Source organism: Rhodopirellula bahusiensis (assembly GCF_002727185.1).
GTDB lineage: Bacteria > Planctomycetota > Planctomycetia > Pirellulales > Pirellulaceae > Rhodopirellula > Rhodopirellula bahusiensis.
Map to the genome: position 1 here is coordinate 1 of NZ_NIZW01000002.1, position 57,671 is coordinate 57,671.

General features: G+C 56.9%; 44 protein-coding genes (1 of these 44 running past the window's edge). 33 read left to right on the plus strand and 11 right to left on the minus strand.

Features of this window, described 5'->3' with window-relative positions; all coding sequences use genetic code 11:
• Positions 1-288: 288 nt before the first annotated feature.
• From CEE69_RS02730 to CEE69_RS02765, 6 genes are all read right to left on the minus strand, one after another.
• Positions 289-2,826: a S9 family peptidase gene (locus tag CEE69_RS02730; protein ID WP_099259240.1), complete on the minus strand. Its 2,538-nt coding sequence runs from the start codon at positions 2,824-2,826 to the stop codon at positions 289-291.
• 344 nt (positions 2,827-3,170) lie between these two features.
• On the minus strand, positions 3,171-4,598 hold the full coding sequence (gene lpdA, locus CEE69_RS02735) for a dihydrolipoyl dehydrogenase (protein WP_099259241.1): 1,428 nt from the start codon (positions 4,596-4,598) through the stop codon (positions 3,171-3,173).
• A gap of 95 nt (positions 4,599-4,693) precedes the next feature.
• On the minus strand, positions 4,694-5,302 hold the full coding sequence (gene rpsD, locus CEE69_RS02740; RefSeq protein ID WP_233214552.1) for a 30S ribosomal protein S4: 609 nt from the start codon (positions 5,300-5,302) through the stop codon (positions 4,694-4,696).
• A 310-nt stretch (positions 5,303-5,612) separates the two neighbouring features.
• Entirely contained in the window at positions 5,613-6,995 is a 1,383-nt protein-coding gene (locus CEE69_RS02750; protein ID WP_099259244.1) for a Gfo/Idh/MocA family oxidoreductase, read from the minus strand.
• 419 nt (positions 6,996-7,414) lie between these two features.
• Complete coding sequence (locus CEE69_RS02760) at positions 7,415-7,798, minus strand: WYL domain-containing protein (RefSeq protein ID WP_233214553.1); 384 nt, start codon at positions 7,796-7,798, stop codon at positions 7,415-7,417.
• 129 nt (positions 7,799-7,927) lie between these two features.
• Positions 7,928-9,199, minus strand: a complete 1,272-nt coding sequence (locus tag CEE69_RS02765; RefSeq protein ID WP_233214554.1) for a family 16 glycoside hydrolase — start codon at positions 9,197-9,199, stop codon at positions 7,928-7,930.
• Positions 9,200-9,562: 363 nt separating this feature from the next.
• Between CEE69_RS02765 and CEE69_RS32730 the strand changes: the two genes are divergently transcribed.
• The 6 genes from CEE69_RS32730 to CEE69_RS02790 all read left to right on the plus strand — a co-directional run bounded on the left by CEE69_RS32730 (position 9,563) and on the right by CEE69_RS02790 (position 17,823).
• Positions 9,563-9,739 (plus strand): DUF6800 family protein, encoded by a 177-nt coding sequence (locus CEE69_RS32730; protein WP_199169779.1) that lies wholly within the window; start codon positions 9,563-9,565, stop codon positions 9,737-9,739.
• A 156-nt stretch (positions 9,740-9,895) separates the two neighbouring features.
• A complete protein-coding gene (locus CEE69_RS02770; RefSeq protein WP_099259247.1) occupies positions 9,896-10,699 on the plus strand; it encodes an ABC transporter ATP-binding protein in 804 nt (267 codons plus the stop codon).
• 230 nt (positions 10,700-10,929) lie between these two features.
• On the plus strand, positions 10,930-13,788 hold the full coding sequence (locus tag CEE69_RS02775; RefSeq protein ID WP_099259248.1) for a Gldg family protein: 2,859 nt from the start codon (positions 10,930-10,932) through the stop codon (positions 13,786-13,788).
• A gap of 38 nt (positions 13,789-13,826) precedes the next feature.
• Positions 13,827-15,872, plus strand: coding sequence for a DUF4340 domain-containing protein (locus CEE69_RS02780; RefSeq protein ID WP_099259249.1), 2,046 nt, complete (start codon positions 13,827-13,829; stop codon positions 15,870-15,872).
• A 239-nt stretch (positions 15,873-16,111) separates the two neighbouring features.
• Positions 16,112-16,573, plus strand: a complete 462-nt coding sequence (locus tag CEE69_RS02785) for a hypothetical protein (protein WP_099259250.1) — start codon at positions 16,112-16,114, stop codon at positions 16,571-16,573.
• A gap of 209 nt (positions 16,574-16,782) precedes the next feature.
• A complete protein-coding gene (locus CEE69_RS02790) occupies positions 16,783-17,823 on the plus strand; it encodes a hypothetical protein (RefSeq protein WP_099259251.1) in 1,041 nt (346 codons plus the stop codon).
• Between the two features lie 113 nt (positions 17,824-17,936).
• Here the strand turns inward: CEE69_RS02790 and CEE69_RS02795 are convergent, their stop codons facing one another.
• Complete coding sequence (locus tag CEE69_RS02795; RefSeq protein WP_390179957.1) at positions 17,937-21,068, minus strand: error-prone DNA polymerase; 3,132 nt, start codon at positions 21,066-21,068, stop codon at positions 17,937-17,939.
• 110 nt (positions 21,069-21,178) lie between these two features.
• Between CEE69_RS02795 and CEE69_RS02800 the strand changes: the two genes are divergently transcribed.
• From CEE69_RS02800 to CEE69_RS02885, 17 genes are all read left to right on the plus strand, one after another.
• On the plus strand, positions 21,179-22,303 hold the full coding sequence (locus CEE69_RS02800; RefSeq protein WP_099259253.1) for a tRNA dihydrouridine synthase: 1,125 nt from the start codon (positions 21,179-21,181) through the stop codon (positions 22,301-22,303).
• A gap of 324 nt (positions 22,304-22,627) precedes the next feature.
• Positions 22,628-23,092, plus strand: a complete 465-nt coding sequence (locus CEE69_RS02805) for a RidA family protein (protein WP_099259254.1) — start codon at positions 22,628-22,630, stop codon at positions 23,090-23,092.
• 85 nt (positions 23,093-23,177) lie between these two features.
• Positions 23,178-24,143: a dihydrodipicolinate synthase family protein gene (locus CEE69_RS02810; protein ID WP_099259255.1), complete on the plus strand. Its 966-nt coding sequence runs from the start codon at positions 23,178-23,180 to the stop codon at positions 24,141-24,143.
• 194 nt (positions 24,144-24,337) lie between these two features.
• Positions 24,338-25,768 carry an oxidoreductase gene (locus CEE69_RS02815; RefSeq protein WP_099259256.1) on the plus strand — a complete coding sequence of 477 codons (1,431 nt, stop codon included), beginning with the start codon at positions 24,338-24,340 and terminating at the stop codon, positions 25,766-25,768.
• 433 nt (positions 25,769-26,201) lie between these two features.
• Positions 26,202-26,972, plus strand: coding sequence for a hypothetical protein (locus CEE69_RS02820; protein WP_099259257.1), 771 nt, complete (start codon positions 26,202-26,204; stop codon positions 26,970-26,972).
• Between the two features lie 109 nt (positions 26,973-27,081).
• The gene (locus CEE69_RS02825) at positions 27,082-27,621 is read left to right on the plus strand and encodes a hypothetical protein (protein WP_143549137.1); all 540 of its coding nucleotides are present in this window, start codon (positions 27,082-27,084) and stop codon (positions 27,619-27,621) included.
• A 256-nt stretch (positions 27,622-27,877) separates the two neighbouring features.
• On the plus strand, positions 27,878-28,279 hold the full coding sequence (locus CEE69_RS02830) for a hypothetical protein (protein ID WP_143549138.1): 402 nt from the start codon (positions 27,878-27,880) through the stop codon (positions 28,277-28,279).
• 530 nt (positions 28,280-28,809) lie between these two features.
• Positions 28,810-29,109: a hypothetical protein gene (locus tag CEE69_RS31815; RefSeq protein WP_143549139.1), complete on the plus strand. Its 300-nt coding sequence runs from the start codon at positions 28,810-28,812 to the stop codon at positions 29,107-29,109.
• Positions 29,110-29,402: 293 nt separating this feature from the next.
• A complete protein-coding gene (locus CEE69_RS02845) occupies positions 29,403-30,083 on the plus strand; it encodes a hypothetical protein (RefSeq protein ID WP_099259262.1) in 681 nt (226 codons plus the stop codon).
• 65 nt (positions 30,084-30,148) lie between these two features.
• Complete coding sequence (locus CEE69_RS02850; protein ID WP_099259263.1) at positions 30,149-31,597, plus strand: phytoene desaturase family protein; 1,449 nt, start codon at positions 30,149-30,151, stop codon at positions 31,595-31,597.
• The gene (locus CEE69_RS02855; protein WP_099259264.1) at positions 31,594-32,325 is read left to right on the plus strand and encodes an ABC transporter ATP-binding protein; all 732 of its coding nucleotides are present in this window, start codon (positions 31,594-31,596) and stop codon (positions 32,323-32,325) included. The genes CEE69_RS02850 and CEE69_RS02855 overlap by 4 nt, the downstream gene beginning before the upstream one ends.
• A complete protein-coding gene (locus tag CEE69_RS02860) occupies positions 32,322-33,992 on the plus strand; it encodes a putative ABC exporter domain-containing protein (protein WP_099259265.1) in 1,671 nt (556 codons plus the stop codon). Before CEE69_RS02855 ends, CEE69_RS02860 begins: the two co-directional genes overlap by 4 nt.
• Before the next feature lie 176 nt (positions 33,993-34,168).
• Positions 34,169-34,723, plus strand: a complete 555-nt coding sequence (locus tag CEE69_RS02865) for a hypothetical protein (RefSeq protein WP_099259266.1) — start codon at positions 34,169-34,171, stop codon at positions 34,721-34,723.
• A 91-nt stretch (positions 34,724-34,814) separates the two neighbouring features.
• Positions 34,815-36,407: a citramalate synthase gene (gene cimA / locus CEE69_RS02870; RefSeq protein ID WP_099259267.1), complete on the plus strand. Its 1,593-nt coding sequence runs from the start codon at positions 34,815-34,817 to the stop codon at positions 36,405-36,407.
• A gap of 99 nt (positions 36,408-36,506) precedes the next feature.
• Positions 36,507-39,614, plus strand: a complete 3,108-nt coding sequence (locus tag CEE69_RS02875; RefSeq protein ID WP_099259268.1) for a valine--tRNA ligase — start codon at positions 36,507-36,509, stop codon at positions 39,612-39,614.
• A 100-nt stretch (positions 39,615-39,714) separates the two neighbouring features.
• Positions 39,715-40,692 carry an ROK family protein gene (locus tag CEE69_RS02880; RefSeq protein ID WP_099259667.1) on the plus strand — a complete coding sequence of 326 codons (978 nt, stop codon included), beginning with the start codon at positions 39,715-39,717 and terminating at the stop codon, positions 40,690-40,692.
• A 481-nt stretch (positions 40,693-41,173) separates the two neighbouring features.
• Positions 41,174-41,515 carry a hypothetical protein gene (locus CEE69_RS02885; RefSeq protein WP_233214555.1) on the plus strand — a complete coding sequence of 114 codons (342 nt, stop codon included), beginning with the start codon at positions 41,174-41,176 and terminating at the stop codon, positions 41,513-41,515.
• Between the two features lie 172 nt (positions 41,516-41,687).
• Here the strand turns inward: CEE69_RS02885 and CEE69_RS02890 are convergent, their stop codons facing one another.
• Complete coding sequence (locus CEE69_RS02890) at positions 41,688-42,977, minus strand: MFS transporter (RefSeq protein ID WP_099259270.1); 1,290 nt, start codon at positions 42,975-42,977, stop codon at positions 41,688-41,690.
• A gap of 237 nt (positions 42,978-43,214) precedes the next feature.
• On the opposite strand from CEE69_RS02890, the gene CEE69_RS02900 reads away from it, so the two are divergent.
• The gene (locus CEE69_RS02900; protein WP_099259272.1) at positions 43,215-44,069 is read left to right on the plus strand and encodes an ABC transporter ATP-binding protein; all 855 of its coding nucleotides are present in this window, start codon (positions 43,215-43,217) and stop codon (positions 44,067-44,069) included.
• Positions 44,066-45,862, plus strand: a complete 1,797-nt coding sequence (locus CEE69_RS02905; RefSeq protein ID WP_099259273.1) for a hypothetical protein — start codon at positions 44,066-44,068, stop codon at positions 45,860-45,862. The genes CEE69_RS02900 and CEE69_RS02905 overlap by 4 nt, the downstream gene beginning before the upstream one ends.
• Positions 45,863-45,878: 16 nt before the next feature.
• On the opposite strand, the gene CEE69_RS02910 is transcribed toward CEE69_RS02905, so the two are convergent.
• Positions 45,879-47,168, minus strand: coding sequence for a polysaccharide biosynthesis/export family protein (locus CEE69_RS02910; RefSeq protein WP_233214556.1), 1,290 nt, complete (start codon positions 47,166-47,168; stop codon positions 45,879-45,881).
• A 4-nt stretch (positions 47,169-47,172) separates the two neighbouring features.
• The gene (locus tag CEE69_RS02915) at positions 47,173-49,074 is read right to left on the minus strand and encodes a hypothetical protein (RefSeq protein ID WP_233214557.1); all 1,902 of its coding nucleotides are present in this window, start codon (positions 49,072-49,074) and stop codon (positions 47,173-47,175) included.
• A 234-nt stretch (positions 49,075-49,308) separates the two neighbouring features.
• Here CEE69_RS02915 and CEE69_RS02925 point away from each other — a divergent pair, with 234 nt between their 5' ends.
• Positions 49,309-49,971 carry a PilZ domain-containing protein gene (locus CEE69_RS02925; protein WP_099259274.1) on the plus strand — a complete coding sequence of 221 codons (663 nt, stop codon included), beginning with the start codon at positions 49,309-49,311 and terminating at the stop codon, positions 49,969-49,971.
• A gap of 110 nt (positions 49,972-50,081) precedes the next feature.
• Here CEE69_RS02925 and CEE69_RS02930 read toward each other — a convergent pair whose 3' ends face one another.
• The gene (locus CEE69_RS02930; protein ID WP_099259670.1) at positions 50,082-51,509 is read right to left on the minus strand and encodes an EF-hand domain-containing protein; all 1,428 of its coding nucleotides are present in this window, start codon (positions 51,507-51,509) and stop codon (positions 50,082-50,084) included.
• Between the two features lie 327 nt (positions 51,510-51,836).
• Between CEE69_RS02930 and fliP the strand changes: the two genes are divergently transcribed.
• The 7 genes from fliP to CEE69_RS02965 form a co-directional block, all read left to right on the plus strand.
• Positions 51,837-52,862 (plus strand): flagellar type III secretion system pore protein FliP, encoded by a 1,026-nt coding sequence (gene fliP / locus CEE69_RS02935; protein ID WP_233214854.1) that lies wholly within the window; start codon positions 51,837-51,839, stop codon positions 52,860-52,862.
• 6 nt (positions 52,863-52,868) lie between these two features.
• The gene (gene fliQ, locus CEE69_RS02940) at positions 52,869-53,135 is read left to right on the plus strand and encodes a flagellar biosynthesis protein FliQ (RefSeq protein WP_099259276.1); all 267 of its coding nucleotides are present in this window, start codon (positions 52,869-52,871) and stop codon (positions 53,133-53,135) included.
• Between the two features lie 2 nt (positions 53,136-53,137).
• On the plus strand, positions 53,138-53,932 hold the full coding sequence (locus CEE69_RS02945; RefSeq protein WP_099259277.1) for a flagellar biosynthetic protein FliR: 795 nt from the start codon (positions 53,138-53,140) through the stop codon (positions 53,930-53,932).
• A complete protein-coding gene (locus CEE69_RS02950; protein WP_099259278.1) occupies positions 53,925-55,007 on the plus strand; it encodes an EscU/YscU/HrcU family type III secretion system export apparatus switch protein in 1,083 nt (360 codons plus the stop codon). The genes CEE69_RS02945 and CEE69_RS02950 overlap by 8 nt, the downstream gene beginning before the upstream one ends.
• A 5-nt stretch (positions 55,008-55,012) precedes the next feature.
• Complete coding sequence (locus CEE69_RS02955; RefSeq protein WP_099259279.1) at positions 55,013-55,714, plus strand: DUF2461 domain-containing protein; 702 nt, start codon at positions 55,013-55,015, stop codon at positions 55,712-55,714.
• 195 nt (positions 55,715-55,909) lie between these two features.
• Positions 55,910-56,329 (plus strand): hypothetical protein, encoded by a 420-nt coding sequence (locus CEE69_RS02960; protein WP_233214558.1) that lies wholly within the window; start codon positions 55,910-55,912, stop codon positions 56,327-56,329.
• Between the two features lie 91 nt (positions 56,330-56,420).
• Positions 56,421-57,671, plus strand: the 5' portion of a protein-coding gene (locus CEE69_RS02965) for a PLP-dependent aminotransferase family protein (protein ID WP_099259280.1). It continues 90 nt past the right edge of the window; the window shows 1,251 of its 1,341 coding nt (coding positions 1-1,251); the start codon lies at positions 56,421-56,423; its stop codon lies off the right edge, out of view.

Consider the following 57,671-nt stretch of genomic DNA (forward strand, 5'->3'; position numbering starts at 1 on the left):
TCCAGAGCACCTGGATTGCCGATATTGACAGCGCAAATGCCGCGCCAAATCTGCCAAAAATTGACCCGACTTACGTATAACTGACAGCCTAACGGCCTGCGGCTAATGCAGCCGGCAATCTACGGCCACCATTTTGCAATTTACAATTGTCAATTTAACTTTTTCAATCGCCGCCGCAGGCAAGCCAACATGGAGCCCTCGCCGAGCGCAGCGTTCCGCCGGCAAGCAATCGGCGACGTGATTCTGTGCATGTAACCGGGCCTAACGGCCGTCGGCTCATGTGGGCATCTACTTTAGATGCTGAAGGATGAAGTTCGTCATCATGGTTCGCAGGTGATAGCGGGTTCCTTCGCCTTCGCTGACCGAGTGGGTGCGTCCGGGATAGGCCATCATTTGGAATTGTTTGTTCTCGGCGATCAAACGATTGATCAGCCGTGCTGATGATGCGTAGTGCACGTTGTCGTCGGCGGTTCCATGGATCAGAAGCAGCGGATCCGACAAACCGCTGGCGTGCGTGATCGGTGAACCCGCCACGAACGCGTCACGGTTTTCGGTGACCAATCCCATGTAGCGTTCTTGATAGATCGTGTCGTAGTCCAGTTGATCGGGAACCGGTGCGACCGCGATTCCCATCGAATACAGCTCGGGGAATTGGAACAACCCGTTGAGCGTGGAGGAGCCGCCTCCGCTCCATCCCCACAGTCCAACTCGCTCGGGATCGAGAGCTTGGAATTGTTTCAGCATCGCTTGGGTCGCATGAGCTTGGTCCGAGATCGAAATGCGACCGATCTTCTTGTAAATCGATTGCCGAAACGATTTCCCGCGAGGCGCGTTGGCACCGCGGTTGTCGACGCTCGCGACAGCAATTCCATGTTGTGTGAGCAGTCGATGCCAGAGGTAGGTGGTTCCGCCGTATTTGTCCAAGACCGTCTGGCCGGCTGGTTCGCCGTAAACATGAACAAGCAAAGGTATGCTCTTCGAGGCCAGGCTCTCGATCGTTCCGTCCTTTCCGACCGGCATCATGATCCACACATCGAGCTCCACATCCGCGGAGGCGGGATCGTCGGTGAATTCGCCGATTGGCAATCGCACAAACTCTGTGTGAACCGGAGCGAGCTTCTCGAGAGATTCCTCCAGTTCCTCATTGTTCGAGAACGTTTTCAACTGCTTGTAAGGGTCAAGCTGAACCAATCTTTTCACGGGAGCGGAATTGAAGTCAGACCAGGATTCGATGGCGTACTGAGCAGTGGGGCTGATCGAATAGGTGTATGTGCCGCCGTTCTCGGGAGACAGGAGTTGCGGCGTCGTCTTCGGTTGGCCCGCCAGTCCTTGTTCGAGCGACACTCGGTACAGGGCTCGTTGCGAGGGGTGTTCGGGCGACGCGATGAAGTCGATGTGAGTGCCCTCTTTCGCGACGGCGGCGATTGAGATCACGTCCCAGGAACCGCCGGTCACAGGCGTGATTCTGGATGGCAGATTGGATTCCGCTTCCAATGAATCAGGGGAAGGAATTTCGATCGCTTCGATGTGTTGCCAACCCGATCGTTCGGATAGCCACAGCAGACGAGGCGATGGATTGCTCTCGTCATCGCTGGCGAGAACGGAGCCGGGAAGCCAGTGCAGTTCACGCTGATGACGCACCCACGCATCACTGATCTCGGTGTGAATGTTGATGCAGTGCCCCGTTTCAACATCGCACAAGAGCACGTGGTTTTGGTTTTGTTTCCGATTGAGTTGCTGAATCAACAAACGCTGGTTCGCGTGAGCAAACTCACTGGGCAACCAATCGACCGCGGCGATGTAGTTTTCGCGAGGGTCACCGGGCAGGTCCAACCACACCGTTTGCTTGGTTTTTCGATCCCAGACGCCGACCCTGGCGGATGAGTTGGTTTGGCCAACCTTTGGATAAGCGAATTCGATGGTTTGCGCATATCGCTCGGACGTGTTGTCGATCATCGTTTGGATCGGAACATCGTTGCTGTCCAGTTCCCAGAAAGCCAGTTTCTGACTGTTGGGGCTGAACCGGAGCCCGTTTTGCAAACCGAGTTCTTCTTCGTAGACCCAATCGAACGTTCCGCTGATGAGTTTGGGATCGTCTGAGCCAGCAACCATTTGAAGGTCACCGGTTTCGCAGTCCTCCAGGTACAAATCGTTGTCGCGAACGAAGGCAATCGATTGTCCATCGGGAGCGAAGGTCGCAAACATGGTTTTCGCGTCGGGAGCGTCTTCTCCACCCACCTTTCGCCATTTCGTGTCTGGTGAATCGGTGCTCACGTCTTTCAGCCAATAGTCGCCACGCGTGTGTTTTCGCCAGACTCGTCGAGTGTTGTTGAAGACGAGCAGGGTTTGGTCGTCGGACGAAAGCGTCCACTCACGGATGCCGATTGGCTTGCGAGTGTCTTTGTCCGAATCGGTGTCCTGTGAGTCATCGCTCTGTGTCTCATCGCCTCGTGTTACGGCGTCTGGCGAATCCAGGTCGCCTTCCTCCGCTGGCAACAAGAACTTTTCGCGAGGCACGATGGTTGTCGATTCCATCTCCGGGATCGAAACCTGGTCCAGCGTCGGGCCATCTTTGCCAGTCTTTCGTTCCCACAGAACGTCTTCGGTGTCATCCCATTGCAGCGTTCGCGACTTTGACCGGAAGTCGGATGTCTTGAAAAGCCGACGCAAAGACAGTTTCGCCAGATCCTTTTTGGGCGGCGACGGAGGGGCCACGGTTGATTCCGGCGATTCAGCCAGGACAGGCGAAGTCGTCGGTGGTAGGAAACCAAGGAAGGCAGCGGTTAGAGCCAAGGTGGCCAAAGCGAAACGTCGACGGGCGAGCATGCAGCACCATTGTTAGCAGGAACGAAGGTGTGCAGTTTGGCTTGCCGAGCGAGCCGTTTCCACCATGTCGCGAAGAAACCGTGGCAGCGGGAGAAACCAGGCCGGCAATCTCGCCTGAAGGCAGCGAGGGCGTGGTGGGTTTTGCCGTGCGGGGTGGTCGCCTCGCTTTTTGGCAAAGCATCGACGTGGAGCCATGTGGGACATGGCCTACGGGGAGCCGGGTTCGATTAGGATTTGAGCGAGATGGGCCATTGCAAATTAAACAATTCAAATTGGCACTTGGCGGTGACGTGCTTGGCACCACCTGTGGCTCTGTGGTCCTGAGCCACTTTTACGCTTCCCGATCACTTCCGCTTTGGTTTGTAGATCTCGGTCGCGGTTCCGAAGTGGACTTCGCCGGCGTTCATCAACGTTTCGCTGAGCGTTGGGTGTGGGTGAACGGATTCGGTGATGTCGGTCACTTCGCAGCCCATTTCGATTGCCAGCACAGCTTCGGCGATCAGCTCACCGGCACCGGTTCCGACAATGCCGCAGCCGAGCACGCGATGCGTTTCTGGATCGACCAGCCACTTGGTCAAACCGTTCGTCACGCCGATCGCTTGAGCACGACCGCTGGCGGCCCAAGGGTAGACCTCGACGTCGACCTTGCGGCCGGCGGCTTTGGCTTCACCTTCGGTCAGACCCGCCCAAGCGATTTCAGGATCGGTGAACACGACGGCCGGGATGGCGGCTTTGTCGAAGGCGACGTTCTTGCCGGCCAAAACTTCTGCGGCAACTCTGCCTTCGTGAGTGGCTTTGTGAGCCAGCATTGGGTCGCCGGCGACGTCGCCGATGGCCAAGATGTTCGGGTCGGCGGTTCGTTGTTGTTCGTCACAAACGATGAAGCCGCGTTCGTTGACTTCGACTTGGGTGTTTTCCAGTCCCAGGCCACGGGTGACGGGACGACGGCCGATGCTAATCAGGACTCGGTCGTAGGATTCGGTGCCGAACTTGTTTGGGCCCTCGAAGCTGACCACGACTTTGTCGCCGTCTTCGGCCAGCGAACCGACTTTGGTGTTCAAGAAGATGCGACCGTCGCACATCTTGTCGACTTTTTTCGCGAGCGGTTTGACGAGGTCACGGTCGGCACCGGGCAGCAAACCTTCGCCGAGTTCGACCACGCTGACCTTGGAACCCAAGTGAGCATAGACGGTTCCCATTTCCAAGCCGATGTAGCCGCCACCGACGACGAGCAAGGTTTCGGGAATGTCTTTGAGTGCCAACGCACCGGTGCTGTCCATGACTCGGTCGCTGCCGATGTCAAACGCGGGTGGCATGGCGGGAACACTGCCGGTTGCGACGATGCACTTGTCGAACGTCAGCTTGCCGCCTTCTGGGATCGACTCGTGATCGCCTTCGAGCTTGAGTTCGTTGGAGCTGACAAACGAACCGCGAGCTTGGATGACGGTGACGTTGCGGCGTTTTGCCAGGCCGCCGAGTCCGCCGGTCAGGTTGTCGATCACCTTGTCTTTGCGAGCCCGGACGACGTCGACGTCAATCTTGGGTGCGCCGGAGTATTCGATGCCCCACTCTGATTTCAGTTCTTCCACTTCACTGATGACCTTGGCCACGTGAAGCAACGCTTTGCTGGGAATGCAACCACGGATCAGGCAGGTGCCACCGAGGCGAGGTTCCGCTTCGACGATGGTGACTTCCATCCCTTCGTCAGCTGCCAAAAAAGCCGCCGCGTATCCACCGGGGCCACCACCGAGAACGACAACCGGAGCGTGCATGATTGAAACCAGAGTAAAAAAAGGGCGATTCGGGAAAGGAAACGGCCGCGTGAAAACCACGCGGCCGATGAGTTGCAATCCGTTGTTGACCCGCCTTAGCGAGACAAGAATTCGACGACGCTGTTAGCGTCGACGGGCAGGCTGATGTCAACCGCACCTGGCAGCGACAAGACGGTCGCTCGCAGCGTTTCGCTGTCGAACGAGACCCAGTCCAGTCCGTCTGGTGGCGAGTTGGCGATCACGCCACGGTACAAGTTCTTCAAGTTTTCGCGGCCGCGAACTTCAATCAAATCGCCGGCGCGAAGCATGTAGCCGGGCTTGGTGACTTTCACGCCGTTGACGCGGAAGTGACCGTGGGTGATGCCCTGGCGAGCTTGGGGGCGAGTCTTTGTGAAGCCAACGCGGCGGACAACGTTGTCCAAACGACGTTCGCACATCAGCAACAACAATTCCCCGGTGTTGCCCGATTTACGGCCAACGTTTTCAAAGTAACGACGGAGTTGGCGTTCGCCCAATCCGTAGTAGTGTTTGATCTTTTGCTTCTCCATCAAAGCCGCACCGTAGTTACTCGGGCGACGACCGCGAGTGTGCATCCCTGGTGGTTGCGGACGACGGTCCATCGCACGAGATGCGCCGGCTGTTTCGTAAAGCATCGTGCCGAGGCGGCGATTGATGCGGGCTTTTGGTCCTGTGTAACGTGCCATCGTGACTTTCACGGTTGTGCTAAACGTCGCAGCTGATCGACTCTGAACCGATGGTCACCGAAGGCCGGATGCAAACGGAAATTCCGTGTGTGCTCCAATTCAGTGACCCGTTTCGCGAGCGAATCCTCGTTCAAGAACGAGGCTGCAAAAACGACGTGCAGCGGGGAATTGCGGCGTGTTCCTTCGTGTCGTCCGCCATTGGACACACGTGTTCACGCCAGAATTTTGAAAACGGGGCCGCAAGTGTCGTCGTTGGGCCCCGTTTTGACAAGAGGAATGAAAGTCAATCGATCACAGAATCGACCGGATTTCAGCTCGCCGCGTGGGTTTCGGCTGAAAATCCTTCCCGCGACTTGCGACTCATCAGCCCATTGGCTTGCTCGTCGTCGACAAATCGCTCGGCTTTCGGGTCCCATTTCAATTCACGGCCCAACATCAACGCAATGTTACACAGGTGACACGAGGTCATTGTGCGGTGGTGCGACCACACGTCTGAGATCGGCTGACCGCCGTCTTCAATGCAGGCAAAAAAGTTTGCCATGTGGCTCATTGCTTCTTTTCCTTTGCGAAGCTCAGCGATTTTCGCGTCGAGCTTGGCGTTGTCCTCATCGGTCAGTTGGTCGACGGGAGCACCAGTCAGCTTGCCGCGGTTGACGAAGATCCGGCCTTTGTCGCCTTCGAACAGGATCCCGTTGGGGAAATCGATGTTCTCGTCTTCGCGTTTGTAGTGGTCGGTGACGACCATTTTCGAGCCGCTGTCAAACGTCAGCTCGATGTTGAACTTCATCGCCGTGTTGTAGCCATTGGGCAGGGAAGCTTCGCCGTTGAAGAACGAGTTCCAATTGAAATCCGCGGGAACGGTTTTGGGGAATTCGCCGGTGCCTTTGATCGTGGTCGGGCCGTTTTCACCGGGAGCCAACGCCCACTGAGCGATGTCGATGTGGTGGGCACCCCAGTCCGTCATTTTGCCGCCGGAATACTCGAAGTACCAACGGAAGAACTTGCGGCGTTCTTCGCAGTAATCGGCCTCGGACGCCGGCCCAACCCACATGTTCCAGTCCAAATCGTCGGGAGCTTCCTCGGTTTCAAATGGTCCGTCGCCAGGAGCACCGCCGATCGCGATGTAAGCGTTGACGTTGTCACCGACGTAACCCGACTGGACCATCGCGATGGCTTTTTGGAACAAGTCACCTGAGCTGCGTTGTTGGGTCCCGACTTGGAACACGCGGCCGGTTTCTTCGACGACTTTGCGGATCTGTTTTCCTTCGTCGATCGTCAGCGTCAATGGTTTTTCGCAGTACACATCCGCGCCGCTTTGCAAACAAGCGATCGCGATCGGCACGTGCCAGTGGTCGGGGGTCCCGATCGTGACAACGTCCGGCTTTTCCTTTTCCAGCATCTCGCGGTAGTCGCGGTACTTGTTCAGTTTGCCGTCGAAGTCTTGATTGAACTCTTCGGTGTGCAGGTCATCGACGTCGCAAACCGCCACCATCGTCGCAAACTTGGCGGCCCCGCGAGCGATCGAGCCGCCACGGTTGTAGCGTCCGCGGCTGCCACCGACGCCGATCGCTGCCAAGCGAAGTTTCTTGGTCTCTTCCGCCGCGATCAGCTTGGAAGAAGCGGTCATGGTCGAACCAGCGACAGCGCCCGCCAGGGCACTGGTTTTCAAGAATCCACGGCGTGAAGGTTGCATCGAAGGGGCTCCGGGAAATGGTTGGTTGGGGCGGCGGCTAGAGAAGGGCAGCGGCGACGCTTTGGTCGCCAAGTCGCCCTAGCCGGGATTTGCAGGGGCAGATGATAGCCCAAGCGGGCGACAGACGGAAATCGTCTACAGACTTGGCGATTGTGCGATTCGGCCGGGGTGATTGCAAATTGCAAAGTGAACATTGCAGTGAAGAGCCCAATCTGTAGGGCAGGTCTCATCTGGCGACCGCGTTGAACGCCCGGGGGGAGGGTGGCGTTGCGAGCGGTCCACGGGCCTCGCGAGCCCATCGTTGATCGGCCGTTGACCAACGCCAGTTGCGACCTGACCTACAGAATTGGCGTGGATCACTCCGTTGATCCAGCGTTGGAAAGATCTCATCGGACCGGGGAGGAAACGGTCCGGCTCGATCAGTCCAGTTCGACCATTTCGACGGGCATGATCACGTCGTCCGCATCGAGCAATTGAAAGTTGCTGCAACGTGAAAGGTGGAATTGGCGAGGTTGTTCGCGGCACAAGCAGAGGCCGAGGAATCGGTCGGAAGCTGCGAATCGGATGGGGCTGACGGTTCGGCGAGTTCGCTTGCCCTTGGAGTCGACGTAATCCAATTGCACGACAAATCGGTCACTGTCCGCCATCGCGGTCCGAAGCACCCGGGCGGGGCTCCATTTCGCGTTGGCACGTTTGCAAACTTGATCGTGCGAGCGAGCGAACGTTTCACCGGATGGAGCGAACGCGGTGGTGGCTTGTTCGCTGGCGTTGAATGCGGCGGGTGAAAGCGTTGCGACTGACATGGAAAACGGTCCGAAAGAACGAGGCGGCGGTGAATCAAACTTCGATGTTGATATGATCGCCACCGCCGTGACACGTTTGGTCACGACAGGCAGAGGGCTCCGCTTTTCGCGTCTTCCGTTTCGCTCAGATCAGCGTTTTCGCTGCTTCACGTATTCAACCGCGGCTTTTTCCAGGTCCGGGTCCAGCAGTCCGACTTGTTTGCCTTCTTGGATCGCGTTTTCCAGTGTTTGGCGGCCGTTCAGGACTCGGTAGGCGATCCATATCGCGCCGACTCGGTTGGCGGACGCGCAGTGCAGCAGTGCTTGATTGTCTGGATCGGCTGCCTGGAGCAATTGGCAAACCGCGTGAATTTTCTCGTCGGTCAGTTGCTGGTGGCCGCCAAAACGGACCGCGTGAAATTCCAGCCCCGCGTTTTTCACCAACGCCTCGTCGTCGAAGTCCAATTCGCGTTCGCTCCGCAGCGTGATCACTCGCTTGACGCCCGCCTTTTTCGCGGCCGCCAACGCTTCCGCGGTTGGTTGTCCGGCCAACCAGATCGGTCCGGCTCGGTGAACGTTGCGGGTGCCAGGCAGTTCCGCTTTCTCCAGCTTGTGATTCGCGTCGCGCTTGCCAGCGTTCTTCCATCCGCCCTGCGGAACAATCTTTTTCGCGTCGTCTGGGATCTCGACCGAATCATTCGGCGGCGTGGTCGGAGTCAGGCGTTTGACGAAGAAGTTGCGGTAGCGGATCTCCATCGGAGGGCCCACGTGAACTTGCACGCCGATGTGACCGGACAGTGATCGGCCGTTGGGATCCAAGTCAAAATGCTCGGCGGTTTTTTGGCCATCGATCCAGTGTTGATGATGGTTGCCGACGACACGGACTTTGTAGCGATGCCAGGTTTCAGGGGCGAACTTGGGTGGCTCCGTCGATTCCACCACCCAGCCTTGCCCATCGGCATCGGTGACGACTTTTTCGGCGGAGTGGCACAAGATGCGACGCCCGCGTTCTTCGTACAGCATGCCGTTGTATTTCGGAGTCGCCGCGACCACATCGCATTGGTAGCCGACCATGACGTTTGGCCCCAGGTCCTCGCGGACCTCGCTGCGATACTGGATGCCGCTGTTTCCGCGAGCACTGACCCACACGTCGACTTCCAGTTCAAAGTCTTCGACCGGGGCGACTTTCGATGTGATGAAGCGATTGACCTTCACCGAGCCGTCCGTTGTTCCGGTCAAGACTCCGTCTTTGAGCGTCCAATCATCCAATCCGCCTTCCCATGAATCCGCCAGCGATCCTTCGAGCAAGGATTCCGATCCGGCAGGGACTTCGCGAGGTGTCCCGACGGCGGGCTCGTTCGCGAACGCCGGTGAGAGTTGTGATGCTGTGAGCAGAAAGGTAGCCAGCAGGGCGAGCGCCATTGGCCGCGGCTTCGGTGATGGGGAACCGGAGGGCTCGCCCCCAGCCGCTAAAATCGTTGGCAGAATCCGGCTGATTGGTAGCGGAAGGGCGCGAGCCCTCCGGTATGTCTGCCGGCTTCGATCGAATGGAGTCTGGGGCGAGAGATTCATGCGGGGGAACTCGTCGAATGGTGGGGAGATCGGGGTGGGAGGGCTGCAACGCCAATGATAGCCGGTGATTCCGCCGATTGACCCCTTTCGCATCGACCACCGAGCGCGATAATGCGGGATTCGCCTGGCGGTCCGTGCGGGTGGTCCCTTATTCCGGGACCCTCCTTGGACCGTATTTCTGAATCACCCTTCATCACAACGGAATTGATCCTCATGGCAGGAACCGAACGTCGTCGCGAAATTGCTCGTCTGCGTGCTCGCCGCAAGAAAACCATCAACCTGCTGCAACGCGTCAAAGCTGGCACGATGGAAAAGACCGAAGCCGCTCGCAAGCTTCGCCGCTTGACTCCCGGTGCTGACGTCATCATCAAACGTGAAGGCCTCGCCTGATCAAAGTTTGACCCGCGGTTTGAACGTTGCGACCGGGCACACTCTGTGAACGGGCAAAAATTGCGACCGGCAAAATTTGCGAACCGGGCGCGACCCAGCCGCGTAGCAAGCGCTCTTGAACCATTTCTTCCACGTTAGAAGACGGGTACGACACTGATGGCAACAGCCACAACGGCGGACACGACGACCTCCCCCGAATCCACAGCGGGCGGTCGAAAACCCATGATCGAAGCGGTGGGGCTGAGTAAGTTTTATGGCCCCTTCGCGGCCGCACGCGAAGTCACCTTCAACGTCGGCGAAGGTGAACTGGTGGCCTTTTTGGGACCCAACGGTGCCGGAAAAAGCACGACGATGAAGATGCTGACCGGCTACATCGCACCCAGCGAAGGTTTCGCTCGGATCGCCGGTCACAACATGATGGACGATCGCATCGCGGGCAGTCGCCGCCTGGGATACTTGCCTGAAAACGGGCCACTGTATCCCGAAATGACGCCCAAGGGCATGCTGGAATTCTTCGCCGATGCCCGCGGATTGTCACCTCGTATCAAACGCGATCGGATCGACGCGGTGGTCGACATTTGTGACCTCTCTTCGGTCATGTACAAACCGATCAGCAAGCTGTCCAAAGGTTTCAAGCAACGGGTCGGCATGAGCCAGGCTCTGCTGCACGAACCCGATGTTTTGATCATGGACGAACCCACCGCTGGTTTGGACCCCAATCAAATTCGCGGCGTCCGCAAAACGATGCGACGTCTCAGCGAAACCAAAACGATCTTGCTCAGCACGCACATTCTGCAAGAAGTCGAGGCGATGGCCGATCGCGTCGTGATGATCAACGAAGGTCGCATGGTCTACGACGGTTCGGTCGAAGGCTTGCGAACCACCGGCAAAGGTGACTTGGACGAAGCGTTCCATCACTTGACCGGACAATCCGAATCCGAGCCCGACGAGAAGGCGTGAGCCTCGGTTTCGAGTTTGAACTCCAGTTCGGTTTGAATATCAGTTCGGCCCCAAGTCCGACGGGAACGCCGAACAATGACACACCCTGATGATGATCTCCCGCGATCAGATCGGCGGTGAAATCGTGACGGGCCTGCTCCCATCATGATTTTCGCCCAAGACGTTTCTTCGCGTCTTTGATTTGATCGCTCCTGAACCCAGCACTCCAACCTCTGTTCTCCAGTACCACCATGGCGCTCAACAACGTCTCGATGGCCTTGATCAGCTTGCTCACGAAAGACGCTGTCTTTCTGTTGATCTTGCTGATGGTCGTGTCCGCATTGGCCCGCACCAAGCAAGCCGCCTTTGCGGTGATGAAGCGAAACTTCATTGGCTACTTCAGCAACCCGACCGGATACGTCTTCCTCTGTATCTTCGTGTTCCTGACTTCGGTTGCCGCGTTCTGGCCTTATGAGTTCTTCAACTCAAACTTGGCCACGCTGGATCAACTGAACTACTGGTTCCCAGTGATCATGCTGGTCTTCATCCCTGCCATCACGATGAGCATTTGGGCGGAGGAAAAACGCCAAGGCACCGATGAGTTGTTGTTGACGTTGCCCGCCGACGATTTCGACATCGTGATCGGGAAGTACATGTCCGCCGCGGCGATTTTCACCGCCTCGTTGCTCTTCAGCCAACTCAGCACTTTCACCACGCTTGCCATCCTCACCGAAGGCAGCCTCGACACGGGACTGATCTTCACGACTTACTTGGGGTACTGGTTCGTCGGTTTGGCGATGATCGCGATCGGCATGATCGCCTCGTTCTTGACCGGCAACTTGACTGTCGGCTTCATCCTCGGTGCGTTGTTCAACGCCCCGCTCGCGTTTGCTTCGCTAGCTGATTCGGTCAGCCCCAGCCAACGCGTGGCCGAATGGGTTCGTGACAGTGGAATCGCTCGTCCGTTCGACGACTTCGGCCGTGGGGTCATTAGTTCGTCGTCGATCATCTACTTCATCCTGGTCGCCTCGGTCGCCTTGTATATCTGCATGGTTTTGATCGGACGTCGTCACTGGACCGGTGGCAAAGACGGCAACTCGATGGCCTGGCATTATGTCGCCCGCGCATTGGCGCTCGTGTTGTTTACCGTTGGTGCCGTCATGTTGTTCCGCAGCAAAGACGTTGTGCGAGCCGACATGACGGAAGGTAAAGTCAGTTCGCTTGCCGACGCAACCAAAACACTGATTCGCGAACTCGACGACGATCGACCGATCGTGATCGACGCGTTCATCAGCAAGGAAGTCCCGGAGCTGTATGCCAAGACTCGTTATGAGCTGGTCAACTTGCTGAAGGAATTCCGGAGTGAAGCGGCGAAAAACGGTCGCACGATCAAAGTCAACTTGTACGACGGGATTGACCTGTTCAGCGAAGACGCAGCCTTGGCCGCGGATCGTTTCGGCATCGAGCCGGTCACGCGAATGTTCCGCGAAAAAGGGGCTTACACACAGAAACAACTGATTCTGGGTGCCGCTTTCCGTTCGGGTCTCGAAAAAGTCACGGTGCCAATTTTCGAATACGGCATCCCGGTCGAATACGAACTCGTTCGCAGCATCAACACCGTCGCTCGCGGAAGGCGAAAACGGTTGGGCATCGTTGCCACCGACGCTCGATTGATGGGCGGCACAGTCATGAACGGCATGTCGATGCAGCCTGTTGAAAAGCACCCTTTGATCGATGAACTTGCTAAGCAATACGACGTCGAAGAAGTCGACCTGTCGGGGCCGATCACTCCAGGTGTTTATGACGCCTTGGTCGCTGTTCAGCCTTCGTCGTTGGCACCTCAACAGTTCGATCGTTTGACCGCCGCGGTTCAAGCTGGCGTGCCGACAGCGATCTTCGAAGATCCTCGTCCGATCGGCGCTCAGTACGTCACCGCAACCGGCGATGCCAAGCAGGCACCTGGCGGCATGTTCGGCGGTGGTGGTGCATCGCCCAAGGGTGACATTCGTCAACTTTGGGATGTTTTGGAGCTGAACGTCCCTGGGCAACCTGGGATGCAAGGAATGTTCAGCCCCGAGTTGGTTTGGCAGCAACACAATCCATACCCCAACCTTGAAACCGCCAACGAACTTTGGTTGTTCATCGACGAGCAAGCCCGCGGGGTTCAGCCCGGCGAAGCACTCAGCGACGAAAGCGCAATCACCAGCGGTTTGCGTCAGGTTCTGGCGATTCTCGGTGGTGCGGTCTACGCAAAGAAAGACGCGACGCTGAAGCACACTGCGTTGCTTTCGACCGGACCTTTGTCAGGCACATTGCCGTCTCAAGTGATCGGGCAAGTCATGACGGGGCAGAGTTCATTGGCCCAAGAAATTCAGGGCGTCAATCCAAGCGTGCCAATCGCGATGGCGATTGAAGCGGACAAGTCTGCCGAAGGCAGTGAGGAAGAAACCGCGGGCGTCAAAGCGGTTTACATCGCTGATATGGACATCATCTTGCCGGAGTTCTTGCTCATCCGAGCGGATCCCGACCAAATCTCCGACATGCGGTTCCAGTTCCAGAACGTGACGTTCGCACTGAACGTGATCGATTGGTTGACTGGAGACTCGAGCTTCATCGATGTTCGAAATCACGAGCCGATCTATGCCAGCTTGCGAATGATCGATTCGGTCAAGGAAGAAGCGGCCAGCTTGGTTCGTAAACGAAGTCGAGAATTCCAAACGCAATACGACGAAACGATGCGTGAGGCGGAAGAAAAGAGAGACCAAGAAGTTCAGGCTTTGCGTGAGGAAATCGAAGAGCTGCAGAAGGGGAGCGAGAACGGATCGGTTCCTCCGAACGTTCTGCGTGAAAAGATCACGGCTTTCCAAATCAAGCAGTCCAACCAACAACGGATTGTGGACGTTCAACAAGCCAAGCTGCAGAACGAACGCGAGCAAAAGATCCAAGACGTTCGTCGCGAAGCGGAACAAGAAGTCACCGCGATCCAAAATCAAGTCAAAACGGCCGCGGTGGTTCTGCCCTGCATCCCGCCGTTGATTGTCGGCGTCATGGTGTTTGCTTCACGTCGACTGCGTGAACGCGAAAACATCAGCAAGAGCCGCCTGAAATAACCCTCCATCAATCAAACAATTTCGTAGAGACTGCAATCGTGAACGAAGGAAAGAAAACCGGAGCGTTTTGGGCTGCCGCGGCTGTCATGCTCGCGGTGGGATTGTTTGTGGCTTGGCCCGCATCGACTCAAACCGAATCGCCGTACTCACCCGGGAAACCGCTCTTTGAGAAATTCAAAGATCCGATGACCGCAGCGAACCTGAAGATCGTCACATTCGACGAAGAACAGGGGCAGCTTGGGACGTTTGAAGTTCGCCGCGATACCGAAAGCGGCGAGTGGACGATTCCATCGCGGAAGGGTTACCCGGCCGATGCGGTGGAGCAAATGAGCGATGCAGCCAATGCGTTGGTTGGCTTGAATATTCTCGACGTTCAAACCGAGAACCAAGGTGACCACGCGGCGCTCGGCGTTGTTGAACCCAAGCTGGAAGACTTGCAAGTCGGTGACACTGGCGTGGGTCGTTTGGTGACGTTCAAGGATGAGTCACAGCAAACCCTCGCATCATTGATCATCGGCAATTCAGTCAAGAACGAAGAAGGCAAAATCTACGTTCGCAAACCCGGCCAAGATCCGGTGTACGTCGTTAATTTGGACGACTCAGTTCTGTCGACAAAATTCCAGGACTGGATCGAAGAAGATTTGCTGCAGATGAGCAGCATCGACATCAAAGAAGCGGTCATCAAAGACTACGCCGCCTCGATCTCCGGTCGTAGCGTCGCTTTGGAGCGAAACTACACCGCCGAATTCGTGATGGATGGCGCCGATTGGGTGATGAAGGAGTTGTTGGAATACAGCTCTGAGAACGCGATGGCGGAACCCAAGGTTGTCGAGATGCCAGCGGACAAGGAACTGAATACTGAAAAACTCAATGACTTGAAGAACGCTCTCGATGATTTGAAAATCGTCGACGTCGTGCGGAAGCCTGATGGCATGAGCGCCAACCTTCGTGCTGACAAAGACCTCGTTTCAGACAACGAAGCTGTCCAGTCGCTTTACACCCGTGGTTTCTTCCCGGTCGGCTCTGGTGCGGAAGGTGAATTTGAAGTTCTGTCCGCCAACGGTGAGTTGAACGTCACGGTTGGCGAAGGCGTCGAATACGTGCTGCGTTTTGGTGACGTCCAAGGGCTGTCTGATCAAGCGGAAAGCGATGACGAAGCAGATGTCGGTGGTGTCAATCGTTACTTGCTGGTCACCGCCCGAGTGAACGAAGACCAGTTCCCCGCACCTGATTTGCAGCCCGTTCCTCAAACGATCGAAGAGCTCGCCGCCATGTTGGGCGTGGGCGAAGAAGAGGCGGCCGAAGAGCCCGCTGCCGAGGGCGAAATGAAAGAAGACGCGACAGACGCTCCCGCTGAAGAAACGACTGAAGAATCAGAAGAACCCGAAGCGACAGAAGAAGAACCCGCTGCAGAGTCCGAAGCCGCCGAAGAAGAAATGAAGGAAACCGAATCCGAGCCTACGGAATCGGAAGAAGCGTCGACTGAATCGACCGAGGAAGCGGAGCCTGTTTCGGAAGATGGGGAGTCCGTCGAGGAAGTCGAAGTCTCCGGTGAAGGAGAAGCATCCGGCGAAGGCCAAGGTGCAACCCCACAAGACGAAGACGACGCAACCGATGAGCCATCTGACGAAGGCGATTCACAAGAAGATGAATCAGAAGCTGCTCCAATTGAAGAAGCGGCTGCCGATGAGGAGATGGCTTTGGAGCCTGCCGGTGAAAACGCGACCGAATCACCCACTGTCGAAACTCCCGCGGAAGAAGAAAGCGATGAGTTGACCTTCGACGAGCTGACGCAGGAAGAAAAGCAAGAACGTTTGGAAGCCGAGCAAGAGAAGATCTTGAAGGCCAACACACGTTTGTTGGACGAGCGCAAAGATCGTTTGAACGCGGCCAAGCGTCGTGTTGCTGACTTGAACGCTCGTTTCGCCGATTGGTACTACATCATTCCCGAAGCGACCTATCGTCAACTACGAATCAACCGCGATGAATTGTTTGTGGAACCGGGTGCCAACAATCCGGCTCCGACTGGTCCTCCCGGAGGCTTGCCACCCGGCATGCAGTTGCCAGGCGGTTTCGGCAACTAAACAACCAGCTCCGATTCATCGGTTGTGTCACTGAGCAAAGCGAGAACCGGCAGTCTGATCGAGGCTGCCGGTTCTTTTTATGTCGCTACGGTTTTGCTTGCGTTTCAAAAAACAGTGCGACTCAATTCGGCCAAGATCTCCTGCGTCTACGCATGATTCGCCATCGGGCCTCGAGCTTGTGTTTGAGATCCCGTAGACGGCCGTGTTACAATGCTTCGACGTTCATAGACACATGCTCGGTGAATTGGAGCGACGTCGCCAAGATGGTGCTAAATCCTTACGCGCCGACGGTCACGACACCTGAGGCCTATGCTACAGGTCCAACTCAACCGTCATCGAAAACGTTGCGAGTCTTGCTCTTGCTGCACCTCGTTTTGGTCGCAGGTGGAGTCGCCGGGGCCGAATACGACATTGAGTCGATCATGATCTCTGGCGGATTATTGGCCGTGTTCGGGATCGTGTTATCGATCATCGCTCACCGGAGCGGCAATCTCATCGCAATGCTACTCGGGCTGTCATCGATCATTTTCGTGATCGCGATTCTTGTGTTGATCAATGTGATGCAGTGGGACCCACGCGAGGCGGATCGTCCGGTTTGTATCTTGATTTGGGTGTACGCATCTGCAGCGGTTCCGGCGACAATCTTCTCGGTCAAGATGGAAAACGCCAGGGCATTCATGCCGTCTGAGATGGAATCGTGACGCTGTTTTGTGATCGCGTTTGAAGCGTGGTGGCACCGAGTTTGCGACGGTTCCCAATTTGGCTCCGAATGGGGGCTTCATTATGCAACGAATGTCGGTTGCAATGTCTTGTTGCGAACAATTCCGACGGTGTCTTGGTAGCGTCCCATGATGCTGCTTCCGTCTCGAACCTGGTTCTATCTTCCCGCCTCAATCGAATGAGCTTTTGAATGCTTTCCCGCCTGCGTGTTGCCTTCCTCAACTGTCTGTCCGCTTCGTCTCGTCGCTTCGCCGCGTCGGTTGTTTGTGTTGGTATTCTGTCCAACTCTGCGTTTGCTGAATCCGAAGTTCAAACGGTGCTTCGCGGGCTGGTCAATCCATCCAGCGTGAGCTTCAGTCCCAGCGGGGAACTGACCGCTTGCGACGCTCGCGGTTTGGTCGTGGTTTTGAAAGGTGATCAACCAGTCAACTATGTCACCGGTTTTGACACCGAGCACTGGAAGTCCAACGACGAAGGCAAGAAGTGGTACGCCGTCGGACCTTTGTCAGCGATCTGGTTGGGCGAGACATTGATCGTGACGGACGCGGGTAAAGTCGACGGCGAAGAAACGCTGTTGTTCTTTGATGCGAAGGGCAAGGCCGACTCGGGCGTGAAGACCAATGCGGTCCCGCCCACTTCGGACGATCCTGCTGACAAGGGCGAAGGCAACTTGACTGGCATGAGCCTCAGCAAGGACGGTTCAACCGTTTACGTTTGCGGCCAGGGCTTCGACGGAAAATCTTGGGTGCTGAGTGCTGACACCAAATCGAAAGAGTTGAAACCGCTCTTGTCCGCCGACGACAACGGAATCGAAACCAATTCGCCGATGCAAACCGTGGTCGGAGATGCGAACACGCTCTACGTGCTCTACTCCGGCAAAGGTGGTGAAGCGGGCGGTTTGATCGTTCGTTGGAACCTGAGCACCAAAAAGCCAAGCGGCCAGTGGACGTTGCCTGGTGTCATCAACCCAATGGGGCTGGCCCATATCGAAGGTGACCAATTCGCGGTCGTCGAGAACAATTGGTCATTGGAACAAACCAATGCGGGCCGAGTTTTGGTCGCGACATTGGGCGAACCAGGTGAAGCAGAAATCAAAGAAACCGGCATCTCGCTGAACGGTCCCGTGTCCTGCGTCTTCGGCCCCGACGACCGCTTGTACGTCTCTCAGTTGGGCGAAGAGTTCGACGAGCCCGTCGGCTCAGTCGTCGCCATCAGTGGACTGAAGGACTGATCCACTTCGCGACAGGTTGATCGAAGAATGGTCAATTGGCTTTGTGCACCGGGCTGAGCGTTCTCTCGGTGCATGGAGCGAGACATTTTCGCGAGACTGCAAACGGGATGTTGTTAGTGGAAGTCGCGGCGTGGGACTCTTAGTCCGGTGGCTTTTTCGCTGAGGTCTTCGACTCGGCCGACGATGACGTGGATGATGCCTTGTTTATTTTCCAGCTTGCCATCGACAATCCACGCATCGCTGGCACGTGCGATCTTGAAGAATCGCTTCCAAACCTGAGCGAACAAGACCAAGTTCATCGACCCTGTTTCGTCTTCCAGTGTCACGAACGTGATGCCTTTGGCGGTTCCAGGTCGCTGTCGCATCAAAACCAACCCGGCGACTCGAACGTGCACGCCGTCTCGCAGTTTCGGCAAGTCCGACGCTCGTTTGCAACGCAGCGCATCTAGGTCATCTCGCCAAAACGAAACGGGGTGTGCTTTCAGACTCAGCCCCGTCGTCGCGTAGTCATTCTTGACTTCTTCCGCCGGTGACATTGGGGCAAGTTCTTCAGGGACGCTGCAATCGGGATCCAAATCCGCCAGCAACGGCATCGAATCGCCCGAGTCATCTTGAGCGAGCGATTGCCACACCGCGGCTCTGCGATCTTGAGCGATCGAGGCAAGAGCATCCGCGTCGGCCAGCGTCGCGATGTTGGACCGAGACAACTTGGCTCGAGTCGTCAAGTCGTGCAGGTTTTTGAACGGACCGTCCGAGTTGCGTACCGCGAGAATTCTGTCCGCGACCGCGGATGGAAGCCCGCGAATCATTTGCAATCCCAATCGGATCTTGGGCTGGGAACGGTTGGGATCGGGAAGCAGCTTCGAGCGTATGTCGCTGTCGTTGATGTCCACCGGCAGGACTTGAACACCGTGTTGCTGCGCGTCGCGAATCAGTTGTGAAGGCGCGTAAAAACCCATCGGCTGGCTGTCCAGCAACGCCGCGCAAAACGCCGCCGGGTAGTGACGTTTCAAATAGCACGAAGCGTAGACCAGCAACGCGAACGATGCCGCGTGAGATTCTGGGAACCCGTATTCGCCAAAGCCGCGGATTTGCCGGAACACGTTTTCGGCGAACTCACCATTCAATCCGTTCGCCTGCATTCCCTTGAGTAGCTTGGTGCGGAATCGATCGATCACGCCGGGGCGCCGCCACGCCGCCATGGCTCGCCGCAGTTGGTCGGCTTCACCGGGAGTGAACCCGGCGGCGACAACGGCCAACTTCATCGCTTGTTCTTGAAAGATCGGAACGCCGAGCGTTTTCTCCAACACCTTGCGAATCGCATTGTTGGGATACTTCGCCTCCGCCGGATTTTCGCGAGCTGCCAAGAACGGATGAACCATGTTGCCCTGGATGGGACCCGGACGAACGATCGCGACTTCGATCACGAGATCGTAATAGCAACGCGGCTTGAGTCGCGGCAGCATGCTCATCTGAGCCCGACTTTCGATCTGGAACACACCCATCGTGTCGGCGGCACAGATCATGTCGTAAGTCGGCGTGTCAGCCGGCGGAATCGTTGACAGTGACAACTCACGGTCGTGATGATTCTTCACCAGTTCGAAACAACGGCGGATGGCGGACAACATCCCGAGCGCCAAAATGTCGACCTTCAGGATGCCAATGTCATCGAGGTCATCCTTGTTCCACTGGATAACGCTGCGTCCCGGCATCGCCGCATTTTCCGTCACGCACAATTCGCACAAACTGCCCGCGGTCATCACCATTCCGCCGACGTGTTGCGACAGGTGACGCGGGAATCCAATCAGCGTTTCGGTCAGATACAGGAACCTGCGTCCCAGCGGAGTGTCAGGATCCAGCCCCGCGTCGCGGCATCGCTCAGGCAGCTCCGGGTTGCGGCCGTAGCTGCCCGCCAACTTGGCAACCGCGTCGATGATGTCAGGCGAAATGGACAGCGCCTTGCCGACCTCGCGAATCGCACTTTTGGCTCGGTAGCACGTGACGACCGCGGTCATGCCCGCTCGATCACGACCGTATTTCTCGTAGAGGTACTGCAGCACTTCTTCGCGACGTTGATGCTCGAAGTCGACGTCGATGTCGGGTGCTTCGCCTCGTTCACGACTGATGAATCGCTCGAACAATAAATCGGTGTGAGTTGGATCGACCGCGGTGATCCCGAGGCAGTAACATACGACCGAGTTCGCCGCCGACCCGCGACCTTGGCAGAGAATCTTGCGCTTGCGGGCAAATCGAACGAGATCCCACACGGTCAAGAAGTAGGCTTCGTACTGCAGATCCTCGATCAGGGTGACTTCATGACGGAGCGTCTCGATGACTTTCTCCGGCACACCGCTTGGCCAACGCCCGCGAGCCCCTTCCCAGGTCAGTCGCTTGAGGTGCTCGATCGGCGTCATGCCCTCGGGTGCCAGTTCGACCGGGTATTCGTATTTCAGTTGGTCCAGCGTGAACGTGCATCGCTGAGCGACCTCCACCGTGCGAGCCACCGCGTCGGGGACGTCTCGGTAGAGCTCGGCAATCTCATCGAGCGAACGGAGGTGATGTTGGCTGTTGACGAGCCGTTCGGATTGGATCTGCTCGACGGATTTTCCTTTCGAGATCGCGACCACGCAGTCGTGCAAGGCCATGCGTTCAGCGGAGTGATATCTCACGTCGCCACACGCCAGCAACGGCACGTCGGTGGCCAGCGAAAGATCGCGAAGCCAAGTCGCTTTGGCAGCGTCGTCGACCCCGCGATGAAACGAAGCCAGCAAGTAGCCTCGATCGTCGAACACGTCACGAAACGGACCGCGGAGGAATTGTCGCGAATCGTTGACGTGAGTGTGGTGGTCCTCGATCGAACGCGATTCGTCGGTGGCGATGACCCCCGCCAGGATTCCTTGAGAGTGTTCTGCGATGTCAGCAAACGATAATTCGCAACGGCCTTTTTCGCATCGCATTCGGCCGGTCGACAGCATCCGGCACATGCGTCCGTACGCGTCACGGTCGCTCGGCCACAGCACCATCGGCGGTGCGTCGGTCGGGTGGACTTGCGTGCCGACGATGTACTGTAGACCCAATTCTTGGGCCGGGGAAAAGCCGCGGACCACACCGGCGATCGATTCTCGGTCGGTGATCGCCAGGCCTTCGTAGCCCAGTTCGGCGGCTCGCTGGACCAATTCGTCCGGGTGAGACGCTCCATCCAGAAAACTGAAGTTGCTCCGGCAGTGAAGTTCGACGTAACGCATGGCGGGACAATTGTCGCGGATGCGGGAACGTTTGCCCACTGGCAAGAGTCGCGGTTGAAGGCGACCGATTTCCCATCGTCGATTTTGAATCGGGGGGCTAAACTGCGTGCATGAACTCCCCAGCCCCTGAAACGACCGTTTGCAGCAAAACGTCTGCCGAAGCCAACCCGACCGTTCCGTACGAATGGAACGAACTTTCATTGGGCAACGTGCGGATCGGTTTTCCCGTCGTCCAGGCGGCTCTTTCGGGGTACAGCGATTTGCCGATGCGTGTGATCGCGCGGCGGCACACCGCCAGCTACACGATTTGCGAAGTGATGCTGGACCAGTTTCTGTTATCGCTGACCAAACGCGAAAAGACGCGACATTTTTTGGACATCGCCGACGAAGAACACCCGGTCGGTGGGCAACTGATGGGGGCCGAGCCCGAACAGTTTTCCGCTGGAGCGTTGAAATTGGTCGAGGCCGGATTTGATGTCATCGATGTCAACTTCGGATGTCCGGTCAAGAAAGTGCTGGGCCGCTGCCGTGGTGGATTCCATTTGTCTCAGCCTTCCGTTGCGATCGAAATTCTGCGGCGGACTCGAGACATTGTGCCGGACCACATTCCGGTGACGGTCAAAATGCGACGCGGCATGGACGACACGCCAGAATCACGTGAACAGTTCTTTGAAATTCTGGACGGAGCGATCGATGCCGGTTTGGCTGGCGTGACCGTGCACGGCCGAACGGTGATGCAGCGTTACGTCGGCCCGAGCCGGTGGGCGTTCTTGAAGGAAGTTAAAGAGCACGTTGGTGATCGGCTGAAGATCCTCGGCAGTGGCGACCTTTTCGCGGCGGTGGATGGTTTGGAAATGATGCGTCAAACGGGAATCGATGGTGTCACGATCGCTCGTGGAGCCATCGGCAACCCATGGATTTTCCAGCAGGCACGGGCACTGGCTGACGGCGATTCGCTGCCTGCGCCGCCAACGATTGCTGAGCAAGCGGCGGTGATGCGGGAGCATTTCGCGTTGTGCGAGGAGACCTACACGGTCCAGCGAGCCCCATTGTTGATGCGGAAATTCTGCATCAAATATTCGCAAAGTCATCCGAATTACCGTGAGGTCCGGATGGCGTTCACGCGATTGCGATCCCGGGAAGAATTCGAAGCGGCATTGGAACAGCACTATTCGGTCGATGGTCCGGGGCAGTACGTTCCCAGGGAATTGCACGGCTCACAAGAGGAATGCTGACCTGGGCGTGGGCGGCTTCTGCCGATTCCCCGTAGGCCAGGTCCCACCTGGCTGTCTGTCCGATGCTTTGGAACAAAGCGAGGCGTTTCAACGTGATGTCTCCAGTCCGACATTTGCCGGCGAATTGCCAAGCCAGATGGGACCTGGCCTAAGATGGGGATCGTGCCGAACCCACGGTGAGACTTTGCGATCAGAGGCAGGCAATTTCTTTGCCCCAACGTCATCTTGGAAGGTGGCCGCAGACTCGTCATCTTTAGGGGCGCGAATGCTCCGTATTCGCTTTGAATTTCGACCGCCTTGCCCTTTGACCCCACGAAGATATTCATGTCCTACGACGCACGCATTGACGAACTGAAGCTGGAACTTCCGCCCGCTCCCAAACCGATGGGCGTTTACAAGCCGATCGTGCAAGTTGGCAACATGGTGTATTTGTCAGGACATGGTCCGCTGAAGAGCGACAAGACTCTGATCACCGGGCGACTCGGTTTGGACATGGACGTCGAAGTTGGCTACGCCGCCGCTCGTCAAACTGGACTGGGAATGCTGGCGACACTCCGCGAGCACCTCGGATCGCTCGACAAGATTTCTCGGTTGGTCAAGTTGCTGGGCTTGGTGCGGTGCACCGAATCGTTTGATGCGCAACCAGCCGTGATCAATGGTTGCAGCGAATTGTTTCGCGACGTCTTTGGCGAGGACGCTGGCGTGGCCGCTCGCAGTGCTCTGGGAACCAACGCGTTGCCAGGCGGTATCGCGGTCGAAATCGAAGCGATTTTCGAAGTCAAAGAGTGATTCGGGGCGTTTTGCCCGAATTGCATAGCCGCGGTTTCACCCGAATTTCCAAGACGCGGCGATGAGTCGTCGCTAGGATTCGGGCATGAACACCACCACTCTGCCTGAATCGACGTCCGCCCCTCAGCCCATCCGAAGCCGCAAGATCACCGGCATGTCCGCGATCTTGTTGCCGATGACGACGGGCGGCGAAATCGACTGGAACGGATTCGAATCCCACGTCGCAGCAACGCTCGACGCTGGGCTGACTCCGGCCGTCAACATGGACACCGGCTACGCGAATTTGATCTCCGACGAGATTCGCGAAGAAGCATTGGTCCGCACCGCCGCAATCGCGAAAGACCGAGCCTACCTTGGCGGCGTGTTCGTCGGTGATCGCTCGGGTGATGACTTCAACGCGGATTCGTATTGCCGCGGAATCGAACAAGTCCAGCGTCACGACGGGACACCAATCTTGTTCCAGTCATTCGGTTTGACCGGCGGGGACGACGATTCAATCTTTGACGCCTATTCGCGACTCGCGTCGGAATGCGAACAGTTCTACGCATTCGAACTGGGAACGATGTTCGCTCCGTTCGGAAAGATATATTCGCTGTCGCTGTACGAACGGTTGATGGGGATCGGCAATTGCTTGGGTGCCAAGCATTCGTCGCTCGATCGGATTTTGGAATGGCAGCGTTTGGAATTGCGGAATCGTATTCGTCCGGACTTCAAGGTGCTGACCGGCAACGACCTCGCGATCGACATGGTGATCTACGGCAGCGACTACCTTCTGGGTTTGTCGACATTCTGCCCGGCCGAGTTCGCACTTCGCGATTCAATGTGGGAAAACGACGACCCGCGGTTTTATGGTTTGAACGACTTGCTCCAATACCTCGGTGCGTTCGCATTCCGTGATCCAGTTCCCGCTTACAAACATTCCGCTGCGATGTTCTTGCACGCCCGAGGCAAGGTCGCCAGCAGCCAGACTTATCCGGGCAGTCCCGAACGACCGGCCAGCGACCAAGCGATCTTGGACCTGATTTCGCATGACCTCGCAGCGTATCTGTGAGCGTTTCCGAACACGCGGTGGCAATGCTCTTTCGCAAAACAGGTTCGGCGCTGAATAGCGGAAGGATGCGGGCCTTCCGGTGCCGCACCGACGGATTGCACCGCTCCGCGAAGATGAACTGATCGACGACCGACTTGATGGACGCCGTGTCAAATTCGGCAACCTTCTCACCTTCTTTCGAATGAATTGTTTCCATGGCCTACCCACGCGTCGCGTCGCTGAAGACTCACGATGACTTTGTTTCGCACCTGCGAGACAACCACATTGAGATGCCATCGGATGCAGAAGTGGAATCGGGTGATGCATCGCCACTTGCTCAATCCTTTGAGGTCCACGGGCAAACCGTTGGCAACCGATGGAGCATCTTGCCGATGGAAGGTTGGGACGGGACCACCGATGGTTTGCCGACTGATTTGACACGACGGCGTTGGCGTAACTTTGGGCTCAGCGGTGCCAAGTTGATGTGGGGCGGCGAAGCCGTCGCGGTCCGACACGATGGTCGGGCCAACCCGAATCAATTGTTGTTGACGGAACAGAATCTGTCGGCGATCGAATCGTTGCGTCAAGATTTGGTCGAGGAACACGAAAAGCATTTTGACCGCAGCGACGATCTGCTGATCGGTTTGCAGCTGACTCACTCGGGCCGGTTTTCCAGACCCAACATCAAATCGTTGACCGAGCCTCGCACGGTTCAGCGAAACGTGGTTCTGGATCGCCGCGTCAAGATCACGGACGACTCGGCGATCTTCAGCGACGATGAACTGTCAACTTTGATCGATGACTTCATCGCCGCGGCCGTCCGAGCTGAGAAGGCTGGTTACCGGTTTGTCGATGTCAAGCATTGTCATGGCTACCTTGGACACGAATTGCTTGCCGGCCGAGATCGCGAGGGCAAGTTTGGTGGCAGCTTTGAAAACCGCACTCGTTTTTTGCGTGACATCGTGTCGGGAATCGATGCGGCAACCAATGACTTGAAAGTCGGTGTGCGATTGAGTTTGTTTGATTTCCTTCCGTATCATCCGGGGCAAGATCGCGTCGGTGAACCCGAGCCTGGTGGCGAACCCGACAAGGTGTTCGGGGGCGGCAAGGATGGTTTGACGATCGATCTGACGGAAACTTCGAAGCTGATCGATCTGATGCACGAGATCGGCATCCGAATGGTTTGCACCACCGCGGGCAGTCCTTACACGAACCCGCACATTCAGCGTCCGGCCTACTTCCCACCGAGCGATGGCTACACGCCGCCGGAGGATCCGTTGGCCGGAGTCGCACGCCAAATCGCAGCGGTTGGCGAGATGAAGAAGCGTCATCCGGACATGATTTTCATCGGGTCGGGCTACACCTATTTGCAGGATTACTTGCCCAACGTCGCTCAAGCGGTTGTGAAAGCCGGCATGGCGGACTCGATCGGTTTGGGTCGCATGGTGTTGTCGTATCCCGATTTGCCTGCTGACGTGACCGCCGGCACCGTGTGGCAACGCAAGAAGGTTTGCCGCACATTCAGTGATTGCACCACCGCACCTCGCAACGGAATCATCAGCGGCTGTTATCCTTTGGACCCGTTCTACAAAAAACGCGACGAACGCAAGCAACTCAACGAGTTGAAGAAAGCGTTGCAGGCTTAAAGCTCTTCATGCCCGTAGCCGACGGAGGCTCTCCGTCGGCATAAGCACACCCCATCGCTAAGACCGGGTCCTGGCGACCTATCCGACGTGCGCATTCTACTCGTGTTCAATGAAACGGTGCTCGTGCTCGCAATCGAAACGGGGCGAGCATGGACAATCCTTCTCCACCCGAGCGGATTTCGAAAACGTCGCCATCTTCCACTCCGCACTTTCGCACCGATTCTGTCCTTTCAGCTGAAGAGCCAATCTGCCCCGCTGGCTTGATGTTTGGCACGGTAATTAGGCTCCTTCTCCCCCAAGCGAATTCGCAGAATTTGCTTGCATCGCCCCGGGCCAATCGGACAAACTGAAAGCACCCCACGGGGGAGGCCCCACTGAGAACAAGTCCCTGTTCACTGAGAAACAAGTTCGCCGTAAGGCTAGTTCAAGTACAATGACATACCATCTGATTCGCGGTGCAATTGTTCGTATAGGAGAGGAATCCGGCTTCGGCCATGTGCAAGGCGGCGTTGGCATACACGATGGTGCAATTTGCCCGACTTGTGACCGCAATTTGCTTCTGGTGTGGCGAATTGACCTTAGTGACCCGCGAACGCAGGTCACTGGCACTAACGTGACGCAACCTTTTGGGCATCTGGCGACGGTTCCGCTCTACTATTGCTGGATTTGCGAATCGGAACTTGCCTACCGAATCGTCGATGACAATTCAATTGATGTGTTGCGGAGTCATGGTGGCGCTCCTCGTGAGGATTTCCCTTACCCCGATTACCCTGATCAATACGTCGAGCAACCGGTGCGCCTCTACCGTAAAGAAGAGCTTCCCGAGTTTGTTCGGAAACACATCCTGGAAGATCTGGATGATCCGATTCCGGAAAACGAACAGCAGGCTTTGGGCGATTTTTTCGGTCGTCCGGTCAGGTCGACCTTTGGCGATTTGTGGTGGCACCAGTTTGGTGGCGAACCATGGCTCGTGCAGGGTGACGAGGAGATCACGTGCCCCAATTCAACGTGCAAACGCCATACTGACGGCAACACTATGAAAATTTTGGCTGCGATATGCAACGATCCAACCGGGGGCTTGCCCATGATTGAGCCTGTTGCGAACCCCAATGGAGAAAGCACTAGCTACAATCATTGGGTTCAAATTGTGTTTCATATTTGCGACTCTTGCTTTACGATCAATGCTGCAAACCGCTGCGACTGACGGCGAACCAGACGATGCAACCGAGCGGCGAAATCAGGCGTTTTGAAGTGGTTGATCCTCCGTCGCCGCCCCCACATCGCTACCGTTATCCACAAACCAGGAGTGCGAGATGATCCGATCCAACTTCGTGATTCTCTATCTCTCGGCAGCGCTCATACATGCCCAGGCGTTGCCCGCATTCGCATCGACTAGCGGATCCCATCAGTCCACTGCAATGCAGTTCATTCGGACGGGCCTGCTTGAACGCGACGTTCGCGGCGTCAACGACATTACACTACCTGGCATCGCGAAAACCATTTTGGGTGACCGCACGATCGTGGAGCGTCTTGAATTCGCGAATAGAAGCGACTGGCCGGATTCGGTCGACCTCATTTCCGTACTTTTTTCGGATGCGGACGATGACGATATGATGCTGACGTTGACACGCCGAATGGAGCCAGTGTTATTTCCAAACGGAACGCCAGAGATCTACGAGAAGCTGGTTCAAAATGGACGCGCGAGACCAATGAAGTCTCGCCGAGCGAGCTTTGTAGCACTTGCAGAATTCACCGCTGTGCGCGATGGAAACGTGCAGAAAGGCTACCTTTTGATTTCGACTGAAGATGTCGATGGAAAGCCTATGGTCGCGTCCATGCAATTGCGATGGTGAAATCGAGCATAACGATGACGTCCACCGGAGGACGGCATCTGGCGTTTACAAATGGGAAATCAAACCGCCGTCCCCGGTGACGTCGGTCGTTGTCCGACTGAACTCCATGCGTAGCATTTACCTCTCAACGGTGCTTTTCATAATCGCAGGCTGTGATAGCGTCACGGTGAACAAGCCTTTCGGAACCCAACCGCCAAAACAAGTAATCGAATCGCTCTCGGGGACATGGGCTAGTCGTGATGGAGATGTCTTTTTCGTGAGCAGAACTGAAGGCGACGCCTTGGTTGCTGGCAAAACGCAATGGGAAAAGAAGAACAAGCAGTTTACGGCAAGGAACTATCCACTCGTCCTTCGAATGATCGGTGACCAGCCGGTGCTATTCTTCGCTGCCCACGAAGGGCTGAAGGACCAATTTGGATTCATTTGGCTACATTCAATTGAGGATGATTTGATTCGAGGACGAGCACCAAAAGCAAGTGTTTGGCGGGACGCCGTTGCATCGGGCGAGTTTGATGGTCGTGTCAACACTCGTGAAAATGATCACTATGACGTACTGCTGGAATCTAGCGAAAAGCTTCCTGGGCAGTTGATCGAATACGGGCTTGATCGCTTGTTCGAGAAGGATGCGGGTGACCCAATACGGCGAATTGGAAAATGACATTGTTGACAAAGACGGATCTTGTTGCCGTGACACACTGGTTGGACAGTCAGGTGGGCAAAGTCCGCCTCTGGTTCGTTGCCACAACTCGACGAACCATGGAGTGAACCGAAGACGCGGAGTCGCCATTTTGAAGTGGCGATCGTTCGCCGCGTCTCGGTTCTGTCCGACGTTTTCGGCTGAATGTGATGGTCTGCGCGATGCGATACCGGATGCGAACCATTTTTGCTCTCACAGCGGTTCTAGCATGCTGCTTGGCCTGGCTCGATAGCCGAGCGAAACACAATCGACGCCAGCGTCAAGCGATTCAGCAGATCTGGCGTATGGGCGGTGGGGTGGCGTACGTCGGTGGATCACGATTCGAGCAACCACCATTCGACTCGCATCGGGTTGTTGTCGAATTCACGGCTTGGCTCAATGATGCGATTGACAACCGTACCGCACGGAAACTCATCATTGCCGACGATGGAGACTTCCGTTCTTCGGTAGTTGATGATGACATTCCTAGACTCGTTCTTGCTATCCAAGCGATGCCCGAACTCGAAGAAGTACGAATTCGCAATACAGGCATCACTCGTGATGGCGTCAATCGCATGCGCCGCGAACTTCCGGACGTCGACATATTGTTGTGGTCCACTAAACCTTCCGCTGTGATTCCACGCGAGGTGTCAGATACGCAAAGGTTGAAACGCGAATTGTTGAAAATTCGAGAGCACTTCGAGAGACGAGGGTATGACGAGTCAAAGGTGGGCCTCGAAATAGAGGAATTCCGCTCTATCTGGCTCGAGTTGTCCGAATTTGCAGTGCGGCAGCCAACGCCGAAGCTATGACCGACAGAGGAAAGCCATGCCGTCTACTGGAGAACGGCAAGGCGTACTCACAATTGAAAATCAAACCGCCGTCCCGGCGACGTCTCCGTGACGTTGCGGTCAAGACGTTCTCCATTCGAACCGCGGCATCGTGGGACACAATCGGTTCGACGATCCGAAGACTGCATCGCAGGCGTGTGGCCGGTTGGGAATTGGGCGGGTGATTTGTCGACTCGCTAAGCTGTTGGGTTGTTGGACTTTGGTCTTTTTCTCCGCCGTTTTGGCGTCAACATTCGCTGCAGTCGCCATCGTCAATGAGTGAGATTTCTGAACCGCGTCCGTCGCAACGTCGTCGTGGGCGGTTCTCTCTGCGGCAGTTGTTGCTAGCGATCACGATGATTGCTTTGGTGCTGGGGAATGTGGTGTCGATTCTGCGATTGCGGAAAGCGGAATCGGCTCTGGCCTCGCTGCGAGCCGAATCGGGGTATTTGTCTCCCACCGCGAGTGATTTGGTCGCGGCCATTCGGGCTCCTTCTGAGCAGCCGCTGACCTACGTTTTTCGCGTGCGAGTTCCCGAGAGCCCTGGGGTCGACCACCGGTTGGCCTACAGCACTTGGTTGCCGGAGGGAAAAACGCAGCCCGATTGGTACGCGATGATCGCAGTTCGGCCCGGTGAATCGCTGGTCACGATCCGGATTGCGGAAGATCCCCGCGACGAGCGTTGGAAAATCTCTACACTAGTGCGAGATTCCGGCGGCGTTCGGCGGATGGGCACAACGTTGCCCGAGGCTCACACCGCGATCTTTCGCACCTCCCACGATGTGATTTCGACCGGGGTGGCGGATTCGATGGTCACGTTGCCATCGGACCAGCCTCTGCGGATACTGGATGATCGGTGGTTGGTCGGCACGGAATCGCTGTTGTTGTCCGGCGACAAACCCGCCAACTCAGACCAAATCGGCGTTTATGCCGAACTGCAATCGGTCGCACGCTGATCGCTGCAACACGATTCATCTCACACTATTCTCTCCCAGCATTTCGCGAGACCGAAGACCCCGCCATGGCAAAGGATTTTTTGAAGGGCGCCGCCGACGAATACGATGTGGTCGTGATCGGCAGCGGATTGGCTGGGATGACTTCGGCAAACATTCTCGGCCGAGCCGGGCACCGAGTCTTGTTGCTGGAACAGCACTACAAGCTCGGCGGATTGGCCACTTGGTTTCTGCGCCCCGGCGGGCACACGTTCGACGTTTCACTGCATGGCTTCCCGCACGGCATGATCAAATCGTGCCGCCGGTATTGGAGTCGCGACATTTCTGACCGGATCGTGCAACTGAAGAACATCCGATTCGACAACCCTCAGTTCTCGTTGACGACGACGTTCAACCGAGAGGACTTCACGAAGTTGTTGACGACGAAGTTCGGGATCGAACTCGGGACCGTCAACGAATTCTTTGACACCGCTCGTGGAATGAACTTCTATGACGATCAAGCGACCACGACGCGTCAGCTGTTCGATCGTTTCTTCCCGGGCCGAGACGATGTGGTTCGGTTGTTGATGGAGCCGATCACTTACGCCAACGGGTCGACGCTGGAAGATCCTGCAATCACCTACGGAATCGTATTCAGCAATTTCATGAGCAAGGGTGTCTTCATCTACGAAGGTGGCACCGACGACTTGGTCGCTCGGATGAAGAAGGAACTGGAATCGAACGGTGTCGACATTCGCATCAATTGTCCGGTCGACGAAATCGAAGTTGCCGACTCACCGATTCAAGGCACACGCGTTTCGGGAGTCAAAGTCGGCGGTCGATCGATCAAGTGTCGAGCCGTGGTCAGCAATGCAAATTTGAGGACGACAGTCCTGAAGATGTTGGGCCCCGAAAAGCTCGACAAGAACTTCGTGGAAGAGGCTCAAGCGGTTCGGCTGAACAACAGCAGCACGCAGGTTTACATGGCACTCAAGCCGGGTGAAGAAATTGACGAGTCGAGTGGCGATTTGTTCTTCACCAGCACGGCCAAGGAGTTCCGCACGGACTTGCTACTCAGTCGTGACATCACCTCGCGAACGTTCAGTTTCTATTATCCGCGAACGCGGCCGCACAAGAAGAAAGAGCGTTTCGCAATCGTCAGCAGCACCAATGCGAATTGGTCGGACTGGGCCAATTTGAGCGAAGAAGAATACGAGGCCAGCAAGGCGGACTTGGTCGAGACAACCATCGACGCTCTCGAAAAATACATTCCCGGCGTGCGGAACAAGATTGATCGAGCGGAAGCCGCAACTCCGAAAACGTTCCATCACTACACCCAACATGAAATGGGCGCAAGCTTTGGAACCAAGTTCGAAGGACTCGGTGTCAGCCGGGCTTTGCCACAGCAGATCAAGGGCATGTATCACGCGGGCAGCGTCGGCATCATCATGAGCGGCTGGCTGGGGGCAATCAATTACGGCGTGATCGTCAGCAACGAGGTCGACCAAAACTTGGTTGCTGAGTCGACGCCGGTATGATCGAAGTTCGCCAGTTCACGAAGTGCTACGACGACTTCACGGCGGTGAGCTCGATTTCATTCGATGTTCCCGCGGGGCGAGTCGCGGCACTCGTCGGACCCAATGGGGCTGGCAAGACAACCACGATCCGAACTCTTTGCGGCATTCTTTCGCCGACTGAAGGCGAGCTGAATATTGGCGGCGCGTCGTTGAAGGACGATCCCTTGGAGGTCAAGCGTCGAACGGCCTATGTGCCGGACGATCCGCCGCTGTTTGATTCGATGACCGTCGACGATCACTTGCGTTTTGTGGCCTCCGCTTATCGATTGACCGATTGGGAACCTCTCGCTGAAGAGTTGTGCCAACGGTTTGAGCTGACAGAAAAACGCGAAACGATTTCGTCGGGATTGTCTCGTGGAATGAGGCAAAAGGTGGCGATCGTTTGTGCTTACTTGCGCCAGCCCAGCGTGTTGTTGCTCGATGAACCGATGACGGGTTTGGACCCGCCGAGCATTCGCCGGTTCAAGCAAACGGTTCGCGAACAAGCCGACCGCGGTGCGACGGTTTTGGTGAGTTCGCACTTGTTGTCATTGGTCGATGACATTTGCGATCACTTGGTGTTGATGCGCCGCGGGGAGGTGCTGTTTCATGGTCCTTTGGAACAGGCACGTCAGGAGTTCGGTGGTGACTCGCATTCGCTCGAAGAAGTCTTTTTCCGTTTGACCTCGGACGAGGAACCGGCGGGATGAGCGGCAGGCCTTCGATCGTCGATCCCGCGTTGACTCGATTGACCGGGGGGTTGTTGAAGACCGCGTTTCGGCAACTGTTCCGGCACTTGAAGTCTCCCGCGGGAGCATTCGTCGGATTGATGGTCTTGGGAACGGTCGGGATGGGGCTGATGCCGATGATCGTGGCGACACAAACCGGGTCGCTTGATGAGATCAAGATGTATTCGACTGTCACGTCGGCGATACCGCTGATGATGTTGTTGATTGTCGCGATGGCGGTTTACTTCGACATCGGCCAGCAGATCACGGAGCTCCGTCCGCCGGAGTTGCAGTTTGTTTTGGCCGGACCGTTCACCGATCATCAAATTCTGTCGTATCGGTTGATGACGTTGGCGATGACCTGGGTGGTCAGCAGTTGCTTGATGTCGGTCTTTGCATTGCCTCGTGCCGGCAGCTATCTGTCCGCGGTGCTGGCGATTTACACCGGCGGCATGACGGTGACGGGTTTGACGACTTTGCATGCGTTCAGCAAACCGATCTTGGCATCTTGGTTACGAACGTTGATTGCGTCGACGTTGTTGGGATCGGTCGCGTTGCTGCTGATTTCGTCGTTGCCGCTTGGGATGACAGAGGACGGTTTCTCGTGGCAGACTTGGTTGCTGTCGTGTCAGTCATCGCCAATCGGATCGATCATGACGATGCCGTTTGTACCGTTCGCGAATTTGATGCAAGCACCAATCGGATTTTCCATGTTGGGATGGTTTGGTTTGTGCGTCGCGATCTTGGTCACGGTCTTTAGCCTGTGTTATCGAATCAACGTTGGTTTCGCGGAGATGGCCGTGGAAGGGGTTTCGCGAAAAAAGGTTCGGATCGAGCGGATGCGATCGGGGCAATTTGGGCGAGTCAAGAAAACCGAGCGTCGCTCGACGTGGAAATTGTTTGAGTTTCCCTGGTTCGGTGGGGCCGGCCCGGTGGCTTGGCATCAAGTCACGTTCACGATCCGTCGCAACGGGACGTTGGTCATCGGGCTGTGGGCGATTGCCGTTGCAACGGGATTGGGGCTGATGATCTTCCAGGTTTTTCGTCCGGGAGCCATTCATCCAAATTTTCGCGAATGGTCGATGCCGATCGCGATGGCCGCGTCAACCTACTTGGGGTTCCTGTTGACGATGAGCCAACCGGTTGGGTTGGCGATGACTCCGAAGCGGTTGAGTTGGTTTCGAATGTTGCCCGTTCATCCGCTTGCGATTGTCTTGGGAATGCTGGCGGGGCATTTGGTGTTGTTGCTGTCGATCCGGATCGCTTTCGCAGTAGTGGGCGCGTTCATCACGACGCGTGGGCTGGGCGAGAACCTCGCGGTGTTTCAGGCCGGGTGTGCGTTGGATTTCGCGTATGCCTCGGCAATCAATCTGGTGACTGCCGGGACCGTGTTGAGAGCGATGCCGAGTGGGACGCCTGACGTGCTGCAGGGTGGCCGAACGATGCTCTATATGTTCGTGCTTTCGTTGGCCATGGTTCCGTCGTTCATCGCAGCCGGAATTGCGGGGGCCATCGCGGCGGTGACCACGGACATGGATCGAGAAATGATTGCGGTTGCGGTGGGGGCTGGTTTGATCGCGTTTCAGCCCTTGATTTGGTGGCTGACCTCCGTCTTTTTTCGGGATCGCGAGCTCTTTCAGGCCGATTGACCCGAAAAACCCACCAATTGGGATCAACCGCGAAGATCTTGGGCTGCCTCGCAGGTGGCGAAAACACTGGCCCTACAGAAATTGGCTTCAAAACGATACAACAAGCGTCTGGAAACCGACCCTGGTTTCTTCGGCGGAACACGTTTGTCCAATCTCGGCGGGCACCTGAATCAATCATGGCCAGAATCGGAATTTTCTTCGGACTGGTCCTGTGTGGACTGACGGTGATGGCACTGAGCGTGACCACGGAAAAAAGCTTCACGCAGTTCGTTCCGATGATGTTTGGCATCCCGCTTTTGTTCTTGGGCGTTGTGGGGCTGAACCCGCATCGTCGAATGAGTGCCACGGTCGTCGCGTTGACGCTGGGATTGCTCGGTTTTGTTTGCGGCGCGGTTCGCTTCATCGTTTTGATGGTCGATCGTGCCGCGGGTGGAGTCATCAATCCGTTGTCGTTTCGTTTGGTCGTGGCGATGACAATCGTGTGTTTGATCTTTGCTTTGACCGCCATGGTTTGGGTTCGCAAACGTCGCGAACGATTGAGTCGTCGGATCAACCTCGATCGGTCAAAAGCGGAAGTGGTTTCGACCACCGACGACCAGAAACGTTTGGCGGTTCCCGAGACCCATGTTTCCGCGGCATCCGGTCCGGATCCCGTCTCACCCTCGACATCAACATCCGCGAATCCGTACCAGTCGCCTCGTGCGGTTGAGAATCCAACGGAGACGCGTTAGCCGGGATCCTTCATTGCGATCTCCTGAAAGCTTGCTTTCGCCCATCGATTCCCCACGTTCATTGATTTTATCCCCCACCTGAATCAGCTACATGAGTGCCACTTCGTCGGCCCAACCGGTCTTGATCTACGACACAACCTTGCGAGACGGCTCGCAGGGCGAAGGCGTGAGTTTTTCGTTGCAAGACAAATTGAACATTGCGATTCGGTTGGCTGAAATTGGCATCGAATTTATCGAAGGCGGGTACCCGCTGAGCAACGAGAAAGACGTTGCGTTCTTCGAGCAGATCCGCAAGCACGATCTGGGTAAGTCCAAGGTTTGCGCTTTTGGGATGACGCGTCGACGATCGATGAAGGCCGAAGACGACCCGGGCATGCAAGCCTTGGTGGCTGCGAAAACACCTTGTTGCACTTTGGTTGGCAAGACATGGGATTTCCACGTCACCGAAGTCTTGCGTGCGACGCTGGATGAAAACCTCGCCATGATCGGCGAGTCGGCTGAGTTTTTGGCCGGACACAGCGAGCTGATCTATGACGCGGAACACTTCTTCGATGGATACACCGCGAATCCGGAGTACGCGATCAAGACGTTGCAGGCCGCTGCGGCGTCAGGAGCGAAGTGGTTGGCACTTTGCGATACCAACGGTGGCACGCTACCGGAACGCGTTGGCGAAGTGACGCGGATCGCGAAAGAAGCGATGGCATCGTACGACGTTGAGATCGGCATCCATTGCCACAACGATTGCGAACTCGCCGTGGCAAACTCGTTGGCCGCCGTCGACGTCGGTGCGACTCAGGTGCAAGGCACGATCAATGGCATCGGAGAACGATGCGGCAACGTTGACTTGATCGCCGTGATCGCGAACCTCGCTCTCAAGAAAGAGAACACAACGGTGCTCGGCGGTCGATCGCTGCAGCAGCTGACCGAGTTGTCTCGGTTTGTTTACGAGACCGCCAACCTTCAGTGGCGCAACAATCAACCGTTCGTTGGTCAGAGTGCGTTCGCTCACAAAGGCGGCATGCACGTTCACGCGATCAACAAAGCGGCCAGCACTTACGAACACATCGATCCGACATTGGTTGGCAATGAGCGTCGTATCTTGGTCAGCGAGTTGTCCGGCCGCAGCAACATCGAAGCGATCGCGGGCAAGTACGACGTTGGCGACGACAAGGAGCTGCAAAACAAAATTTTGGCCGAGGTCGTGCGACTGGAGAATCAGGGTTACCAGTTTGAATCCGCGACGGCATCGTTTGATTTGTTGATCCGCCGCGTTTCGGGCAAGTTCCATCCTCACTTTGAAACGATCAAGTACCGGATCGTCGCTGGTGACCGCGACGTGAAATCACAGGTCGCCTTTGCCGAAGCGATCATCAAGTTGCAGGTCGGCGACACGCTGTGGTTCGATGCCGCGGAAGGTCACGGTCCGGTCAATGCACTGGATGCGGGATTGCGGAAAGCTTTGTCAGGAGCGTATCCCGTGCTCAGCGAAATTTCCTTGATCGATTACAAAGTTCGCGTGGTCGATTCCGGCAGCGGCACGGCGGCGTCGATCCGGGTCAACATCGAGAGCACCGACGGCAAAGAGACTTGGGGCACGATCGGTGTGAGTGACAACATCATCGAAGCCAGCTGGCAAGCTTTGGTCGATAGCGTTGAATACAAGTTGCATCGCAGCGAAGCTTGACTCGCCGAACCAATCCGACGACTGCTTAGTCATGATTCCAGCGGCGTAACCAGGACGTTCGCCGCCCATCCAAACCACCTCCGTTGACGTTTTGTTTTCATGTCCGAAATTCCAACTCGATTCGAACACGGCGAAGAAGCCGACAAAATTGCTCAGGCCTGGGCCGATGCCAAGTGTTCACACGCTGATCCTGAATCCAGCAAGCCTCCGTTTTCGGTGGTGATCCCGCCGCCCAACGTGACCGGTGCGTTGCACTTGGGGCACGGGCTGAATAACACGTTGCAAGACATTGTGGTTCGTCGCAAACGCATGCAGGGGTTTGAAACGCTGTGGATGCCGGGGACGGATCACGCCGGGATCGCGACGCAAGCGGTGGTGGAACGCCGATTGAAAGAACAAGAGAACAAAACGCGACACGACCTTGGTCGCGAAGCGTTGGTGGATCGCATCTGGCAATGGAAGGACCAATACGAAGAACGCATTCTCGGCCAACTCAAACGAATGGGCACCAGTTGCGATTGGGAACGCCTGCGATTCACGCTCGATCCCATTTGTGCGGCCGCGGTTCGCGCAACGTTCTTTGACTTGTTCGGCAAACGTCGAATCTACCGCGGCAAGCGTTTGGTGAACTGGGACACGTTTTTGCAGACCGCGGTCAGCGACGACGAAGTGTTCAACGAGACCAAGAAGGGGCACTTCTATCACTTCCGGTACCCAGTCATTGATCCAAAGGCGGGCGAGCCTGAGTTCGTGACCATCGCGACGACGCGTCCCGAGACGATGCTGGGTGACACGGCGGTGGCGGTGCATCCCGATCCTGCCGCGGCGCTCGACGCGGTCGAAGCCGGAATTCGCGAAAAGTTGAGCGACGCGAATGAGAAGGAAAAGGTGGACTTAGACAAACAACTCGAGGCGTTGCAGCAACGTCGCGAGGAGCGTTTGCCGGAGCTGATCAAATTGCGTGACATGGCCGCTGATGGTCGCAAGTTGATGCTGCCGTTGGTGGATCGCGAAATTGATTTGGTGGCGGATGAGTGGGCCAAGCCGGAAATGGGAAGCGGTTGCGTGAAGATCACTCCCGCGCATGATCCAAACGATTACGAGGTGGGGATTCGCCAAGACCTGCCGATGATCAACATCCTGAATTCGGATGGAACGCTGAACGGCGAAGGCGGCCAGTTCGCTGGCCTGACGATTCCAAAGGCTCGCAAGGCCGTGGTGGCCGCGTTGGAAGAATTGGGATTGATGGGCGACATCGAAGATCGCGAGATTGAGTTGCCTCACAGCGATCGCAGCAAGACCCCGATTGAGCCCTACTTGGCCGATCAATGGTTCGTGGCGATGGATGAACTGGCTCAATCCGCGATGGATGCGGTCAGCGATGAACGCGTTCAGATTTTTCCGTCTCGATATCGCAAGGGATACCTGGATTGGCTCAGCGAGAAACGCGATTGGCCAGTCAGTCGGCAATTGTGGTGGGGACACCGCATTCCGATTTGGTCGGTGGGCGGTTTGTCACAAACGCAAGCCAACGAGCTTTCCAGCGATTTGGAAAAACTGGCGGAACGGCATCCAGATCAAATCGCACAGCGGATCGATTCCGATGGAGTCGACGTGTCGGGCGAACCGACCAAAGCGGTTTTCGTTTGCATTCGCAGCGAAGACGAAACGGTGGAAGCCGATGTGGAAGCGTTGGGATTGCAACAAGACCCGGACGTGCTGGACACGTGGTTCAGTTCAGCGCTTTGGCCGCATAGCACGCTGGGTTGGCCAGCCCAAACACCGGAGCTGGCGAAGTTTTATCCCACGGCAACATTGATCACGTCTCGCGACATTTTGACGTTGTGGGTCGCTCGGATGGTGTTGATGGGCCTGAACAATGTGGGCGAGGTTCCGTTCAGCGAAGTGTTCATTCACCCGAAGATCTTGGATGGTCTCGGTGAGACGATGAGCAAATCCAAAGGCAACGGCGTGGACCCGATCGATGTGATCGACAAGTTTGGTCCCGATGCTTTGCGGTTCGGTCTGGCTCGTTTGGCAACCGAAACCCAAGATGTTCGGATGCCGGTCCAGTACGAGTGCCCATCGTGCGAGAAGTTGATCGATCAAACGAAGAAGAATCGAGCGCTGCCGTCGATGGATTGCCCCGCGTGCGGCAAATCTTTCTCGACCCAGTGGGCCGAAACGGACGCCGATAAAGCGTTGCCAAAGGCCGCGGTGGTGAGCGAGCGTTTTGAGACGGCTCGCAACTTCGTGAACAAACTTTGGAACGCGTCGCGTTTCGTGATGATGAACTTGGATGGCTTCGAACCGACTTCGCTCGACGTGGCTTCGTTGCCAATCGAGGACCGTTGGTTGCTTTCTCGCTTGTCGACGGTGACGCAAACCGTTGGCGATGCGATCGAACGCTACCAGTTCGGCGAGGCCGCTCGCGTGTTGTACGACTTCGCTTGGGACGAGTTCTGCAGTTTCTACGTTGAGATCGCAAAGCCTCGGCTGTCGGATGATTCCCAGCGCCAGATCGCTCAGAACGTGATCGCTCATGGTTTGGATCAGTTGCTTCGTTTGTTGCATCCGATCATGCCGTTCGTGACGGAATCGGTATGGAGCCACCTGGGCCAGATCGCTCCTAAACGCGGTGTGCCCGAACCGTTGGAAGTGGGACCGTTTGTGATGACGGCGAGCTTCCCGGTGGCTGATGAGTCACACCATGATTCGCAGATCGAACGTCAGTTCAGTGAGTTCCAGCAGATCGTGGCTGCGATTCGGCAGATCCGCGCCAGCCAAAACATCGCTCCGAAAGAAACGGTGCCCGCTGCGATTCGTTGCAGTGAATCCTCGCAAGAGTTGCTGCAACCGATGACGGCGTACTTCGAAGCGTTGGCAGGAGCCGAGGTGCAATCGCTCGGTCCGGACACGACCGCATTCGAAACCGATGCTCACTTGGCTTTGCCCGATGTGGACGTCGACGTGCACGTGGACTTGGAGAAATTCATTGACGTGGATGCCGAACTGGCGCGTCTGGAAAAACTTCAGGGGCAGCTGACGGGGCAAATCACGGGCAAACAGAACAAACTTTCGAATGAAAGCTTTGTCAGCCGGGCTCCGGCCGATATTGTGCAAAAGGAACGCGAATCGCTGGCAGGACTGCAAACGCAGCTGGAAGCGGTCGCCAAAGACATTTTGAAACTGCAATCGAAGAAGTAACACAGGTGCGATGGGACCGATCTTCGAACCATCCGTGGCGATCGGAGGCCGGCAACGCTCAGGCTCCTTCACCTCACCCAGTCAACCTACGGAATTTCCCTTGAAAGATATCTGGATCGGCTTTGATCTCGGCGGCACCAAAATGCTTGCTGTTGCATACGACCATGAATTCAAAGAGCTCGGACGTCGCCGCCGCAAGACTCGCGGTCGCGAAGGATCTGACAGTGGCATCGCGCGAATTGGTTCGACCATTCAGCGGCTGCTCGACGAGAATGACTTGGATGTCGACCGCATCGCGGGGATTGGGATTGGATGTCCCGGGCCAATCGATCTGAAGAAGGGTCGGATTCTGATGACTCCCAACTTGGGATGGGACGACGTCGACATCCAATCATTTTTGGAGAAGAAGTTTGATTGTCCAGCGACCGTTTTGAACGATGTCGATGCGGGCGTGTACGGTGAATTTTTGTTTGGGGCCGCCAAGGGCAGTCGTTGTGCGGTTGGTGTGTTCCCCGGGACCGGCATCGGTGGCGGCTGCGTGTACGAAGGTCAAATCCTTCACGGTGATGGCATCTCTTGCATGGAGATTGGTCACACACGGATCAGCAGCGGGACGCGTGCGAGTGGCAGCAGCATGTCCGGCACATTGGAAGCCGAAGCAAGCCGTTTGACGATCGCGTCCGAAGCTGCGAAAGCCGCGTTCCGAGGCGAGGCGCCGGCGTTGTTGGAAGACGCGGGCACGGATCTGGCCGAGATTCGCAGTGGAGCCCTCGCGGATTCGATCAAGAACGGCGACAAGGCGATCAAGGCGTTGGTCGAATCCGCCAGTGTCACGGTCGGTTACGGCGTGGCCAACGTGGTCAATCTGTTATGTCCCGACACCATTATTCTGGGCGGCGGTTTGGTCGAAGCGATGGAAGACTTGATCGTGAACACCGTTCGCAAGACGGCACGAGAAAACGTGATGCCGGTCTACAAGGATCGTTTTGAAGTCAAACCTGCCAAGCTAGGTGATGACGCGGGAGTGTTGGGTGCAGCGGCCTGGGCAAAGAAGACTTACCCGCAACCTGCCGAGTGAACGGTGGGTGAGAACCGGGCCTAACGGCCGTCGGCTAATTTGTCGGGCGGAGTTTTGGTGCTGGAATTGGCCGATTGGTGTTGGCGGTGGTTTCGAGGGTGTTGGGTGCGGTAGGAACCGGGACTAACGTCCAGCGGCTGATGTGTTGGTGCGGTGCTGGAATTAGCCGATCGGCGTTAGCCGCGGTTTTCGTGCAGGCGAACTGGAGATGCTGGGTAAGACGCCCCGTGACGGATTCGATTGCGGTAACATGGATTCTCCTAAATTGTTGGTCCTTCTATTTTCGTTCTTGCGGAAACGTTGACGCTGTCGGGATCGGGAATGACACGCGAGGCGAGCTATGCACGTCGAGCCACTCGCGTGCTTCATCACCTTCACGGTGTATGGAACTTTCTTGCAGGGTGACGCACGGTGGTGGCGGTGTCGAGAAAGTGGGACACGTCCGCCACAGCCGCTCCTTCAGCAATGGCACCGAAATCGGTTGAATCACGAGGTGGTACTGCTCGATCCTTTCCAGCGACAGGCAGTCGAAGTCGAAGCCAAGCGGCTGGCGGCGTTTCGTGATTGGAAACTGTGGTGCGTCAACGCACGATCCAACCATGTGCATGTTGTTGTGTCGGCGCAAGGAGCGAGCGGTGCCAAGATTCGCGATCAGATCAAAGCCAACTGCACCCGAGTCCTGCGTCAGAAGTGGTCTGTTTTTGTTGACCGTCCAGTCTGGACCGTGGGCGGTGATTGGAAGTGCATTCAGACGGAAGACGAATTGGAACAGGTTGTGGTTTACGTTCGCGAGGCTCAGGATCGAAAAGAGCGAGATGGCTGAGTGGTGGCGGAGGAGAGTGACGTTTTGCGGAAGAGGAATGGGGTGTTGGGTAGGGAGTGCTGTGAGAACCGGGCCTAACGGCCGTCGGCTAATTTGTTGGGGCGGGATGGAGTTGGCGGTGGTGGGTGCGCTGATAACCGGGACTAACGTCCGGCGGCTGATGTTTGGGGGATCAGGCGTCGTCGAGGGATGCGGCGAGGGGGAACAGCAGGCTGATCAGGGCTGTGAAGATCATGGTGATGCCGGAGGCGAGCATCGCGCCGGACATTCCGATGGCACCAGCTGTTTGACCCCAAACGAACGATCCGAGCGACATCGATCCGGCCATCATCGTCAGGTAGCAGCCCATGCCTCGGGCTCGCAAACGACGCGGCAACGTGATTTGGGCGGTGGCGTTGAGCGTCGTGAGTGTCGCCATCCAACCACAGCCCATCAGCAACGTTGCGGCCAACAAAATGGGCCACGCGGGTTCGGCGCTCAGCGCCAACATACCAATCGCGTAGAGCGTCATGGCGGCGGCGATCGTGCGATCGGAGCCCAGTCGAGATCGTACGCGAGGTAGCATCGACGCACCGAGGACGGCGCCGACTCCAATCATGGCGACCAGAATGCCAAATCCTTGTGCACCCCAGCCCAAGGCGGTTTTGGCGTACAGCGGCATCAGGGACCACAACGCACTGCCCGGCAAGACGAACAGGACCACGCCCAACATGACGTGACGCATCGTTCGTTTCCACACAACGTAGCGAATGCCCTGTCGCATCGAGGAAAAGAATGATCTGCCGCGACTGGTTTCAGTCGTGTTGCGTTTCCAACGGATCAGCACCGTCAACACGCCGGCAAACGAGATTGCGTTGATTGCGAATGTGCTCCAGATGCCCAGCAGTGCGATCAGGATGCCTCCGATGGCCGGGCCGACGGCGCGCGCGAGGTTGAAGCTGATACTGCCCAAACCCACGGCGCGACTGATTTGCCAACGTGGAACCAATTCGGGAATTGCGGATTGCCACGTCGGCACGTGAACGACCATGCCCAGTCCGATCACGAAGGTCATTGCGAGAAGACCCCACGCCGTGATGACTCCGGTGGCAGTGCTGACGGCCAGCATCGCGGTGACGATCAGCAGGATCGATTGCGTTCCGATCAGCAAATGGCGTTTGTCGATTCGGTCGGCGAGCACGCCAGCGGGAATGGCTAGAAAGACAATCGGCAATGCCATCGAGGTGCGAACGGCGGCGACCATTTCGGGTGTCGCGTCCAAGGTCGTCATCAGCCAACCGGCACCGACCTCGTGGATCCACGTTCCCAAATTGGACGCCAGGGATGCGATCCAAAACAGCCGAAACATCGGTTGTCGCAGCGGCTCCCAAGCGGATCGACCCTTCGTCGGCGATCGCTGTCCTGCGTCAACAACGACGGAGGCGTAGGGCGAAGCGATCGAGCGGGGCGAATTCGAGGACATGCAATATTTGGGAGGAGGAATGATGTGATAAAGAGCTGTCGAAGCGGTTCACCGTGACGTGGTGGTCGTGCCTCGACATCCCAGGATGATTGTTTCGCCGGTGGTAATCGCGACAAAACGCACAGACGGTCCCGCTTACGGGAACGAGGCCAGATCCGAAACGAAGGTTCGCCGCCGTGACACCCTCCATGGGGTAGCGTCCTTCAGAGGCGTTCTTCCCTGACCTGGCACCGGCCGATGATCGAGCTGACTCACTTACAAAAGCTTTATGACGATACGATCGCCGTCAAGGACGTGACGGTGTCGATCCCCGCTGGCGTGATCTGCGGTTTGGTAGGCCCCAATGGTGCGGGGAAAACCACGACCTTGCGTTGCATGGCGGGGTTGTTGCCCGCCACTGCTGGCGAGATTCGAATCAACGGATTTTCTCCCGATTCGGACCCGGTCCATCACAAAAGAACAATTGCGTACGTGCCCGATGATCCGCCACTGTTTGATGATCTGACGGTCGGCGAACACCTGGACTTTGTGGCGCGGTTGTACCAAATCGAGGATCACCGAAGAACTGCGATCGATCTGCTGGAGCGATTCGAATTGCTCGGCAAATACGACGCGATGGTGACGTCTCTTTCGCGAGGCATGCGGCAAAAGTTGGCGGTCGCATGCGCCTATTTGATACGTCCTCAAGTTCTGTTGTTGGATGAACCCTTGACGGGGCTGGACCCGCCAGGAATACGTGTTCTGTTGCAATCGGTTCGTGAATTTGTCCGGACCGGTCGAACGGCGATCATCAGCAGTCATTTGTTGGCCATGATCGGTGACGTGTGCGATCAGGTTTGGTTGCTGCAGAATGGATTGGTGCGATACCACGGCACCACGACCGGGTTGCGAAAGCATTATCCGGAAACGAATTCCCTAGAAGAAGCGTTCTTTGCCGCCATGAAGCCGGTCTCAACGACCGCAGCAGGTGGTGCGGACAAGACCCAAATCATGTCAGCCCCGCCCGTGTTCGAATCGCCGTCCGGCGGAGCACCGCTCGATCACGTGTCCGCGAATGTGGCTGCCACAACGTCTGTGACGAATGTCTCATGAACGCGCCGGGATTCACGACCGCTCGCGTTGGTAGAACGAATCGACTGATTGATTGGTTGATCCCCGACGACTCGCTCGATGGGCTGCGGTATTTATCGCGAGCCCAATTCCGTTTTCGCGTGATGCGTTTTTGGAAGCGAATGTTCTCGCCACGCCAGGCCATCGCGTCGATTCTTTTGATCGTCTTCATGGCGTTGTATCTGGTGGCCGGACTCACGCTGCTTTCACGCCGCGAAGCGAACGACCCTGAACAACTGCGTTTGTGGTTGTCTGGCGGGATGGTGTTGTACGCGCTGTATCACACCGTCAAACAGTTGTGGTCCAAGCCATCCCTGGAACCCGACGCAGTGACATGGACCGATGCCGATCGCCTTTGGTTGGGCGGCGGTCCCGTTTCGCGGCGCACGATGGTGCTGCGCGAAGCGATGTCATCCATTCCATCAGCACTCGCCAAGACCGCGTTACTCGGTGTCGTGCTTTGGCGAGATGCCGAGTTTCTGCCGTTGCTGTTGGCAGGTGTTTGCTTGGCACTGATCGCTTTGGAATTGATTCGCCGAGTGATCACGCACGGGATCGATGCCTTGCGTCCTGCAGAGCGGAGACTTGGATGCATGATCAGTTTGGTCGTCGGATCGGCGATGCTGGTACAGCTAGGCGTTCAAACTTGGCAAGCAACGCCGCCCGGAAGCGATCCGGTGATTTACGTTCTATCTGCCATGTCGGAGGTCGGCCACTACGCTGGATCCGCCGCGATTCAATTCATGGCTTTTGCGTTGTTGCCAGCCGCTTCGGTCGCCGCGGCCGAACCGTGGGCGGTCTTTGGATCGTTGCCAGTGTTCATGTCGCTCGGGTTGATGACATTGATCTCCGTCGCAGTCATTTTTGTGTTGGCGGAAACACTTGTCCGTGTTGATGCGTGGTCATCTCAACGTCGAATCCGAACGGAGAGAGATCGATTGCGACTCATCGAAAGCGAAGTTGCCATCGGAGGTTCCGCCTCGATCGGTTCGTTGTCGCAACCAATGCAAGTCACCAGGATCCAACGTTTTGGCGACTGGCTCGCGGGTTGGTTGCCCGAGCGACATCGAGGAATGTCGGGACTGGTCGTTCGGCAATTGCAGTGCGTTCGTCGCTACCTTCCGAACGTGATTGTCAGCTTCGCGATTCCGATGGTGTTGTCGCTTTCGCCGTTGTTGACGGATCAAACGACCAAGCAGTGGGTGTTTGTGATCGGAGGCATCGCATTGAGTTCGTTGCTACTGGCACCGCCCGCCCTGCAAATTGATTTTCGTCGTGATTTGAAGCGGATGTTTTTGGTGCGTTCGCTACCGTTGGGCAATGTCGCGATGTGCGTTGGGATGCTCAGCGTTCCGGTGGCGATCACGGTGATGTTCCAGTGGAGCACGCTGGCGCTTGGAGCATGGTTTGCTGGGCCATCGAAATGGCAAACCCTTTGGTTGTTCCTCGCACTCCCGTCGCTCGCTGTCGTGACGTTCGCCATCGAGAACGCATTGTTCTTGGCGTTCCCGCATCATGTGCACGCTCAAGGAATCGCGATGGTGATCCGGGCAAAGATCACTTTCCTTTGGAAAGGACTGATGCTGGCCGTCGCCCCGATTGGCTTGATCAGCTACGTGATGTTTTGCGAACGTGTATTGCCTACGATGTGGGTCGGCCCCGCGGCATTTGGAGGAACGTTGCTCGCAGTTTGGAGTGTCGCAGCGTTTGCCGGTTGGGTCTTGGTGCGATGCTGGAGAAGGTTCGATCCGTTGATCGATACACCGCCCGAGTGAGCCTGATTCCCCAACGCTAGTTCAGCGTTTCGCTGGTGAAGGAGAAGCCACCGAAGGGGACGATTCCGTAGACGCCTTCCGTAAAGACCTGTCGCACGAAGTCTCCAAACACGGTGATGGGGCGATCGGGAACAACGATCACATCGCCATCTCGCACCCAAATTTCGTCGGCGGGCGTGGGACGTTTGCCGCGAATGGCTCCGTTGAGGTCCAGCATCGTGCTGATCATTCGCCAATCTTCGGCGCGTCGGAACACGATGACCTGACGCAAGTTTCCGTCCGGCAAATGACCGCCCGAGGAAGCAATTGCACCGAGCACGGTGGTCGGCGAAGTGATCTCTTGGCGGCCCGGTTGGCCGACTTGTCCAAGCACGTAAACGAAGTGCGGTGCCTGCTGAGTCAGGATCGGTTCGACTTCTAGGCCGACCACGACTTCGGCGTATCGAAGGTTGACTTCGCGTTTGAGTTGTTCGAGCGTGAATCCTTGCACGCTGACTTGGCCGATGCCGGGCAGTCGTATGTGACCGTCGGGCATCACGGTGGTCGTGATAGCTTGTGCGGTGAAGCCACCCAGGCCTCCGACCGCGGCGCGGATGTCTTCCGCGAGCGTGTTGGTGCGAACCGGCGTGACGTCGATCGCCGGGTCGTCGTAGAAAGCTTTGTATTCTCGTTCCAGCAAATCCCGCAGTCCCGTCACGGTCAGTCCCGCCGCTTGGACTTGGCCGAGCAAGCGAACCGTGATCGTTCCATCGGGCTGGATCAGCAAACCGCTTTCGAGTGATCCACGATCGAGATCTTCGTCCGCGATGGATTCGATCGAGACCTGATCGCCGGGCATCAAACGGTACTGACCCGCCTCTTGTCGGCGAGTGACCAAGTAGACCATTTGCAGTTGGTCGCCCGGACGAACATGGTATTTCGCCAGGTGACGCAAACGAGCGGGGCCGGTGTAGCCGCCCGGCCCGTACTTGTCGAAGTCCATCGGCTTCATGTCCTGCCAACGCGCTTCGCTGCCGCAGGCGGTTGCGCAATCCACTCCCAGCATGCACTTAGGACAACCGTAGCCTTCCGCCGTCAGGACCATGTGGGTGCCACACGAACCGCATGGTCCACTTGCACTTCGCGAGCCCGGCTCGTTCCAGACGGGAACGCGTTGCGAATTGGCTGCAGGCAACAACTCGCCCGAGCGTCCTTGCGCGTTGACGGCTGAGACATTCAACAGCGAAAGCAACGACGCCAAGAGGACAACGACGCAGATGTTGGTTGATTGCGGGGACTGCGATGAAGGATTGAGAGTCAATCTCATGGTCTTACCACCACTTTTTGAGTTGAGGCAAGAAACGTGAACTGTTTCGCGTCGGCGGTTGTTGAGGCTCAGTGGCTTCGTTCGCGTTCGATCCGGAGATCGGATGGGATTGCCCCAGGGCCGCGGTTGCGGGCGGTGTGTTCATCAAGCGGTAACTGGCAGGTTGAGCTTCGACCGGATTCGTCGTCGATACGTTTCTCGCTGGCACCGAGCCGTTGGAACCTTGCGAGTTGCTGCTTTGTGCAGGAATGACACTGCGAGACACGGATGCGAATTGCTCGGGTGTCATGGTGACCACGTCAGGTGTTCGTCGAGTCTGGGCTTGGGACTGGATCGGTGCACCTTTGAGCACCGTGCTGGCGGTGGGCGACAACGATTCCAGTTGATTCAGTTTTTGCAGCACTTGAACGTCGTACCGCAGAGTCAGCGAATGCTGCAGTGCCCAGGTGGCTTCTTCGACCAAGCCGACATCGGCCAAATGGAACCCGAGTTTGGCCACCAAATCTGGGTTGCTGCTTTGACCCTGCACAGCGGCTCGTCGCAAGCAGATCGCCGAGGGTCCGGGCAACTGAGTCGCTTCGCCGCGGCCGAGTCGGATGGCTGCCAGCAGATCCATGGCTTGAGCCGCCAGCAAACTTTGAGCGGCGACTTCGCTCAATTCCATTCGAGCCAAATCGAGATAGCGATCGATGGCTTCCGTGGCATTGGGAATCGTTTGTTCGACGCTGTCGGTGCTTTCCACCAACATCTCCGTGTACCAACCCAGTTGATCCTTGGGAGCCGAACGATAGTCGGGATGCGTGGAATCAGACGCCGTTCGGCCACGACGTGGCAAGCCTTGTCGCACGACGGGAGTGCGATGCGAGCGAGCGAGTCGGGCGATCGACTCGGGGTCGTCGGTGGCGTAGGGGCCGACGAAGTCGCGGGCTTCGTTCAATGCGTTGCGACCGGTTTGCAAACGCTGAACGGCGGACTGCGAAGGATCTGCGTTGACGGTTTGTCCCGTTTCAATCGCGGAACGAGATCGTGTGTGCTGTTCGTGCAAATCGATCGCTTCGGCGGCCAAGTGCAGCGTCTGCCAAGCGGAGGTTTCCGCGGATGCGTAGGCGGCGGAACTGTATTCCAGCTCGGCTTGTTGGAAGTGCGTCCAAGCTTGGTCGAGTTTTGATTTGGCCGTTTGAGTCGCCAAGTACATTCCCGATGCTGCGGCGGGTGGCGTCACGGGCGACTTGGCTCGTTCTTTGGCACGTTGCTGCGCGATCACTTCGGCGAAGCGTTGAGCCGCGGATGGCTGAGTCGCCGATTGCGATCTAGAGTTTGCAGTTGCCGATTGGGACGACGGTTCGGCGGCGGGCAAACGCTGCGGCCTTGCGGTGCGAACGGCGGGAATTGCTTCGTTTGCAGGAGTTGGGCGAGCCACGCCGCGTTCCTGAACGACGGGACGCATCGCGATGCGAGGTGCCTCGGTTGGTTGAGATGGCACTTCGGCGGCGATGGTTGGCACCGCACGATCGGCAATGGGGTGAAACGTTTCGAAGCTGTTCTGATTGGGCCCGACCGGAGTTTGGCCGGAGAATCCTGCGGGGGCCGCTTGAGGTGGCGCAGAGGGCGGCGTCCACAATTCGGCTGGAACATCGGCAGTCGGCTGTTTGACGAGCGTCGAGTCTGTTTGTGGCAGCATCAGACGCGCGGTGGCGACACCGGAGGCTGCGTTGGCTTCCGTTTGGGTTGAGTTCGGTGAGCCCGTGACGAATTGATTGGTCCGTGTGGTTTGGCCGAATGCGGGGTCGGCGAGCAGCGTCAGCGGCGCCAATCCGAAGATCGCGAGCAGCCTCAATCGCCGTTTACGCTTACCGCGTGCACGGCAAGAGACTGGGGCGACGGGATGGCGGTGAGGACGCAACATAGGACTCGATCAACAGCGGGATGATGTTCGACACATTGGTCATCGGGTTCTTTCATGGTCCGATTGTGTTGATTTTGCCTTCCGAGCGAGTCCCAACAGTTGCAGCGGTGGGACAAGCGGCAAAACCGTTACAAGTTCACGAAAGCGCAGGATTTCAAATGCCCGGGGGGGTTTCATGGCCTAGGGTTTCACAGATGGTTCTGCCCCTAGTTCTCCAACTTTCTTCGAATACACATGACGCGTGACGTGAACGGCCAAAACCGAGCAAGTGATCGTTTCTATGCGAAGCACCGTGATCGTTTGCAGGCTGTGGTGGTGATTCTTCGAGACGACATCGTGAAGGAATACGAGTGTCAGCTTGCAGATCTCAGTCAAGGCGGTTGCGCGATCCGGGCCAAGTTGGGCGAAGATTCCAACGTGACCATTGCCGTGCTTCGCATTCATGCTCCGACACTGGGCATTGAGTTGGAAGTTGCCGGACGGCTTTGTTGGAACCAACAGACATCGGTGGGATCCAACACCTTTGGGTTCCGTTTCCGTCGAGCCATCGATCTGAATCTGATTGATCAAATGGTCGAAGAAGGCCTGATCACTCGCCGCGAAGAAGAGCGAATGCAAGTCGGGATGCCCGTGAAAGTCCGTCGGGCTCACGGGAAAGATGAAGTCAACGATGTCGTGCTGGAAGACTGCTCGGCATCTGGTATGCGGATCACATTGCTCGGGCAAGTCGAACCGTCCGAGCGTCTGTTGATCAGCACTCCATCAGGCGTCAGTGGCACCGTGACGGTGATTTGGCTACGTCGCACCGAGGACGACCGCTGTGAATGCGGTTGCGTGTTCCAAAACCTTCGCTCGGCTCGAGCAATCAACGATGAGCTGAGTCAAATCCTAGTCTGAGCCAGATGTCGATTGGTGCACTGAAAGGCAGCACCGCCCGCGATCGACGCGAAACGTCGGCGATGTTTGCCATCGCTTGAACACCCGCGTTTTGCAACGGTGCAAGCCAATCAACGCTTTGAGCGATTGGCCATTTGCTGAGCGTACTCTTGGATCGTGACCCGTCCGTCGCCGTTGAAATCTGCGCCGGCGGGACTGAGCAACATCGACTTCCATTCGGTCGCCGTCAGTGCTCCATCTTTGTTGTCGTCGTATCGACCGATGATCGTTGCGGCGTACTTCAGTTCCTTTTCAGTGGGCGGCGGTCCGCCCGCGGCGGGTGAACCGCTGGAACGGCCGGCACTCGAACCTGAACTCTTCGAGGCAGCAGTGGACGACGAACCAGGTGCCGATCGACCCGAGGGAGCGTCGGTGGCGACGGCACCGTCGTTCACGCCTTGGCGAACTTCCGTTTGCGTGATCACACCGTCTTGGTTTTGATCCCAACGGTAGTATTCTTCGATTCGATCCGGGGTCCAATCGCTCGTGTACTCGTTCATCGAAACTTGACCGTCTCGGTTGAGGTCACGTTGGGCGTAGAAACTGGGCATTCCTTCGGCCATCCCAGGGCCTTCTACGCGATAGGATTTGCGTCCGCCGAAATCGACTTCAACCGGTTCACGCTCGTCTTCATCGCGTCGGCGATCATCACGACGTTCCTCGCGTCGATCTTCTTCATTGCCGCGGCGGACCGCTTGTCGAGTCGCCAGCTCCATCTCGGACAGCTTGCCATCGGCGTTGCGATCGAAGTCCATTGGGTTGCCCCAGAACCTGCTGGAGAGCTCGTCTTTTCCGAGTTGGCCGTCTTTGTTGCGATCGTAACGCACCAAAGTTTCACGAGCGGATTTGCGATCCTCCTCGGTCGTGGGCGTTGTCATCATCTCAGCCGCGGGGCCGAAACCGGGAACCAACACAGGTTCGACTTCCAAGCCAAAACCCGGGACGAGCATTTCGAGTTCCATGTCGTCGGTGTCGCGGCTGCTTCGCCGGCGATCGTCGTCCCGAGATTCACCGCCCTCGCGATCTTTCCGCATCTTGTCAAAAGCGCTGCTGAATTTGGACAAGGGGATAGGCGAACCAACTTTGATGCTGGAGTCGGATGACGCGAGCCGTTGGATCAGGAATCCAGCGGGACCTTCTTGTTCATCGGGATCCAGGGTGCCGTTTCCGTTGCGGTCCAAACGGGTCAGCATGCTGCTGGGATCAAATCCGCCACCGGGACCACCTCGGCCCCCGCGATCTCCACCACCCCGGTCGCCTCCACGGCCACCGCGATCACCACCACCGCCTCCACCGCGATCACCACCACCGCCGCCGCGATCGCCTCCACGGCCACCTCGGTCGCCTCCGCCCCCGGGACCACCGCCAAATCCGCCACCGCCGAATCCGCCACCGCCGAATCCGCCTCGGCCGGGCGGTTGCGCCAGTGCCGGCAGCGACATCAAAATGGCGAGGGCGGGGATGAGCAGCAATCGGATTGAAAGTGGGCTCGTGAGCATGGCAAAGTCAGCGTGTCGAGACGAAGCGTGAAAAGAGTGGCTTGAGACGCCAGAATCCAACTTCGCGGATGCAAAATCGAATCGGGGTCCAGCCTACATTGTTTCAACACTTTGGCTGCTGAAAAGTTTCGATTCCCGCGTGTTGGCCCCGCCCCACCCGTCGTTTTCGCGTGAGGGACTCATTTTTCGGTCGAAATGACCGATTGATCGGGCCAGAGCCGGGGATCTCAAATCGAGATTCCCGTAGCCAAAATCCGACTTTCGGCGAAATGCCAAATTCTTCTAAAGTCGCGACTCGGAACGGTCGAGCGTGGTGCTCGGTCGGACCTGGGTGTTCTCCATCTTCCCGTGGCTTTGGCTGTGTTTGCCCGACTGAATTGTCCTCGAGTGAACGAATGCGACCGTCCGGTGCGTGGATGGGCCGTCATGGTCCGATGTGTCCTCGCGAGCGTTTGCGTTTTGGCCTGGGTGACAGGCGGTGCTTCCGAGGCTTCTGCTCAGCAAGCGGAACCCAGCATCGTCCGGCCCAACGATCCGCTGCCCAGCAAAGCGACCGTTTCCAATCCCGAAGTGCTCGATCGGACGCCGGTCGAAGCTTTTGGTGGACCCGAAAATCTCGAAGCACCCGAACCGACCGACCGCAAACCGCTCGACTTCATCGCGGGTGGACCGGATGAGTGGACCAGCCCCGAGGGTTTGGCTGGCAGTCTGCAAGTCATGCTGCTGCTCACCGTGTTGTCGCTGGCGCCGGCAATCTTGTTGATGACGACGTGTTATGTCCGCATCATCATCGTGCTCGGGCTGTTGCGACAAGCCATCGGGCTGCAGTCCCTGCCGCCCAGCCAAGTGATGACCAGTGTCGCGTTGTTCATGACATTGTTTGTGATGACGCCCGTTTGGACTCGCGTCTACGACGACGCGGTCAAACCTTACACCGATCCCGAAGTCGAAATGACTTTGGAAGAGGCGTTTGAGAAAGGCGCCATTCCAATTCGCGAATTCATGGCGTGGCAAATTCGAGAAGCACGCAATGAAGACGACGTGGTTCTGTTCTACGGCTACATGGACCCGGACGCGATTGTGCCCAGCACCTTCGATGACGTGCCACTGCGAGTCCTCTTGCCCGCATTCATCCTGAGCGAACTGAAGACTTCGTTCCTGATGGGTTTTCAAATTTACCTGCCGTTTTTGATTGTCGACTTGGTCGTTGCCAGTGTCACGATTTCGATGGGGATGCTGATGTTGCCTCCCGCCGTGATCGCATTGCCATTCAAACTGTTGCTGTTTGTGCTGGTGGATGGATGGCGATTGGTGGTGGAAATGTTGATGAACAGTTTCGGAACGATGGGATAGCGCGCCGTGTTTGAATCCTCTGACGCAATCGATTTGGTTCGCGAAGCCTTGTTGGCCGCCGTTGTTTTGGCGCTGCCTATGTTGGCGGTTGGCATGCTCGCTGGTTTGGTGATCGGGCTGATCCAGGCGCTGACACAAATCCAGGATCAAACGGTTTCGTTTGTTCCCAAAATTTTGGCGATGGCGGCGGTTCTGATCGCCTGTTTGCCGTGGCTCATGTCTCGGATGGTCGAGTTCACCCGACATGTGTTCGAAGACGCGGGCGGTTTGTAGCGATGCAAGCCTTCGTTGATTGGATCTTTGACCACTTGGTCCTCGGCACGCTTGTGCTGACTCGTTTGGGCATGTTGCTGATGGCAATGCCAGCGATCGGCGTGGGCGTTCCCAAACGAATTCGCGCGTTGCTGGCGTTGGTTCTGACGGCCATCTTGATGCCGACGTTGGCCGCCCAGTGCGACCATCCGTCGATGCCAACGATCGAGAACTTGCCTGCCCTGGCCGTTGCGATCGGAAGGGAAGCATTGATCGGAATGCTGATCGGTGCGACGACTCAAATGGTGATCACAGGATTGCAATTGGCTGGCGAGGCGATCACCAGCACCGGCGGGATGCAACTTGGTGACTCCATCGATCCAACGACATCCAGCAGCATGCCGGCTCTGGCGCGAATGGTCGGCATGTTGGTCACGACGGTGATGTTGATCACGGGAGCCCACCGGTTGGTGCTGCGCCTATTGGTCGAAAGCTTTCAACACATTCCGCCTGGCAATGTTCAGTTCACCGATTCGATGATGGACGCTGTGATTGTCGTGATGGGCAATTCCATGGCCAGTGGTGTTCGCGTCGCCGGGCCTGTGATCGCGGCGTTGTTGCTGGCAAACTTGGTGACCGGTTTGATCAGCCGCACGCTGCCACAAATCAACGTGTTGGCGATTGGATTGTCGATCAATGCGTTGGCGATGTTGGTCGTCACGGCACTCACGATCGGTTCGGTCGCCTGGATGTTCCAAGAAGACTTGACGGCCAACGTCGAGCGTTTGTCCTCCATATGGACAACGCCTGATGTCTGATTCCGGTGGAGATAAGAAACACTCAGCGTCAGAACGCAAACGCAGGCAGGCTCGCGAAAAAGGCCAGATCGCGAAAAGCCAGGACCTGACGTCGGCGACTCTGCTGCTGGCCGCGATCGGAGCTCTGTACGCGATCGGTGGAAACATGGCGGCCTATTTGTCGGGAGGCATCGAACAAGCCCTCGGCGAGACGAGGTTGGCTCCCATGAACAACCAAGACGCGACGCAGTACATGTTGCAGATCTCGCAACGGCTGGCGATGGCGGCGGTTCCGATGATGATCCTGATGTTCATCGGCGGCGTGTTGATCAATGTCTTTCAATCGGGACTGTTGTTGTCGACTGAAAAGTTGATGCCAAAGCTGAGCAACATCAGCCCCATGTCCGGGGCCAAACGGATTTTGTCGCTGCAGGGCGTCATGCGTTTGGTGTTTGGGATGTTCAAAGTCGGCATCATCGGCGGGATCGCCTACTTGGCGTTGCGAGCACATCATGGCGACGTGATCTCGATGGCGTCTTTGTCGGTGCCGCAACTGGCCAAGTCGATGTTCGACACGTTGTTTGGCGTCTCGTTGTGGATCGGCGTTGGCTTGTTCGTGTTGGCATTGCTTGAGTACGTCTATCAGTGGTGGAAGACAGAACAAGATTTGATGATGACGGACCAAGAGGTTCGCGATGAGATGAAGGACACCGAAGCTGACCCGCAAGTCGCGGCGCGTCGTCGACAGGTGGCTCGTCAATTGGCGATGGGACAGCTCGGAACCGAAGTGCCCAAGGCTGACGTGGTGGCCAGCAACCCGACCGAACTCGCCATTGCGATCAAGTACGATCCGCTGACGATGCCGGCTCCCATTGTGGTCGCCAAAGGCGCGGGCATGATCGCACAGCGGATTCGTCGTTTGGCATTGGAGAACGGAATCCCGGTTGTGGAACGCAAGGAACTGGCTCAGGCTCTTTACAAGTTGGTCGACGTGGGCCAAGAAGTCCCGGCGGAGCAGTATCAGGCGGTGGCGGAGATCTTGCGTTACGTCTATCAAATGCAAGGCAAGAAAGTTCCCCAAGCAACAGCAGCCTGATCCTGATGACGTCCCCAATCCAACCCGAGTTGTTTCATTTCCTGGAAGACCTCGCTGACAACAACAATCGGGATTGGTTTGCGGAGAACAAATCTCGGTACGAGGACGAAGTCCGCCAACCCGCACTCGAACTGATTCGCCAGCTCGCTGTCCCCTTGAAGCGATCCGCACCGATGCTTCGCGTGATCGACAAAACCCAAGGTGGTTCTCTGATGCGAATCTACCGCGACACACGGTTCAGCAAAGACAAGACGCCGTACAAGACAAACGTGGGAATCTCGCTGCGACACGATGCGTGCTTCACCGGAACCGTTTCCGATGACATCCACGCTCCCGGTGGCTATGTGCATTTGTCCGCTGAGGAATGCTTCGTCGGAATGGGTGCATGGCGGCCACAGCGTCAATCTTTGGCGGCAATCCGGGCTGCCATCGCGGAAGATCCCAAGGCTTGGCGACGCGCTCGTGATGCCAAGTCATTTCGCACGTCGTATGAGCTGGGCGGTGACCGATTGAAAACGTCTCCGCGTGACTATGACCGCGACCATCCGATGATCGAGGACTTACGGCGGATTGACTTCATCGGCATCGCGTCAGTGAAACGCAAAGAGATCACTGCCGATGATTCAGTGGCTCGGATCACTCAATTGATTCGTGACGCCAAGCCGTTCATGCGGTTTCTTTGCGACGCTGTCGACGTGCCTTATTGAATTCGATTTGTCACGCTTTTTAGATACGATTTTAGAAACTGGGGTTGCGACAGTTCTGACGGAAAGGCGATAGCTGATCCAACGTTGAATTTCTGAATCGTAGCACGTGGAGCGTTCTCAATGCCCCGTTTTGAAATGTCGCCTTTTTCGCGTCGACTCACAGTTTGTGTATGTTTGTTCGTCGGTAGCCAGTGCATGGTCGCCACGTCTGTCTCTGCACAAGGTGCGGAGCCGGGAGCCTTCTCCAAGATGGCTCAAACTCTCAATCCAGCGAACTGGAAGATGCCTTCGATGCCGAAGACTCCCAGTTTTCGCATGCCGACGTTCTTGGTTCCCAACGCCGATCAAGATCGGATTGTCGAACGCAAAGACGGTCTGATGACGGATGTCAAAAACACCGCGTCGGCATCGTGGCAGCGAACAAAAGAAACCTTCAATCCAGCTCGATTGAACCCGATGAACATGTTTGCCGGAGCGGGAACGGAAAAGGCTCCTGCGTCGGAATCGGATTCACCCGGATTCTTCAGTTCGATGTTTGGGGCTCCCAAAGCCGCAACCGGACCTGAAGAACGAGTTGCCAACGTCAACGATTTCCTCGGCCAGCAACGTCCCTGAGAATTCCTTTCTTGCGTGTCGGCTTGGTGTGGAGGATGATGGAGAAGACGGTTTCGGACTGGCTCTCTTCTCCTTTTGAAAACAATTTCTGATGGCACTGCCTCCCTGGACGGTGGATTTGTTGCGACGCGGCGTCGCCGATTTGGCTCGACAAGCGACGGACCCGGAAACCGCACAAAACCTCAAAGACCAAGCCAGCAAATTGGTCGAGGAACTGCCTCGTGTGGCTCGGGAAAAAGTGGACACGATCTTGAAGCAGGCTGAAGCGAGCGCCGCACCCTTTCGCGACGCTTGGTCCGGAGCGACGTCGTTTCAACGCCCGCAATCTCTGATCAACGGATCGGGAAACCTTTCGCACCCGCGTGGCAGCGGTGTTGCCGTGGACCCGTCGGTGTTGGCCGCCGCGGCACAGTATTTGATGGGTGATTGCAGTCTGCCTCACGACCAACGCAGCACCCAACCGGTCGAACGATTTCTGACGGACGGTTGTGGGACCGAGGTTCAAGTCCTCGTGGTCAATTCGTTTGACTCGGGATTGAGTTTGCTCGGCCAATGCGGGCGTCGAGCCGGACGCATTCTCGTGCCTCGTTGTTGTGCGGTCCCGTTGCGAGCGGGTGATCCGGCATGCTTGGCCGATGAGCTGCAACGTTGGACGGGAGGATCCGTTCGGGAAGTCGGAACGTCCGCCGGGATCACGGAAGCGGACTTGGCCGGTGCGATGGGTGGCTGCCCGAGTCGATCATTCGGTGGTCAGCGAACAACGACATTGGTGCGACTTCCGCTTGCATGCTGCACGCTGGATGCGGAGACGCGTCGCAATCACGGTGTTTCGGAAGTGGTAGTGGCGCCGACCGCGCGGCTGTTGGGAGGATCGTCGGAAAGCTGCTGCAGTGCCGCCGAATTGATCCGTAGCGGTGCCGATGGTGTGTTGATGGGTGGCAGTGTTCTGACGGGAACACCCGGCATGGGCATCTTGATTGGACGCACCGAATGGATGAAAGCGTGGGAAGAAGACCCACGAGTTTCGATGCTGCAAGCGCCCGATGCGATGATCGCGATGTTGAACGCGGCCGCGTTACTGGCTTGTGACAGTGGTTTGCCCGTGGACCGATTGATCTCGGCGAGCGAAAGCAATTTGCACGACCGAGCCGAGCGATTGGCAACTCAGTTGTCCGGGATTGACGGCGTGACGTCCGCGACGGTGACTCAAGAATCCGCAACGATGTCTGCCGAGTCCGGCAAGCTTCCATCGCGACAGGTTTTGGTGCGAGTCAACACGGCCAGCCCCGCGGTGATCGTCGAACGATTGACCAAGGGCGACACGTGTTTGTTGGTCGAACCT

Bases quoted from the DNA above. Each gene is read 5' to 3' on its own strand.
- CEE69_RS02805 (WP_099259254.1), top strand. From the start codon at position 22,628: ATGTCCTACGACGCACGCATTGACGAACTGAAGCTGGAACTTCCGCCC.
- CEE69_RS02905 (WP_099259273.1), top strand. From the start codon at position 44,066: ATGAACGCGCCGGGATTCACGACCGCTCGCGTTGGTAGAACGAATCGA.
- CEE69_RS02750 (WP_099259244.1), bottom strand. From the start codon at position 6,995: ATGCAACCTTCACGCCGTGGATTCTTGAAAACCAGTGCCCTGGCGGGC.
- cimA (WP_099259267.1), top strand. From the start codon at position 34,815: ATGAGTGCCACTTCGTCGGCCCAACCGGTCTTGATCTACGACACAACC.
- CEE69_RS02960 (WP_233214558.1), top strand. From the start codon at position 55,910: ATGGTCGCCACGTCTGTCTCTGCACAAGGTGCGGAGCCGGGAGCCTTC.
- CEE69_RS02955 (WP_099259279.1), top strand. From the start codon at position 55,013: ATGACGTCCCCAATCCAACCCGAGTTGTTTCATTTCCTGGAAGACCTC.
- CEE69_RS02775 (WP_099259248.1), top strand. From the start codon at position 10,930: ATGGCGCTCAACAACGTCTCGATGGCCTTGATCAGCTTGCTCACGAAA.
- CEE69_RS02845 (WP_099259262.1), top strand. From the start codon at position 29,403: ATGAGTGAGATTTCTGAACCGCGTCCGTCGCAACGTCGTCGTGGGCGG.
- CEE69_RS02890 (WP_099259270.1), bottom strand. From the start codon at position 42,977: ATGTCCTCGAATTCGCCCCGCTCGATCGCTTCGCCCTACGCCTCCGTC.
- CEE69_RS02915 (WP_233214557.1), bottom strand. From the start codon at position 49,074: ATGTTGCGTCCTCACCGCCATCCCGTCGCCCCAGTCTCTTGCCGTGCA.
- CEE69_RS02790 (WP_099259251.1), top strand. From the start codon at position 16,783: ATGCTTTCCCGCCTGCGTGTTGCCTTCCTCAACTGTCTGTCCGCTTCG.
- CEE69_RS02800 (WP_099259253.1), top strand. From the start codon at position 21,179: ATGAACTCCCCAGCCCCTGAAACGACCGTTTGCAGCAAAACGTCTGCC.
- CEE69_RS02810 (WP_099259255.1), top strand. From the start codon at position 23,178: ATGAACACCACCACTCTGCCTGAATCGACGTCCGCCCCTCAGCCCATC.
- CEE69_RS02730 (WP_099259240.1), bottom strand. From the start codon at position 2,826: ATGCTCGCCCGTCGACGTTTCGCTTTGGCCACCTTGGCTCTAACCGCT.
- CEE69_RS02875 (WP_099259268.1), top strand. From the start codon at position 36,507: ATGTCCGAAATTCCAACTCGATTCGAACACGGCGAAGAAGCCGACAAA.
- CEE69_RS02945 (WP_099259277.1), top strand. From the start codon at position 53,138: ATGCAAGCCTTCGTTGATTGGATCTTTGACCACTTGGTCCTCGGCACG.
- CEE69_RS02815 (WP_099259256.1), top strand. From the start codon at position 24,338: ATGGCCTACCCACGCGTCGCGTCGCTGAAGACTCACGATGACTTTGTT.
- CEE69_RS02825 (WP_143549137.1), top strand. From the start codon at position 27,082: ATGATCCGATCCAACTTCGTGATTCTCTATCTCTCGGCAGCGCTCATA.
- CEE69_RS32730 (WP_199169779.1), top strand. From the start codon at position 9,563: ATGGCAGGAACCGAACGTCGTCGCGAAATTGCTCGTCTGCGTGCTCGC.
- CEE69_RS02795 (WP_390179957.1), bottom strand. From the start codon at position 21,068: ATGCGTTACGTCGAACTTCACTGCCGGAGCAACTTCAGTTTTCTGGAT.
- lpdA (WP_099259241.1), bottom strand. From the start codon at position 4,598: ATGCACGCTCCGGTTGTCGTTCTCGGTGGTGGCCCCGGTGGATACGCG.
- CEE69_RS02860 (WP_099259265.1), top strand. From the start codon at position 32,322: ATGAGCGGCAGGCCTTCGATCGTCGATCCCGCGTTGACTCGATTGACC.
- rpsD (WP_233214552.1), bottom strand. From the start codon at position 5,302: ATGGCACGTTACACAGGACCAAAAGCCCGCATCAATCGCCGCCTCGGC.
- CEE69_RS02855 (WP_099259264.1), top strand. From the start codon at position 31,594: ATGATCGAAGTTCGCCAGTTCACGAAGTGCTACGACGACTTCACGGCG.
- CEE69_RS02850 (WP_099259263.1), top strand. From the start codon at position 30,149: ATGGCAAAGGATTTTTTGAAGGGCGCCGCCGACGAATACGATGTGGTC.
- CEE69_RS02950 (WP_099259278.1), top strand. From the start codon at position 53,925: ATGTCTGATTCCGGTGGAGATAAGAAACACTCAGCGTCAGAACGCAAA.
- CEE69_RS02900 (WP_099259272.1), top strand. From the start codon at position 43,215: ATGATCGAGCTGACTCACTTACAAAAGCTTTATGACGATACGATCGCC.
- CEE69_RS31815 (WP_143549139.1), top strand. From the start codon at position 28,810: ATGCCCGAACTCGAAGAAGTACGAATTCGCAATACAGGCATCACTCGT.
- CEE69_RS02910 (WP_233214556.1), bottom strand. From the start codon at position 47,168: ATGAGATTGACTCTCAATCCTTCATCGCAGTCCCCGCAATCAACCAAC.
- CEE69_RS02765 (WP_233214554.1), bottom strand. From the start codon at position 9,199: ATGGCGCTCGCCCTGCTGGCTACCTTTCTGCTCACAGCATCACAACTC.
- CEE69_RS02925 (WP_099259274.1), top strand. From the start codon at position 49,309: ATGACGCGTGACGTGAACGGCCAAAACCGAGCAAGTGATCGTTTCTAT.
- CEE69_RS02865 (WP_099259266.1), top strand. From the start codon at position 34,169: ATGGCCAGAATCGGAATTTTCTTCGGACTGGTCCTGTGTGGACTGACG.
- CEE69_RS02770 (WP_099259247.1), top strand. From the start codon at position 9,896: ATGGCAACAGCCACAACGGCGGACACGACGACCTCCCCCGAATCCACA.
- CEE69_RS02930 (WP_099259670.1), bottom strand. From the start codon at position 51,509: ATGCTCACGAGCCCACTTTCAATCCGATTGCTGCTCATCCCCGCCCTC.
- CEE69_RS02820 (WP_099259257.1), top strand. From the start codon at position 26,202: ATGACATACCATCTGATTCGCGGTGCAATTGTTCGTATAGGAGAGGAA.
- CEE69_RS02760 (WP_233214553.1), bottom strand. From the start codon at position 7,798: ATGTCAGTCGCAACGCTTTCACCCGCCGCATTCAACGCCAGCGAACAA.